This window comes from Paraliomyxa miuraensis (genome assembly GCF_026337845.1).
GTDB lineage: Bacteria > Myxococcota_A > Polyangia > Nannocystales > Nannocystaceae > Paraliomyxa > Paraliomyxa miuraensis.
The window spans coordinates 1-57,671 of the sequence record NZ_JAOVZF010000152.1 but is presented as its reverse complement, the minus strand read 5'-3'; the positions used below and the strand labels follow the sequence as shown (position 1 = coordinate 57,671).

The window sequence follows — 57,671 nt, the reverse complement described above, 5'->3', positions numbered from 1 at the left end:
TCCGGGCGCCACAAGTCGCGCCTGGACAAGCACATCAAGACGGTGATCAACCCCTACACGCAGTCGGCGGAGCGCTACCACGCGATGGAGCAGCTGCTCGCCGACGGCTCCGAGGAGGCGCTCATCGGCCTGTTTCGGCGCTTCACCGTCGTCTCCACCAAGAGCATCGAGGACGAGGAGGAAAAGGGCTGGGCCTACCGCCAGCTCTCCGGCCTCGGCGCCAAGGTGCTGCCCGCCGCCAAGGCGTTCTGCCTCGAGCACGACAACGTGGCCTGGGCCCTGCGCATCATCGAGGACGTGGCCGACGAGGTGCAGGAGTGGGAGATCCTCGACGCCCTGCTCGAGCGCCACCCCCCGGGCTACGAGCGCGACCCCAAGAAGAAGCTGCAGATCCTCACCCACCTCGCCGACATCGACGACCCCAAGGTCGCCGAGTACCTCGCGGGCTATCTCGGCGACTCCGACGAGGGCGTGCGCTACTTCGCGGTCGAGCAGCTCCTCGACATCGCCGACGAGGACCAGAGCAAGCAGGCGCTCGTCGACCGCCTGTGCCACCCCGACGAGGACTCGCTGCGGCTGCGCACCAAGGTCCTCGACGGCCTCGCCGAGCTGCACTGGGACGTGACCACCGACGCCGACCGCATTCGACCGCGGCTCGGCAACGAGCACGCACTACGCGACGGCAAGGTCGTCAAGCGCTGAAGCCACTGCCATGCCCAAGCGCACCGACATCAAGCGAATCCTCGTGCTGGGCTCGGGGCCCATCGTGATCGGCCAGGCCTGCGAGTTCGACTACTCGGGCACCCAGGCCACCAAGGCCCTCCAGCAGGAGGGCTACGAGGTCGTGCTGGTCAACAGCAACCCCGCGACCATCATGACCGACCCCGAGCTGGCGCACCGCACGTACATCGCGCCGCTCCGACCGCTCTACCTCGACCGCATCATCGCGCGCGAGAAGCCCGATGCGATCCTGCCCACGGTGGGCGGCCAGACCGCGCTCAACCTCGCGATCGCGGCGGCCCGCGAGGGCATCCTCGACAAGCACGGGGTCGAGATCATCGGCGCGCCCATCGACGTGATCGAGCGCGCCGAGGATCGCGAGCAGTTCAAGGCCGCGATGCTCGAGATCGGCCTGTCGGTGCCCAAGTCGGCCTACTGCCGCTCGCTGGCCGAGGCCCGGGCGGCGCTCGAGGACATCGGCTTCCCCGTGATCATCCGCCCGAGCTTCACGATGGGCGGCAGCGGAGCGGCGATCGCCTACAACCGCGCGGAATTCGACGCGCACATCGCCCTGGCCATGGACGAGGCCCTCGACGGCGAGGTGCTGCTCGAGCAGTCGGTGCTCGGCTGGAAGGAGTACGAGCTCGAGGTGATGCGGGACGGCAAGGACAACTTCGTCGTCATCTGCTCGATCGAGAACCTCGACCCCATGGGGGTGCACACCGGCGACAGCATCACCATCGCGCCCGCGCAGACGCTGACCGACAAGGAATACCAGCGCATGCGCGACCACGCGAAGATGGTCGTGTCCAAGATCGGGGTGACCACCGGCGGCTGCAACATCCAGTTCGCGGTGAACCCCGCGACCGGCGAGGAGATCGTGATCGAGATGAACCCGCGGGTCTCTCGCTCCTCGGCGCTGGCCTCCAAGGCCACGGGATTCCCCATCGCCAAGCTCGCGGCCAAGCTCGCGGTGGGCTACACGCTCGACGAGCTGCTGAACGACATCACCAAGGTCACCCCCGCGTCGTTCGAGCCCAGCATCGACTACGTGGTGACCAAGATCCCGCGCTTCGCGTTCGAGAAGTTCCGTGGGGCCGACGACACGCTCACCATCCAGATGAAGTCGGTGGGCGAGGCGATGGCGATCGGCCGCACGTTCCGCGAGTCGCTGGGCAAGGCGATCCGCAGCCTCGAGCAGGACACCTACGGGTTCGACTGGGAGCCGGACGAGGACGCCGGCGAGCAGGTCGAGCGGCTCCTTGGGCGTCCCCATCCCCGGCGCCTGTGGTACATCGGCGCCGCCCTGCGCCGGGGCATGAGCGTGGAGCAGATCCACGAGCGCACCAAGATCGACCCCTGGTTCCTCACCCAGATGAGGCTCATGGTCGAGTGCGAGCAGCGGATGGCCGAGGGCGCCAAGGGCACGCTGCCGGACACCAAGGCGCTGCGCTGGGCCAAGCGCAGCGGCATGTCCGACGCCCGCATCGCGCAGCTCCGCGGGGTGAGCGAGGAGGCGGTGCGCTCGCGTCGGCTCCAGGCGGGGGTGCGAGCGGTCTACAAGCGCATCGACACCTGTGCGGCCGAGTTCCCGGCCCACACGCCCTACCTCTACTCCACCTACGAGGACGAGGACGAGGCCGAGGTCTCCTCGCGCAAGAAGATCGTGATCCTGGGCGGCGGCCCCAATCGCATCGGTCAAGGCATCGAGTTCGACTACTGCTGCTGCCACGCCGCGTTCGCGCTGCGCGAGGCCGGCTACGAGACGATCATGGTCAACTGCAATCCCGAGACGGTCTCGACGGATTACGACACCAGCGATCGCCTCTACTTCGAGCCGCTCACCCGCGAGCACGTGCTCGACATCCTCGACTCCGAGTCCGAGTCGGGCACCGTGGTCGGCGTGCTCGTGCAATTCGGCGGCCAGACCCCGCTGCGGCTCGCCCAGGACATCGAGGCGGCGGGCTATCGCCTCCTGGGCACGCCGGCCGAGTCGATCGACCTGGCCGAGGATCGCGAGCGCTTCGGCAAGCTCCTGGCCCGGCTGCGGCTCCACTGCCCGCGCTGGGGGGTGGGGCGCTCGTCGGAGGAGGCGTTCTCGATCGCCCGCAACATCGGCTACCCGGTGCTGGTGCGGCCGAGCTACGTGCTGGGCGGGCGCGCCATGGAGATCGTGCACAACGACGCACAGCTCGATCGCTACATGCGGCAGGCGGTGCGGGCCTCGCCCGATCACCCGGTGCTCGTCGACGAGTTCCTGCCCAATGCCATCGAGCTCGACGTCGACGCGGTGGCCGACGGCAACGAGTGCGTGATCGCGGGGATCATGGAGCACATCGAGGAGGCCGGCGTGCACTCGGGTGACAGCTCGTGCTCGCTGCCGCCGGTCAACGTGCCGGCCCGCATGCTCGAGCAGATCCGCGAGACGACCCGGGCGCTGGCCCGCGAGCTGGGCGTGGTGGGGCTGATGAACGTGCAGTATGCCCTGCGCGGCAACCGGCTGTACGTGCTCGAGGTCAACCCTCGCGGCTCGCGAACGGTGCCGTTCGTGGCCAAGGCCACCGGGGTCCCGTACGCCAAGATCGCCGCGTGGGTGGGCGCCGGCCAGACCCTCGCCGAGCTGAACGTGCGCGAGCAGGTGCCCGAGCACGTATCGGTGAAGATCCCGGTGTTCCCGTTCCGCAAGTTCCCCGGCGTCGACACGATCCTGGGCCCCGAGATGCGCAGCACCGGCGAGGTGATGGGCATGGGGCACGACTTCGGGGTCGCGTTCTGGCGCGCCATGATGGCCGAGGGCAGCGGGCTCCCGCTGCACGGCACCGCGTGCTTCAGCGTGGGCGACGACGACAAGGACGCGGTGATCCCCGCCGCCCGGATCCTGCACGAGCGGGGCTTCCGCCTGCTGGCCACGCGCGGCACCGCGGCCGCATTCCGGGCCGCGGGCCTGCCGTGCGACGTGGTCAACAAGGTCGCCGAGGGCCGCCCGCACACCGTCGACGCCATGCTCAACGGGGAGATCAACCTCCTGGTCACCACCATGGGCACCGCGCCCGCCGAGGAGAGCTTCAGCATGCGCCGCACCGCCCTGGTCGCGCGCGTACCCTACTTCACCACCACGTCGGGGGCCCTGGCGGCCGCCCACGCCATCGCCGCGGCGCACGAGGGCTCGCCCCAGGCCAAGACCCTGTCCTTGCAGGAGTACCACCAGGCGCCGGCGTTCGACCCCGACAGTGCCCCCACCGACCGGGTGGGGTATCGTTAGCGTTCCGATGGCCGAAGAGAGCTACCCCATGACCCCAGCGGGGCGCGAGAAGCTGCGCTTGCGCCTCAAGCAGCTCAAGGACGTCGAGCGCCACGAGAACGTGCGGGACATCGAGGCCGCGCTGGAGCACGGCGATCTGCGCGAGAACGCCGAGTACCACGCCGCCAAGGAGCGCCAGGGGCAGATCGACGCGGAGATCCGCCTGGTCGAGCACACCCTGGGCCGGGCCCAGGTCATCGACCCCGCCGACATCGACAGCGAGACCATCGGCTTCGGGGCCACGGTCACCCTGCTCGACATGGAGACCGACAAGGAGCAGGTCTACGCGCTGGTGGGCGAGCACGAGACCGACGTCGACCGCGGTCGCATCTCGATCAAGACCCCGGTCGCCCGGGCGCTGCTCGGCAAGCGCGAGGGCGACGAGGTGACCATCAACCTGCCCAAGGGCGTGCGCGAGTACGAGGTGGTCTCGGTCGCCTACCAGGCACTCGACTGATGGCACGCCCCGCTCCCGACTCGTCGCACATGCCCTGGGGCGTGCTGCTCGCCCTCGCCGTGGGCCTTGCCCTCGGCGTGCACGCTTGCCGCGCTGGCGAGTCCGAGCGCTGCATCTGCCCCGAGGACTGCAAGGAAGGCCTGGTGTGCGTGGCATCGGGGCGGGTGCTGCAGGCCGGCGAGTGCACGCCGGCCGTGGGCGAGGATGCCAACCCCGGGGTGTGCGTGCCCGAGGAGGAGGCCGGCGACGGCGACGGCGGCGACGGGTATCCCGAGGTGTTCATGGATCTGGGATCGAAGCGGGACTTCGATCCAGCGCCGCCGCCGACTCCGGAGACGGAGTCGGGCACGACGGATGCGACCGGCGGCGGCACGACGGATGCGACCGGCGGCGGCACGACGGATGCGACCGGCGGCACGACCGACGCGACCAGCGGCACGACCGACGCGACCAGCACCAGCGACGGCGGGAGCGGAACCGGTACCAGCAGCTCGACCAGCGGGACCTAGTGCTTCCCAGGACGATGACCGCGGAGATCAACCGGCTCCTCGAGCAAGACACCATCCTCGAGACCGTGGTGCTCACCGAGAGCACGAGTGTGACCGAGGCAGCGGTTCGACCACGCCGAGCGTGGTGAACTCCCGCGCTATCCGTGCTCCTCGACCTGTTCGCAGCGCTGCAGCGCCGGGACACGAGGATCATGCTCGTGCTGACCGACCTCCCCACGCTGTTCCCCAGCTGGTCGAGGCTCGCATCTACGCCGAGCGCATGTTTCGGGTGAACTTCCTCGACCGGCTCGACGACGAGGCCAGCGAAGAGTGATTCGCCGTCAGGCCAGTCCGCGCCGAACCCCGGGCTGAGCGCATGCGCTCCGGTGCAAGCGCCGCCCGCTCCTCCCCTGTAAGCCCCCACCCGCCCTGCCGTTGCCTCCCCGCTCGCCACCCTCCCGCGCTGGCGCTAGCCTGCCCACCACCATGCGTCCTTGGCTCGTCTTCGCGTCCTCCCTGCTGCTCGTGCTCTCGCCAGCCTGCCAGCGCCTGCCGTCCGACGACGACACCAGCAGCGGGAACGATGGGCCCAGCAACGACGACACCACCGGCTTTGCCACCCTGCTCCCCGGTGACGGCGAGTCGGGCATGGCCGACGAGGACACGGGGATCATGGGAGCCTGCGATCCGGTCGAGCAGATTGGCTGCCCCGCCGGCGAGAAGTGCACCGCCATCGTCTCCGGCGGCCTGGTGACCTACGCGTGCGCGCCCGATTCCGGAGGCCTCGATCCCCAGGCCCCCTGCACCGCCTCGCCCAGCGACGGCGTCGATGGCTGCCCCGCGGGCATGGCGTGCCTGGAGGACGAGGGAGGCTCGGGCCTGTGCGTGGGGCTGTGCGAGGCCGATGCCGATTGCGAGCAGGGTCAGTGCAGCCCCGCGCGCGAGACCGACATCCCCTACTGCGCCAACGACTGCTCCCCGTTCGAATCCCCCTGCCCGTCGCCGCTGGCGTGTCGCCGCAACGGCGATCGGTTCTCGTGCCTGTTCCTCGGCAACGGCGACACCGGCGGCGCCGGCTCGCCCTGCGCGGTCACGGACGATGCGGGCTGTGCCCCGGGGCTGGTGTGCCTGCCCGGCGCGCTCGTCCCCGAGTGCACCAACGACAACTGCTGCGCCCCCGTGTGCGACCTGGCCGAGGCCGATCCCTGCCCGACCCCCTCGAGCTGCTCGCCGATCCTGGAAGGCCCGGCGCCGGGCTTCGAGGACATCGGGGCGTGCTTCGTGCCCGCCTGAGGCTCACGCCTCGCGCTGCCCCCAGGGCTCGTTGGCGCGCGCGAGCGCGACCATGCGATCGGCGATGTACTCCACGCCGTCCTGCGCACCGGGGAGGGATCGAACGTGCCGCTGACGAGCCTTGCGGTGACCCATCACCGCTCCGCCCACCATCGTCGCGAGCACGAACGCCGGGATCAGCCCCTCGACCGCAAACAAGACCTCGGTGGCCATCACGCCGGCGATGAACATCAGCGAGAGCCACATGGAGAGCGCCATCCAGAGCACGGTGCGTCGCCGCAGCGAACGGCCGAGCTTGCGCCACACGAGGATCTCGGTGCCACCCGAGGAGGTGTCGATGTGCACCTCGAGGTCGCGGGTCGACCAGGCCGCGCTCGTGCCCAGCTGCTCGAGCGCGCCCCGACGACGCTCGATCCGCGCGAGCTCCCGGGTCAGGATCTTCACGGTGGATCCATCGAGCGTGCCCGGCAGCCGCCGCCGCGTGCTCACCGAGGTCACCACGCCCTGCTCCTCGTCGGGCGGCACGGCCAGGCCGGCCGACGAGACGATGGCCACATGGGTCGATCCGGCCACGGCCGGAAGACGAGCCGCGGCCGGCGACCCGAACCGAGGCGCCAGCGCGGCCACCCCCGTGCCCCGTGACGGCGACTCCTCGAGCCACATCCCGGTGCTCCCGAGCCCACCTCGCCCGGCGAGCTCATCGACCACCGCGCGGGTGGGCAGCACGTCGAGGGTCGCCCCTTCGTCGCCTTCGAGCCGCGCCTCCGTCACCGTCAGCAACGCATCCATCGACTCGAACCGCTGCGCCGGATCCACCGCCAGCGCGCGCGCGAGCAGCCGCTCGAGCCACGCCGGCACCGGATAGCGCGGGGTGGTGGGTCGCAAGCGTCCCCGCACGATCGAGAGCGCCAGCGTCTGGGGGTCGTCCCCCGTGAACGGCCGCACTCCGTAGACCGCGTGATAGAGCGCCACGGCGAACGAGAACTGATCGCTGCGCGCGTCGGCCGGCTCGCCGAGGTACTGCTCGGGCGCCATGTAGGCCGGAGTTCCCAGCACCCGCCCCGCACCGGTGAGCACCGTGGCCAGCGGATCGACGCCGGCCGGGATCGAGGGGGTCCCCGCTCGGGTGTCGGGCGGCCGCGCGAGCCCGAAGTCGAGCACGCGAGGCCGCCCATCGTCGCCCACGAGCACGTTGTCGGGCTTGAAGTCGCGATGCACCAACCCCACCGCGTGCGCCGCAAACAGCCCGCGACCCGCGGCCACGAACACCCGCAGCACCTCCCGCAGGGTTCGCGGGGCCTCGAGCCAGCGCCGCAGATCGAGCCCCGGCACGTACTCCATCGCGATGAACCGCTGGCCCTCGTAGGTCCCCACGTCGAACACCGCGATCACATTGGGATGCGACAGCCGAGCCAGCGCCCTGGCCTCGGACGTCAGCGCATCCCCGGTCCCCCGCGACAGCTCGGGCCGCAGCAGCTTGATCGCCACCTCGCGCCCCAGCTCCACGTCCCGCGCCGCATAGACGATGCCCATCCCGCCGTGTCCGATGCAGCGGGTCAGCTCGAAGCGACCGACCCGAGGGGGAGGGGTCGCATCCCCGAACAACCCGGCCCGTACCGCCCCACGCAGCCGCGAGAGCTCGAGTGGAGCGAGCGATGGCCTGCGAACGGCATCGGGCGCCCTCGTCGAGCCCGTGCGGCGCGGGGCCACCATCGGCGGCTCGACGAGAGCATCGTCCGTCGAGGGCGTCGAGGGCGTCGAGGGCGTCGAGGGCGTCGAGGGCGACGCGTCGACGGGCGGAGGACTGGGCACGAGGGCGGGCTGCGCGGGCATGGTCGAGGTCCGATGTACCCCGAGCCCCCGCGAGGGATTGCGCGGATCTACGATCCCGACGATTTTGGCGATTCCTGGTCGAGCTGCCGCCGGATCCCGCGCGCCCAGGTATCGAGGCGGGTCTCGGTGGGCTCGGCTCCGGTGACTCCGGCCATCAGATCCGACAGCTCCGCGGCCAACAGCTGCTTGGCTCGCCGAAGCCGGGTCTTGGCCGTTCCCACCGGCACGCCCAGCATCTGACCGATCTCGACCGCGGTCATGTCCTCCCAATAGAACAGCTCGAGCACGGTCTGGTGATCGAGCGGGATCCGACGCAGGGCGCTGAGCATGAGCTGCTGCTGCTGATCGTCGGCCACGAGCTGGCTGGGCGAGCCGCCGAGCTCGGCCGCCGACACGTGCGCCAGGTCGAGGGCCGCCGGCTCGCGATAGCGGGTGCGCAGGTGCTTGCCCAGCACGTTGCGTGCGACCCCGAACAGGAACGCGCGAAAGCTGCCCTCGCCGCGAAACTGCTCCCGCGCCTCCACGCAGCCCAGGAACGTGCGCTGGATCAGATCCTCGTGATCGCGATCGACCTTGTTGTGGAAGAACCGCACCACGGCCTCGAAGTGGCGCGACAGCAGCTCCTCGCCTGCCGCTTGCTCGCCGCGGCCCCAGGCCTGCAGCAGCTCGCCGTCGGACCGAGCGTCCACCGACGCGAGGGTAGCAGCCGCGAACCCGGCTCAGGGCACCGGCAGATCCACCGCCACGCAGCCCGAGCGCTCCACCGTCCCCGGGTTCGCCCTGGAGGGGGCCGCCTCGAGGCGAGCCCCCTCGTCGGAGGCCAGACTCGACGCGTCGGTCGAGTCCAGCCACCCCTCGCGAGCCCGCAGGGCATCGGGAACCACGACTCCGGTCGCGTCGATCCGCGCGACCGTCAGCAGCGCCAGCGCATCACCACACACGAACGGAGCCAGAGCATGAGCCGGACCCACCCACGTATAGTCGCTCTCCACCGACTCGCCCGCGTCCTCCCACAGGCTCGTGAACAGCAGCCGCTCGCCGTCCACGAACCCGAGCCACACGTCGGAAGGCATCTCGCTCTCGTACGAAGGCACCACGGCCAAGATCAGGGGACCCGCCGAGGTCAGCACCCCGTCGTAGACGCAGGTGGTCGACCGACACGGCTCGGGCATCGCGCCCCGAGCCGGTGATGCTCCAGACGGCGCCAGGCTCGACAGCACCAGCCCGTCACCATCGTCGGCCAGCTCCCAGGCGCACGCCTGGCCCTCGAAGCGAGCCCACACGCCCTGGTCCGAGCCCGGCTGGCAGGCCACGCCTCCGCGCTCCGGATCGGGCGCCACGGCCCGCGGGGCCGGGGTTCCTTCCTCCGAAGTGGTACTGGGAGGCGAGCACGCCAGCACCATCCCAGCGAGGGACCCGCCGAGCGCCGACCGTGCGGGGCCACGCATCAGCTGCCGGAGCGTGCGGCTCGGATGTCGATGGTCCGGCCCTGGCCCGTGGTGGCCTCGGACGGACCGAAGGCCTCGGTGTTCCACAGCGTGTCACCGTTGCCGTCGACGCCTCGCACCGCACCGTTGCTGCCCACGCGCACGATCGGCTGCTGGCCTGCCTCGCATGCCGCCAGCTCGGCCGTGGGAATCGGCCCGAACGGCAGCTCGCGATCCTCGGGATCCCCTTCGATCGAGTAGACCACCGAGAGCTGCTTGGCCGCGTCGAGCTCCTGGTCGAAGCCGTCGACGGTGCAATCCACCTTGTTGGGATTGTCCAGATCGCACAGCCGGTCGAGCCAGCCCTCGCCACCGTCCTCGCTGCTGCCGAACACCGGCGCCCCCTCGACACCCAGCTGCTGGTAGTCGGGGTTGGCGTTGTAGAAGTCGATGAGACACTCGAGGTAGAGCAGCGTGACGTGGATCTTCGACGTGCCGACATAGGGGTTGTCGGACTGCGAGGTGCCGCGCTGCAGCTTGATCCACACCACCCCGTGGTCGAGCTCCTCGGCGGGGGGACCCGGGCATCCGGCCAGCAAACCGGCCATGAGGATCGAGAAGGCGGCGATCGGACGGCAAAGCGTTGCGCGCATCGTCCCCGCAGTATCCCCGAGCGCCGCGACCCGGTAAAGGCGCCGCGCTTGGCAACCCCGCGCTCCTCGAGGCCCCGCGCAGACCACCGCGATCGCCGCTGCACATGGCTCGGCAGCCGCGTTCACCGTGGCCTCCCGATCTCGGATTCCGTCGATAACAGCGTTTAGATGGCTTGTGATGCGGATCACTGCTGCTCGACCGGCCCACCGGGACTCTCGGTCCGCCCCGTCGAGCTCGTGGCCTTGGCGTTCCGTGCGCCCCGGTCCCGCCCGTGTGGGCTCCCCCCCACGATCACCGAGCGCTTGCCATGTTCGATCGTCCCCAGGCCGCCGCTTCCTCCTCCGTCGACGATGGGCCCAGCCGTGTGCACATCGGCGGACCACCACTTCGAGCGGGGCTCGAGCGCGCCTTGGCCGGTGCGGTCGCCTGGCGCGAGCGAGCCCGTGCGTCCAAGACGACGGACGCCTGGCTCCTGCACGTGCCCGACGTGGGACCCACCTGCGAGGTCCTGCTCGCCGATCGCTTGTTCCATGATCTGCGTCCGGCGGAGCGCGACGGCCTGCTCGCGTTCGTCCGCGGGTCCCAGGCCGACAGTGGCGCGTGGCTCGACGCCCATGGCGAGCCCGACCTGTCGCTGACCACCCTGGGATGGTGGGTGCTGCGCGACGCCGGTGATGACCCGCGCTCCGAGCCGATGCTCCGCGCTCAGCGGGTGGTGCACCAGCTCGGTGGAGCACAGCGGGCCAACTTCTCCGTGCGGCTGTGGCTGGCCATGGGCGGTCAGATTCCGTGGACCTGGCTGCCCGCGATCCCGAGCGAGCTGTTCCTGCTCCCGCCGCACGTGCTGCTGTCGCCCTCGCGGTTCTCGCCCTGGGCGCGGGGCATGCTCACCCCCTACTTCGTCATTGCCCGCGCACCGGCCCGGCTGCAGCTGCCCGATGCCACCGCGCTGCTGCTGCCGCACAACGACGGCCAGCCCATGGCACCACGCCTCACGCGTCCCGGGCTCGCCGGCGATCTGCTGCAGGCGTTCGACCGCACGGTCAAGCTCGCCCGCAAGCTCCCGCGCGGGCCGCTGCCCCGGCTCGCCACCCGGCGCGCGCTCGCCTTCATCGACGAGCATCAGCAGGGCCACGGCGGCTGGTTCTCGGTGCGCCCCACCCTGCTGAGCCTGGTGGCCCTGCGCGTGATGGGGGCGACGTCCTCGGATGCCCGCCTGCGCCGCGGGCTCGATCACCTCCGACGCGGTCGCGGCCGCGCCCGCATCCCCCAGGGCCGGGGCGCTGGCGAGGTGGCGCTGGCCCAAGGGATCGCCGGTCCCTCGCTCGACGTGCACGGGCGACTGTTGGCCTGCGGCCCCACCGAGCCCGAGCTCGCGTGGCTCTTGCGGCAAGAGCTGACCCTTCGCGGACCGTGGCAGGCCCGCGCCGACGCGGCCACCGGAGGGTTCCCCTTCGAGTCGGGCGCGACTCACCACCTCGACGTCGACGGCACGTGCACGGTGCTCCACACGCTGGCATCACTGCCCGAGGTCGCGGGCCCCACCCCCGGCTTCACCACCGCGATCTGGGCCACCTCCCGGCGAGCCCTCGACGTGCTCCTCGCGATGCAGGAGCCCGACGGCCGGTTCTCGCGGTTCGAGCGCGGCGAGTCCGACGTGCTGATGCAGCAGCTGCCGTGGACCGACGCGGATCTCCTGGCGCACGGCCGAACCGACGACGACGAGCACGTCCGCACCAGCGCGCGCGTGCTGGCCACCCTGAGCGCCGCGGGCTTTCGCATCGACGACGATCGCATGGCCCGAGGTCTGCGCTGGCTCGAGCACACGCTCGGTCCGCGCATGCACGAGCACGTGACCACCGGGCGCCTGTCCACCGTGGCTGCGCTCGCCGAGGCCCTGGGGCCCCTCACTCCCACGAGCCACCCGCTGCGCCGCGAGCTCGAGCAGCGGCTGCGCGTGCGTCAGCACGAGGACGGCGGCTTCGGGCCGATCGTCGACACCGCGCACGCCCTGCAAGCGATGCTGGCGCTGGGGCTGCACGACGTGCAGACCCAGCGCGCTGCCGCCTGGCTGGCCACCCGTGCCATGCGTGACCGCGACGGCGAGCTCGCGTCGTGGTCGCAGCCGGTCGACCGGGGCCTGGGCCTGTCGCCCGCCGGCTTCGATCCCAGCGCCGGCCCCCGCGAGACCGCCATCGCCTTGCAGGCCTACCTCGCGACCAAGCCCTAGGGAGCAATCGCCATGTCCACCACCGATCCCATCGTTACCACCGAGCCCGCGGCCCGAGGGGCCGTCACCGAGGCGCCGCTTCGCCACGCGCGCTACGACGTCGTGATCGTGGGGGCCGGCCTGGCCGGCTGTGCCACCGCCCGCGCCCTGGCGCTGGCCGATCGCTTCGCGCGTCGGCGCGTGCTCGTGGTCGACCGCTACCGCGACGTGCACCCGCGCTTCTCGGGCGAGCTCATCCACCCCCGCGGAGCACAGATCCTCGACGACCTCGGCTTGTTCTCGGCCCTGCACGGGGTCGGCGGAATCGAGGTCGGAGGCTTCGCCGTGTTCGAGCACGCCGACGCACCGTTCGTGGACCTCAGCTACGCCGACGTCCCACGCGAGCGGCCGCGCGGCCTGTCGATCCACCACAAGGAGCTCGTGCGCACGCTTCGTCGCGAGCTGCGAGCCACCCCCCGCGGCAGCGCCGAGGGAATCGAGCTGCTCGAGGGCTGGGCGGTGGCCGACCTGCTCCGCCACGGCGATCGGATCCGGGGCGTGGTGCTCGAAGGCAAGGGGGGCCAGCGCGCGTCGGTCCACGCCGATCTGGTGATCGCCGCCGATGGCAAGGGCAGCACCGTCCGCAAGCTCGCCGGGATCTCCGACGAGGGCCGCGAGACCATCGGCTTCACCGCGGGCGTGGAGCTTCGGGGCGCCAGCCTCCCGCGGCCAGGCTACGCCCACGTGTTCCTGGGCGCCTGGGGCCCCGTGCTCGCCTACCCGATCCTGCGACAGGCCGACGGCACCATCCGCACGCGCGTGACCTTCGATCTTCCGCGCGAGCTGCCGGTCAAGGGCCCCGCCCTCAAGCAGCACCTCTTGCGCTCGTACGTCCCGTTCGTTCCCGCCCCGCTCTCGGCCGAGATCGCCGCCGCCGTCATGGCCCATCGAGGCCCACTGGAGATGGCTCCCACCGTCAACCTGCCCGCCCCGTCGGCGGCCATGCCCGGGCTGGTGCTGGTGGGTGACGCAGCCGGCTGCTCGCATCCCATCACCGCCAGCGGCATGACCATGGGCCTGCGCGACGCGGAGACGCTGGGACTACAGGCCAAGCGCCGCGCCGACGCGCCCGATGGCGAGCCATGGCTCGATGCCGAGTCGCTTCGTCGCTACCGAGCCGAGCACGATCGCTACGTCCCCACCCGCCAGGCGCTGGCCGACGCGATCTACGAGGCGTTTCGCGGCGGCGAGGACGGATCGCGAGCGATCCGCCGGGCGCTGTTCGACTACTGGGGCAGCGGGGGTACGGCTCGCCGGCGCTCGATGGCGCTCCTGTCGTGCTCGGAAAGGCGACCCCACGTGTTCCTCACCGAGTACATCAAGACGGCACGGCACGCGCTCGAGACCAGCTTGGTCCCCCAGCACGCGTCGATGTATCCCGTCGGAGATCGCGTCCGCCGGGCGCGAGGAGCGGCCAAGCTCGCCCGCAACAAGCTCGGGTTGGTGGCCGCCGTGATGTGGGCCCAGGTACGGCCCGCCTGGCTCACCCGCATCGAGAGCCGCTAGGCGCCGTGCGCAGGCCCCCCGGCCCGCAGGGCGCCGACGAGGCAGGGGGTCTGCGTATGGCCCGGTTCGACGTCGTTTGACACCCCAGGGAGCGCGGCCTACGCTACCGCGACGCATGAGCGCACGGATCCTGGTGGTCGACGATGATCCGTGGATTCTACGGATGGTCACCGCCTCCCTGAGGAAGCGGCAGTTCGTCGTCGATACCGCACGTGAGGGCCGACAGGCGCTCGACCGGGTCAAGGCGCACGCGCCCGACGTGATCGTCTCCGACCTGATGATGCCGGTGATGGACGGGTGGAGCTTCGTCCAGCAGCTGCGCCAGGACCCGCGACTGGCCAGCATCCCGGTCATCTTCCTCACCGCGCTCGGCAAGGACCAAGCCAAGCTGCGCTCGATGGGCCTGACCGAGCAGGACTACCTGGCCAAGCCGTTCCGCTTCGAGGACCTCGAGAAGCGGGTCGATGCCGCCCTGGCCGGCCGCGCCGGAGCCGTGCCTTCCCGCCACGCGCCGCCGCCGAGCCATCCCCAGGGCCCCGCCGACTACCCGGGCGTTCACTCGCCCCCGGGCTATCCCCCCGCCCCCACGCACAACTATCCACCTCCGGGGCCCACCCACAACTCCGGCGTCCACCAGCTCCCGGGCTATCCACCTCCGGGGCCCACCCACAACTCCGGCGTCCACTCGATGCCGGTGCCGCCCTACGGCTACCCCGGTCAGTACCCGCCGCAGTACGGCTACCCCAACCCATACCCACCGCCTCCGCAATACGGCTACCCCGGCCAGTACCCGCCGCCACCGCCCGGGGCGTACCCCAACCCCCCCGTGCCCCCCGGCCAGGCGCCACCGCCGGGCGCAGCCCCACCTCCCGCCGCTGGCCAGCCGCGGCCTTCGTCCTCCGACGCGGAGGCACGCGCCCGCCGAGCCACGGCGCTCAGCGGCAAGCTCGAGCAGCTCGGACTCTCGAGCCTGCTGGTGATGATGGAGATGGAGCGCAAGGAAGGGGTGCTCAGCCTGCTCGAGGCCAAGGGCGACTCCGCGGGCAAGATCCAGCTGCGCCGTGGCCAAGTGGTCGCAGCCGAGCTCGACGACGAGCCCGACCTCGGCGGACGCGAGTGCGTGTATCGCATGCTCGCGTGGACGGCCGGCACGTTCAGCTTCAGCGCGACCACGGTGGACGTCGAGGACACCGTGCAGTCCTCCACCACGCACCTGCTCATGGAGGGTGCGCGCCTCATCGACGAGGCGAGCCGCGACGAAGAAGGCCTGTGAAGCGGGAGTTTCGGCGCCCTCGCGAGGACGAGCAGCCCACCGGGGGCCACCTCGACGAGCTGCTCGCCGATCCCCCGGAGCTGCCGACGGTGGGGCCGCTGACCGGCTATCGCGACGGCAGCCGGGCCCGTCGCAGGGTCTACGGCGGCCTCGTGGTGGGCCTCGTCGTCGCCGGGCTCGCAGGGCGCTGGTACATCCAGCACCTCGAGGAGCAACGCCACGTCGTGATTCCGGAGTACGTGCTCGCCGAGGGCAGCGAGGGCGAGGCCCGCCCCGACGTGCTGGTGTGGGAGAGCGGCATGGCGCACCTGGGCCTGTCGCGTCAGGAGCCGGGCATCAAGGCCATCGTGCTCCCCGACCGCGTGCTCACCCTGGCCGAGAGCTGTGACCACGCGCAGATCAAGGTCGACGTGCAAGACGGCAAGACCGTGCGCCTCAAGGTCGTGCACGGCGAGATCAAGCAAACGCCTCGCAAGCCCCAGCCCGGCTAGCCGAATTTGGTTCAGGGGCCCACGCCTGGGGGCAGCGGCAGGATCGCCGCCAGGTCCTCGGGCCACGGAGCGAAGAAGCTCATGCACTGGCCGTCGCGAGGGTGCGGCAGCTCGAGGCGCGCCGCGTGCAGGGCGTGCCTCCACAGCCCCAGCGTCTCTCCGAGCTCGGACAGCGGCCGCCCGTGCTCCACCACGTCGAGGAACCACGACTCCTCGATCCCGTAGAGCTTGTCGCCCACGATGCCGTGCCCGAGCTCGGCCAGGTGCACGCGGATCTGGTGCTGGCGCCCGGTTCGAGGGCGCGCGCGCACCAACGTGATGGGCCCGTCCCTAAAGTCGCCGTGGGCCAGCGCCTCCACCTCGGTGCTGGCCGGCAGCCCCCCTTGCAGCGGCGATCGAGGGCCCATCTTCACGCGGATCTCCGAGCCCTGCGCGGGGCCGAGCGGGATCTCCACCGTGCACGACCCCTCGAGCCGGCCGTGCACCAGCGCCAGGTATTCCTTGTGCACCTCCCGGTGCTGGAAGCTGCGCTTGAGCACCGAGCCGCTGCCGCCGCGCCTCCCGAAGACCATCACCCCCGAGGTCTCGCGATCGAGCCGGTGGGCCATCTCCCAGCCGTGTCCCACCCCCAGACGCGTACGCATGACCGCCGTCAGCGTGTGCCGGTGATAGCGAGCGCTCGGGTGCACGGGCAACCCCGCGGGCTTGTCGATCACCAGCAAGTCGGGATCCTGGTGCCGGACCGCGTAGTCGAGCACCACCTCGGGCTCCGGCGGGGCCGGCCGCATCACGGTGACCACCTGTCCCGCCCGCACGCGATGGGCCGGTCGCACGATGGGCCCCCGTCCGTCGCGAACCTGCCCCCGCTCGATGATGGCCCGGATGCGGGTCCGCGACAGCCGGGTGATGCGGGCGTGGATGAAGCGATCGACGCGGTAGCCATCGTGGCCCGCCCCCACCACCAACGGGATGGCGATCCACTCGCCGTCGTGCGCATCCGCGCCTTCATCGCGATCGGCGCTCGGCACCGAGTGAGGTATAGTACTTTTCGCCATGACGACCGAGACCAAGAAGGCCTCCGAGGCAACCCCCGCGGACGAGGAGCAGAGCGCCCTCCCCACCATCCTGGCCGGGGCCGGGATCCTGGCGGTGGCTGCGCTGCTCATCTTCTGGCCATCGGGCGACGATGCCAAGGGCAAGGGATCCGAGAAGGCGACCGCCGGCAACCAGGCCGGCGCGGCCGATGGCAAGGGTGCCGGCGCAGGAGGCCGAGCGGCCGGGGTGGGCGCCCGCTCCGTCGACGCCGCCACCAGCCTCCCCTCCACCCGGCGCAACAGCGCCATCAAGCTCCCGGCCGGCGGCAACGGCATCGCCGAGATGCCCGAGCCCCAGCCCCAGGATCCGCCGCCCACCGCCACCAAGGACGAGAAGATCGCGTTCTACGAGAAGCGGCTCGAGCAGGCGCAGCGCGTGCTCGAAGCGCGCCAGAAGTTCGTCGATCGCCTGCCGCAGGTGCAGGCCCGCGTCGAAGCCTCCGACAAGCCCGAAGAGGGCATGAAGGCGTTCGAGAAGCGCAAGAAGATCGTCGAGGACAACCTCGCCAAGGCCAAGCAGGACCTCGAGGAGATCGAGGGCAAGCTGGCCCAGCTGCGCGGAAACTGACCCTCGCATTCGTCGAGGGGTGGACCGGTGGCATCCACCACCAATGCGTCTACCATCGCGTCATGTACAGACTGCGTTGGTCGTTGGCGAGCCTATGCGTGTTGGTCGCATGCGGTGACGACATACCCGATGCGAGCTCGAGCGCCTCGACCAGCGGCACGAGCACGAGCGAGGCCACGACGCTGCCGGGCACGTCCACGATGCTCGACACCACCGCGGTGCCCGACACCACCATGACGGTGGAGACCACCGTCGACCCCGAGACCACCGCGGGCCTCGACGCCACCGCCGAGGGCACGACCTCCACCGGCCCGGGCTCCACCACCACGCTCGACGACGGCACGACCACCACCGACGGTGCCACCGAGTCCACCGGCCCCGCGGTGGAGCCCATCGCCCTCCCCGACGGCGCCTGCATGCTGCGTCAGCAGCCCAGCCTGCTCATCACCGGTGCACTCGACAACGACTCCGATCCCCAGGACTCGGCGGTCGTGCTCGTCGGCGTGGATCCGATGAGCATGGAAGGCGGGACCATCGTGGCCATGGGCAACGACTTCGTCTACACGCCGCCCGCCAGCGGCTTTTGGGGCGAAGACGTGTTCAGCTACACGATCGAGGATCCCGAGGGCAACCAGGGGATCGGACAGGTACACGTGATGGTGTGGCCCGGCCCCATCGATGCCACCGAGCTCGTGGCCGATGCCCATGGTCTGGCGATCTCGCCGGACGTCTCGTTCGGGCGTCTGGGCTGGTCGGTCGCCGGCAACGGCGATCTCGACGGCGATGGCTACGACGACGTGGTCGTGTCCGCTCCGTTCTCGTGGAACGGCCAGGGCCGCATCTACGTGGTGTTCGGCCGCCCCGATCCCACCTCGATCCCGCTCACCGACGTGGCCGGCGGCATCGGTGGCTACGTGGTCTACGGCGACGACGTGGCCGCCTACACGGGCTGGTCGGTCGCCGTGCTCCCCGACCTCGATGGCGACGGCAACGACGACCTGGCCATCGGCGCGGGCTGGTCCAGCGCCAACGGCAACCGCTCGGGTCGCGTGGCCGTGATCTTCAGCCAGGACTTCGGCGCCACCATGTCGCTCTCGAGCCTGCTGCTGGCCGACGGCTTTGCCATCGATGGAGCCGAGGCCGAGGAGTGGGCCGGTTGGTCGGTGGATGCCCTCGACGACCTCGATGGCGACGGCATCGCCGAGATCCTCGTGGGCGCTCCGCAGGCCACCGACGTGCTGCCGGGCGCGGGCGGACGCGCCTACGTGGTGTTCGGCAAGACCGATGCCACCCCCGTGTCGCTGGCCTCGGTGCTCGCGGGTACGGGCGGTGGCCTGGCCCTGCTCGGTCAGCCCGCCGATCACGTGGGCTGGGCCGTGAAGGGTCTGCACGATCTGAGCGGCGACGGTCTGCCCGAGATCCTCGCGGGGTCCTACAGCGCTTCGGGTAGTGCGGGTCGTGCATATGTCACCCACGGCCCGGTGCTCCCCGCCACCATCGATCTCGCCATGGTCGCCGCCGGGGTCGGAGGATGGGACATCCAGGGCGCTTCGGGAGGGCTCGCGCTCGGCCGAGCCCTCGGCGAGCTGGGCGATCTCGACGGCGACGGCCGATCCGAGCTGGTCGTGGCCGCCCCCGGCCCGGCGTTCTCCGGCGACTCGGCCGTGCACGTCCTCTATGGCTCGGGCACCACCGGCCTCGTGCTCGGCGCGATGCCTCCCGACCGCGGCGTCACGCTCCCCGGCCTCGTGCCGGGCGACGACCTCGGGTGGTCGGTGGCTAGCCTCGACGACTTCAACGGCGACGGCTGGCCCGACCTCGCGCTGGGTGCCCCTTCGGCCATCGGCGGCCAGTTCGGCAATGGCGCGGTGTACGTGGTGTTCGGCCGCGAGGATCTCTCCACCATCGACCTCGCCGAGGTCGCGCAGGGCCGCGGCGGCTTCGTGGTCACGGGCGAGGACTGGGACGACGAAGCCGGCTGGTCGGTGGCCTCGGCGGGCGACTTCGATGGCGACGGCTCGACCGATCTGCTCCTCGGCGCCCCCCTTGCCGAGCCCATGGGCGGCAACTCGGGCCGCGCCTACCTGGTGCTGGGCGTGACGCCCAGCTGGCCCGAGCTGGGCGCCTGCGTGCCCGAGTGATACTGCCGTCACCTCGAGCGGTCGCGTGCCGCGATGCCCGATCGGTGGCGATCGCCCTCGACGAGGCGCAGCTGCTGAGCGTCAGCGACGACACCACACCCGACGTGCCCCATGTCGACATCACGCAGCGCTGGGTCTAGCGTTCTGCGTTCTGGGTCGACGCGTCGCCCCGTGCGCAGCCCACGTCGGCGACGAGTTTCGGTAGACTCGCATCGACCATGCGCAGGGTGCTGACTGCCATTCTCTCCGCGACCGCATCGATTGCCGCGGTGCTCGCGAGTCCGAACCTCGCGCTCGCCGCCGAGCCCAGGGTCGGCCTGCTTCCGCTCGAGCTCGACGGCAAGCTCCCTCCCAACGGAGACACGCAGCTCGCACAGAAGATCGAGAGCAGCGTGGCCGCGACCGGGGCCGCCGTGGTGCCCGCGGCCACGCTCGGCAAGGCCGCCTGCCCCGACGAGGGCTGCATGAGCGAGCTGGCCGCCAAGGCCGGAGTCACCCACCTGGTGCGCCCCTCGGTCCGGCTGCAGGAGAGCGACTACGTGATCACGCTCGCCGTGGTCGACGGCATCACCGGGCAGGTGATCCACGAGGCGCAGCAGGTGTGCGAGCTGTGCGGGCTCACCGAGGCCATCGAGGTCGCCGGCTCGCTCGCGGGCTCGCTGAAGGAGCACCTGGTCGCCCCCGACGCGCAGACGGGTACGCTCTCGATCTCGTCCTCGCCGACCGGGGCCGAGGTCCTCGTCGATGGCCAGCCGGTCGGCGTCACTCCGCTGCAGATGGCGCTTCCGATCGGATCCCACCAGCTCACGCTGCGACGTGGAGGCTTCGAGAGCATCGACAGCGACGTCTCGATCGAGGCCGGACTCACCGCCACGATCGAGCTCGCGCTGACGCCGGTGTCCGCCGAGCGCAAGCCCCTGCCCCCCATCGTCCGCCCGCTGAGCTGGGCCGCGATCGGGGTGGGCACGGCCGCGCTCGGCTCGGGCATCGCGTTGTTCGTGCTCGACGAGCGCCCGGTGACCTTCACCCGCTGCTCCGGCGACGACGTGGACGCCGAGGGCAACTGCCGCTTTCGCCACAAGACGCTCGCAGGCGGCGTGATCATGACGGTGACCGGTGTGGTGGCGATCACGGCGGGGGCGCTGTTGTTGGTGCGCAGCAACAAGGACCGGGCGCGGGACGACGATCGACGCGTTCGCCTTCGGCCCGGCGCACGGGGGATCGCGCTGCACTTCTAGTGCGGCGCCGCTTCGATGCGCCTTCGAGACCGCTCTTGCTGGATGGGATGAGGGATTGACATGAGGAACCCGCGATCGAACGACCTTCGCCGCCCCGGCTCGAGCGCCATGGTGGCGCTGTTGCTGCCCCTGGCGACGAGCGGCTGCTGGGAGCCCAATCCCCTGTTCCAGGACAACCCGTTCACCACGACCGCGACGACCGAGGGCACCACGAGCTCCACCATGGACTCGAGCACCACCGTGACGTCGACGACCATGGTGGATCCGAGCACGACCACCGGCGACACCACCGACACCTCGCCGCCGCTCACGACCACGAGCACCATGAGCACCGACTCGACCGGCACGCCGCCGTGTGGTGACGATGGCGATTGCAGCGATCCCACCCCGTTGTGCGGCCCCGACGGAGCCTGTCAGAGCGGGATGGCCGGCGATCCCTGCGATGACGAGTCCGACTGTGCGGACGCTCCCCTGTGCGGCCCGGCCGGCTGTCAGGTGGGTGTGGCCGGTGATCCGTGCGACGACGCGTCCGACTGCGACGCCGGAGCACCGATCTGTACTTCGGGCAGCACCTGCGAGGTGGGTGACGAGGGCAGCCCGTGCTCGGCCGAGGGCGACTGCAACATGGACGCGCCGATCTGTTCCTCGGGCGGCCAGTGCCAGGACGGCGGACTGGGCGATGCCTGCGGCGCGGCGAACGACTGCGGTGCCGCAGCACCGATCTGTGGCCCGGGGGACGCATGCCAGGTGGGCGAAGAGGGCGATCCATGCGGCTCCAGCTCGGACTGCGATCCCGCGATCGCGCCGTTTTGTGCGCCCGGCGGACAGTGTACCGACGGCAGCGAAGGCGACCCGTGCGCGGGCGATGCCACGTGCAGCGCGGCTGCGCCCTACTGTGCACCCGATGGCCTGTGTCACGACGGCGACGAGGGCGATCCGTGCAACAACGACGCCGACTGTGACGACGTGCTCGCGCCGTACTGCGTCCCCAGCGACGACATGTGCCACGACGGATCGCCTGGCGACCCCTGCCAGAACAACGGCGACTGCATGGCCAACTGCCAGATGGGCATCTGCCAGTGACGACCCCGGCGCGCTTCAGCGTGGGGCCTGGCTCGCCGGAGCCCGAGCGGCCGCCCCGATGCGCTCGCTGTCGAGCAGCTCGACCCGCGTCGACTCGTCGCCCCCGGAGCTGCGCTGATGGAGCAGCACCGCGAGCCGGTCGCCCCGTGGCGACGGCACGAGCGCGTCGAAGTGGGCCACCGCCGCGCACTGCTGATCGGTCCCGCAGCCCTCGCACGGATCGACGTGGAGCAGCCACGCCGGGGGCCCGCCCGCTCGACGGCGTGCGCCGAGCTTGAGCATCGCGCGCGGCTCCCCGGCGTTGGTCGCTTCGAGCTGCCGCGTCTCGACCACCAGCACCACCTCGGACCCCTGCGACCAGCGCGTGGGCGTGGCCAGCGGCTCGAGCGCGCCGAGGCGCGACTCCAGGGCCGCGGTCGACGGCGCCGCGTCCGTGCACCCCGTCCCCGCCTCGAGCGCTTCGCTGGTGCCGTCGAGGTGGAACAGGCGGCACGCGGTGCAATCGGAGCCCGCGGGGCGACAGTGGACGAAGGTTCGGCCGTCGGCCGACCACGCGGCGCGATCGGCATGGGACGACGCGAGCTCGCGGCCGGGAGCCTCGCGCAGGGCCTCGATGGACGCTCGTGGACTCGCGCCATCGACCGCGAGCTCGAGCGGCCCCGTCCGATCCTCGGCCACGTCCCTGCCCTCGTCCATCGCGGTCGGCTCGGGCTCGCGCGTCGTCGTGCGGGGCTCCGCGCGGTCGGGGCCGACGCACGCGCTCGACAGCAGCAGACCCAGGCCCACGATCACCCGACGCATCGGGGATCGGACGATCCGAGGCGACGCCCGCATTCCCGATAGCGTAGCAGGGTCGCGAACGACCAAGCCCGCGGATCCACGTCCAAGAGTGAGCCCGAGCGCGACCCGACCACGCTGGCCTCCTGGGCCGAGCCAGCGCAGGACTGGGGCCAGCGGGGGCATCGAGCCGCGTCGAGGCTCGGTGCTCACGGGCACACGACGGGGCTCACCGACACGTTGCTCACGCGGAAGCTGTCCGCATTGGCCGTCACGCGGAAGCGCGTGATCCTCACGCCCGCGCCAAACATGGTGTTGAGGTTGAACACGCCGGTGCCGTTGACCGGCATGTTCCCCAGTGGTGCTCCGGCCTCGCCGAACGCCTGTATCGTGGCCTCACCCACGAACCCATCGCCATCGCCGTTGCCGGCGGATGACACGAAGTAGGTCGTCGACGTGGACGGGTGGTCGAACGTGAATTCGATGAACTCGTTGCCGTCCACGCTGTTGCTGCTGCTCCCGCCCACGATCCCCAGCCCGTTGAGGTTCAGCACGTTGATCGTGTTGCTGCCGGTCACCATGATCCCCGGCGGATCGTCGTAGAGCATGCCCGCGGTGAACGTGCCCTGGTTGGTGTAGTCGACCTGCGCGGGCCCCTGCAGCGCACACTCGCACAGGTCGCCCTCGAACATCGGCCCGCACTGGCACTCGAACGACTCGACGCCATCGATGCACATGCCATTGACGCAGGGCATCGGGGCGCAGTCGTCGGTGTTCACCTCGCACGCATCGCCTTCGAAGCCGCTGGGGCACTCGCAGCCGAACCCATCGATCTGGTCGGTGCAGGTCCCGCCGTTCTGACAGGGGGCATCGGCACACTCGTCGATGTCGATCTCGCACAGCTCACCCTCGAACCCAGCGGCACACTCACACCCAAAGCCCTCCCCGTCCGCGACGCACTCGCCCCCGTTCTCACACGGGTTGGACTCGCAGGCGTCGGCTGGCGGGATCTCGCAGGCGTCGCCCGAGAAGCCCTCGGGGCACACGCAGAGCGGCCCCTCACCCTCCGGGATGCACTCCCCGCCGTTCTCACACGGGTTGGGGTCGCAGGGGCTGCCGGGCCCCGTGCTGTCGTCCGCCGTGCTGGTCGAGTCTCCTGGACCCGTGCTGGTCGTACCGCCATCGCTCGCGTCGCTCGCATCCGTGTCGATCGGCGCATCCGGGGGATTGAAGCAAGCACCCAGGACGATCATGGGCGCCACCCAAAGACCAAGTCGGATCTTCATTCGGGGATACTACGGGGCTTCGGCCGAAGCGACCACCGTCCACGCACGCAGCACCGCGTCGGGATCGAGTGCGATGCCGTCGATCCCTCGCCGACCAAGAACGCCGCGAACTCCGCGTCATCGCATGCGCGTGACCGCACGGCCCAACGGTCGCCCGTGCTCGTGCGCACCGCCCATCGCAATCCGGCGTTCTCGTGCTCGACATTCCCGACCCGGCCCGCCATCCTGCCAGCATGACGCGCCCGCTCGGCCTCGTCCTCGGCCTCGCCCTGCTCACCTGCGGCTGCTCCGAGCCCGATTCCGAGCCCAGCGCCGAGGACTGGAAGCCCGTGGAAGGGCTGCCCGAAGCGTACGCCTACGGAGCCGTGTGGAGCTCTGGTCCGGAGGACGCGTGGGTCACCGCGGATGGAGGCCGCGTGTTTCACTTCGACGGAAGCACCTGGACCGAGTTCGCGCTCGAGACCACCGACATGATGCAGGGGATCTGGGCCTTCGGTCCCGATGACATGTGGATGGTCGGCGGCCAGAGCTTGGCCCGCTACGACGGCACGAGCTGGACCGTCACCGATCTCCGCCAAGAGGCGCCGGGCATCGAAGGCCTCACATCGATCTGGGGCAGCAGCCCCAGCGACGTATGGGTGGTGGGCTCGCAGAGCACGGCCGCGCACTGGGATGGAACCACCTGGGTGCGGCAGCTCGCCGCCGGCCCCGACAACACCGCGGTGTGGGGCTCGGGTCCCAACGACGTCTATACCGTGAGCGTGTTCGACGTCGCCCACTGGGACGGCAGCACCTGGACCACGCTCGAGGACGATCTGCTGTGGGGCGCGGATGGGGTGTTCGGCTTCGGCCCCGACGACGTGTGGCTGGCGACGGGTGACGAGCAGCTCGTCCACTGGGATGGCCTCGAGTGGAGCGAGATCGAGATCGACGTATTCGGCGGGCCCAGCACGCTGTGGGGGACCGCCCCCGACGATCTATGGGGCGTGGGCAGCTTTGGCTCGATCGTCCACCATGACGGTCGAGAGTGGCACGCGGTGGCCGAGCAAGCGCTCGGCAGTCCCTACCTGCGCACCTTCCATCGCGTGCACGGCAGCTCGGCCACCGACGTCTGGGCGGTGGGCTCGCAGGCGGGCGAAGACGGGGTGGTGCCGCTGCTCTGGCGGTACCTCCCCGACTGACGCGCGCATCGCTCCGAGCGCGACCGGATCGCACGAGGTGCGGCTCAGGCCTGCAGCGCCGACACCGGGGTGCTGGAGTGCCCTGCGCCGCCGCCGATCCCGGTGATCTCCGGGCACACGGCCTTGGCGCAGGTCAGCAGGATGTCGGAGGTGTTGGCGCCATCGCTGCGGTGGTGGATGCCGGGATGGGTCAGCGAACCTCCGCCACGTCCCGCCACGATGATCGGCATGTCGGTGACCGCGTGGGTGAGCCCCGACGAAGCATCGGAGCCCGCGAAGATCACGCTGTTGTCGAGCAGGTTGCCGGCCCCCTCCGGGGTCTGCATCAGCCGCTCGCACAGGTAGGCCAGCATCTGCATGGTGTAGATCGTCGAGGCATCCACCGCCTCGTTCTGGCCCGCATCGTGGGTCAGATCGTGGTGCCCCATGTTCTGCCCCAGCATGTGGAACACCGTGTAGCCCACGGAGCCGCTGAACTGGATGCTGGCCACCCGCGTGATGTCGCAGGCGAATGCGAGCGCGAGGACCTCGGCCATGGCGCGGTTGACCGGCTCGAGCTGCTCGTTGCCGTCGATGTCGTCGTTGCTCTGCGCGGTCTGGGGAGGAATCTCGCAGCTCGGGGCCAGCGCATCGATCTGGCTGCGAAGCTGCTCCACCGCCGCGAGGTGGGCATCCAGCCGCAGGCGATCGGCAGTGCCCACCCGGGCCTTGAGCTGCGCCGTGTCCTCGAGCACCGCGTCGAGGGCCGCCATGCGGTGGGGCTTTTCGGGGTCGTCGGGCACGGTGAACGAGGCGAACAGCCGCTCCCAGGCCTCGCGTGGGTCCTGGATCGCGGGAAGCGGCTGCTCGGGGCCCTTGTGCGACAGGAACTCGAGGCTGGGCCCCTCGCTGGTGACGACCCGCTTGGACACGCGTAGCTGCACCGACGGCAGGAACGTCTGCCCGCCGAGCCGATCGGCGACGACCTGATCGAACGACGGGCCACCGAACTTGCTGGCGTAGTTGGCCGAGCCGGGCGGCAGCTCGATGAACGGGTGGCCCGAGAACATCGCGGTGCCGTCGTGATGACCACGACGCAGCGGGAACGAGGCCGAGACCCGGTAGCCCGTGAGCACCGAGACGTAGTCACGCACGGCTGCGAACGGCTCGAGCTGAGGGGTCAGCGAGTAGCCGGGACCGGTCTGCGCGGGAGCAAAGCGCAGCGGTCCCCCTGGGTTGCCCACGTCGGCCAGCGCCACCCCGTTGCCCCAAAACCACGAGACGAGGCGCCGCGGCAGCTCCGAGCCGTCGGCCCAGGCCTCACCGTGTGCATCGAGCATGGCCTCGAGCGGCGGCAGAGCCAGCGCGACCATGGTGCCGCCCACCATGCCCCGAAGCATCGTTCGTCGACTCAGTCGGAATCGCTTGCTGACCATGATGCTCACTCCGGCTCGGCGACCACGCGGAAGGCGGGGCTCGCCACGATCTCGACCATGAGGTCCTGCATGCGGTAGCCGCTCTCGGCGAAGGCATCCTCGATGACGAGCAAGGCGTCCTCTTCGCCCGGCCCCTCGATGTGCCCGGTGGCGTGCCTATAGAGGTTGCGCACCAGACAGTGGGCCGAGTCGGGGCTGCTGGCCACGATCGTGCCCAGGCTCGCCGCACCGTCGAAGGCCTCGCCATCGAGCACGGCGCTCGAGTCGATGGGCTGCCCGTTGTCCTCGGTGCGAAAGCGTCCAATCCCGTCGTAGTTCTCCAGCCCGAAGCCGATGGGATCCATCATCTCGTGGCAGCCCCGGCAGCTTGGATCGGACATGTGCGCCTCCAGGCGCTCGCGCATGGTGACGCTGCCGTCGTTGGTGGGCAGATCGGTCACCACGCCTGGTGGTGGGGGCGGCACCGTGCGGCACAGGATGTTCTCGAGCACGAACTTGCCACGCAGGGTGGGCGAGGTGCTCGACACGTGGCCCAGCAGGCTCAAGAAGCCGCCGTGGCCAAACAGGCCGCCGCGCTTGTCGTGCCCGGCCAGGCTCACCTTGGTGTGCGTGTCGGACAGCTCGGCCGCTCCGGGAAGGCCATAGTGGAAGCCGAGGCGGGCGTTGACGAAGGTGTAGTCGGCCATGAAGACCTCGCGGAAGTCGGCCTCCTGCTCCCACGCGAGGTCCTCGATCAGCGCCAGCGTCTCGCCCCGCATGGCCTCGGCCAGCTCGGGGGTCCACTGCGGGAAGGTCGCCAGGTCCTTGGGCAGGCCCACGAGGTTGCGCAGCCGCCAGGCCTCGCCGAAGAACTCGCCCAGGCTCTCCCGCGCACGCGGACGCTCGAGCAGGCGCCACGCCGCCTCGCGAATGCCGTCGGAGTCGTACAGCAAGCCGGCCTCGGCGTCGTCGAGCAGCTCGGCGTCGGGCACGGTGTCGAGCAGGAAGAACGAGATGCGGCTGGCCAGCTCGTACTGGGTGAGCCGGCGTCGCGAGGGATCATCGGGGTCGGGCTCGCCCACCTCGACCTGATAGAGGAAGTACGGCGACTGCAAGAGCGCTGCGATTGCCGCTCGCAGCCCGGCTTCGAAGCCGCCGAGGTCTGCCGCCGCCGCGGTGCCCACCGCGGTGTAGCGCTCGATCTCCTCGTCGGTCAGCGGCCGTCGCCACGCTCGACGCCCGAAGCTGCCCACGACCTGGCGAATGCATGCTTCGTTGCCCGCACCGACGGGATCGCACGCGAGCCAGGTGTCGAGCGTGCCCGCGGCAGCGGCCGCCTCGGCCACCGCGCGGGCCGACCGCTCGTAGGCGTCGATTTCTGCGTCGCCGAGCGCGAGCTGGGCTGCACCCACGGCATCGAACCCATTGATGGCGTGGTTCTCGGGTGGATCGGCCGCAGCGGCCGCCTCGGGGCCCAAGAGTTCCTCCACGGCCCCAACGTACTGTCGCTGCAGCAACAGCCGCAGCGTGGCCGGAGCCGGATCGAGATCGGCCGGGATCTCGTCCCCGTCATCGCCGGCCGTCTCGGACTCGCCGCCATCGAGGCCCACGCTCAGGCCCATCCCGTCGTCGGAGCCCCGCTTGCAGCCCGGCAGCAACGCCGCCGTGCAGAGCCCGATCGCCAGCACCAGCCGTCGCCGACGCGCGTCCTCGCCGCGCCGTCCTTCGAGCATGTGCACGTCCACCCCCCTCATCCTGGCAAGTAGTGTCTCATATTCGCGGATGGTTCATGGATGGTTCACGGGTCGCTTGCAGGTAATTCATGCACGATCGAGCACATCGTGTTCTGCGATCGAGCTGCGGGCGCAACCGAGCCGGCGAGCGATTGGCAGGTTTCTTGCCCCCAAGGCCCCGCATCTGCCCAATGGCTGCATGAACCCCGCGCGTCCCCTGGTGCTCACCCGGATCCCGCCGGCCCTGCCGGAGCGCTTCAACTGGCTCGAGTCCATGCTGTTCGCGCCACGCCCCACCGAAGCGCGTCGAGCCGCCGAGCGCTACGTGGGCTTGCTGCTGTCGCGTCCGGCCCCGCCGCCGCGCCTGGCTCCCACGCTGCCCGAGCTGGTCTGGTCGACCGCCGCCGACTCGTAGCGGCCCCGGGCGCGGCTACCCGCCCATGCGGGCACGGAACCGCTCGAGGCTCTCGATCCGAAGGGTCGGATTGGTCTGGCGCACGTGCGCCATGGTGGCCCGCTCGCCGCCATAGGCATGGCCGGGTAGCAGCATGGTGTCGCCGGGCAACGACGACAGCCGCTGGGTCAGCGTCGCATACATCTCGTCGACGTTGCCGCCGGGGAGATCCACGCGGCCACATCCCTGCAGGAACAAGGTGTCGCCGGCCACGAGCGCGCCGCCGGACTCGCGCTCGGTCGCCTTGACCCGAAAGCACTGCGAGCCTGGCGTGTGTCCTGGCGTGTGCAGCAGCTCGATCGACAGGCCGCCCACCTCGACCCGATCGCCCGAGTCGTGCTCGACCAGGTCGGACTTCGACAGGCCGGTCACCACGCGTACGCCCTCGGCCTCGGCCCGGTGCACGTGCACCGGACACGGGCACCGAGCCATCAGGGTCGGCAAGCCCTCGACCTCGAGTCCGAAGATCGATCCGCCCACGTGATCGGGGTGATAGTGGGTGACCAGCGCCCCCACCACGCGCAAGCCCTCGGCGGCGGCGACGTCGAGGATGCCTTGCACGTCCCACGCGGGATCGACCACCAGACACTCGCCCGCCTCGCGATCGCCGAGCAGGTACACGAAGTTCTGCATGCTCGCCGCCGCGCCATCACGCTGGGCGAAGTCACGACCGGCAAGGAGCTGACGCACGAGGAGCTCGGCCATCACGGGAGGATACCTCGACCGTGGCGGCATCGACCCCTCGTCGACGCCGGCGGCGGCGCCAGCCCAGCAACCCCAGCACCATCAGCCCCGAGGGCGCGTACCCGGGCGAGGACCCGTCGCTGCGGCAGGCACATCCGGCCGGGCTCTCGTCCTCCCCGAACCCGGGTGGCAGCGCGCGCGTGTCGGTCTCGTCGAACCCGGTGCCGTCGCCTGGCCCATCCCCACCCCCGGGACCCACGCTGGTGGCCCCACCACCATTGCTCGTGCCCCCCGGACCATCGTCACCCGTGCCCCCCGGACCACCGGTGCCGTCGGGATCGGGGTCGCCCGAGTCTCCCGCCGAGGTCTCGCCGCCGGTGTCCCCGGCCGCCGGCTCGTAGGTGAAGCGCACCGCATCGTAGGCCACGTGGCGATCGAGGCCCACCGCCTCCCCGGTGTCGTCACCCAGCTCGATGCCCTCGCCCGCGTTCCCGACGAACTCGAACACCCCGAGCTCTTGCCAGCCCTTTTGCGTGCTCTGGTCCACCACCACCGGAGTCGTGCCCGCCGCGTGATGCACCAGGTAGGTGGCGTTGGTGGTGTCGGCATCGGCATCGGGGACGAACACCTCCACCCGGTAGTCGCCCGGCACCGACACCCCGAACCGCCACCGCGCGCTCGTCTCGGGAGCTGCGGCGTCGATGGCCCGGGTCCACAAGTGGTGATCGTCGTGCCCCTGGTAGCTGCTCCACCACGCGGTGGTCTGGCGCACCAGGCAGCCCGCATCCTCGTCGTCGATGGTGGTCGTACCGCCGTCGAGCAGAAGCGGGCACTCGGGACAGTTGTTGCTCTCGTACTGGGTGCTGGCGGAGGGATCGCCGTAGCCGGCGAAATTCCCGAGCACCGACTGGCAGTAGTAGCTCCCGCAGGTGTCCTGGACCTGCATGTGAAGGTGCGCCCCGCAGGCGTAGCCGGTCGCGCCGACCCTCGCCACGAGGTCGCCCACCTCGACCGCCTCACCCACCGCCAGCGGCGACGAGTTGGCCTGCATGTGCAGATACACGACCGAGGTGCCGTCGCCGTGATCGACGGTGATGTAGTTGGCGCCGCCCGAGTAGTCGGTGCTGCAGCCGCCCGTGGTCATGTTCATGCGCAGGTGCGTGACCACACCGGCCGAGACCGCCCAGATCTCCTCGCCCTCCTGGTGGGCGAAGTCCCACGCCCACGCCGAGGTTCCCGTGTGACTGCCTCCATTGTGCCCCTGGGTGCAGTACTCGACGCCACCGCAGCGCCAGGGGAGCTGCAGATCCGGGCCGGCCTTCACCGGCTCGTCCGGCGAGCGCAGGGGAAGCGCGTGACCGTGACCGTGCTGCGCTTCGACGACGGGTGCCCCATCGAACGTGGGTGCATACTCGGCGGGCGGACGCTCGACCCCTCCTCCGAAGGCGAGCAGGACCAAGGCAGGCACCATGGGATCAAGGTATCATGGCGACGGAGGCGGAGGCTGTTCGGCACGCCCCGGGCCGCCGCGCAGCTCGTCGAGCGCGTCGACCATCCGCCGCCGAACGTCGTCACGCAGCGACTCGATGGCCGCGGTGTGCTCGTCCGACCCCTTGGGGGCCGACGGGCGGGGCACCTCGACCCGATCGAGCACGCGCACGCGCACCCGTCGGTTGGCACCTCGCGGAAAATTCAACGAGCCCTTGACCAGCAGCTCGTAGGTCCCATCGAGCACGATCGGCAGCACGGGGGCCCCAGCCTCCACGGCACACGCAAACGCCCCGCTGCGGAACGCCTTGAGCGCGCCATCGGGCGAGCGCGTGCCCTCGGGAAAGAACACCACCGAGCCTCCCGCGGCCAGCACGGCCTCGACCATCTCCTGCATGCGCTCGAGGTTGCCGGCCCGCCTGCGATCCACGGGGATGTGCCCGCACGCCCACAGGTGCCAGCCCACCAGCGGCACGCGGAACAGCTGCTTCTTGGCCACCCAGCGGTAGTCGATGTCGAGCATCGAGCCCAGCGCCGGGATGTCGAGCAAGCTGGCGTGGTTGGCCACGATGATCGACGGCTTGCCGGCGACCTTCTCGACGCCCTCCGCCGCGATCCGCATCCCCACGTCGCGCACGATGCCCTCGCACCAGCGACGCATGATGATCTGCGGGAGCTTGGGGCCGGTGAGCGCGCGGGCGACCACCGAGGACGGGCAGTACCACAGGCACAGCCCGATGAACCGGCGCCAGCTGAACACCGCGCGCGTGCCATCGACCACTCTGACGAGTGCGTTCGTGCTCATGCCTCGCTCATGCCCCCCTCATGCCCGGATTGGCGCGTCAGCGCTTCATCGGAGGGAGGGTGTCGGTGACGGTGGCTCGGTTGTCACGGGTGGACCGGCGCTGATCGTGATCGTTGCACACCAGCGCCACCACCACGGTGATGTTGTCGTCGCCGCCGCGCTTGTTGGCCAGATCGGTGCACAGCTGCGGCAGATCGGCGTACCAGTGGTCGCGCGCCAGCTCGGCGATCTCGTCGGCCTCGATGTAGTTGGCCATGCCGTCCGAGCACAGCAGGAAGGCATCGCCCGGGTGCACGTTGAACGGGATCACGTCGGCCTCGACGTGGCGCTCGAAGCCCACCGAGCGGGTGATGATGTGCTTGAGATCGCTGGCGGCCGCTTCTTCCTCGGTGATGAGGCCGGCCTGGAGCTGCTCGTTGAGCCAGCTGTGATCGTTGGTGAGCTGACGGCAGGTCCCGCCGCGCAGCAGGAACGCCCGGCTGTCGCCCACGTGGACCACGTAGCCGCGACGACCATAGAGCAGCATCCCGGTGAGCGTGGTGCCCATGCCCTGGAGCCGATGGTCGGCCGCCGCCTGATCGAAGATGCGCGCGCTCGCCTCGCTGGCCGCGGCGCACAGCAGCTCGGAGATCGCGGTCCCACGATGCTGCTGGGGCACCGACCGCAGCGCCTCCACCCCGCGACGCACCACCTTGTCGACCACGTCCACGCACAGCTGGGAGGCGTGGGCGCCTCCGGCGTGGCCTCCCATGCCGTCGGCGACGAGATAGAGGCCGATCTCGCCGTCCACCAAGTGGCTGTCCTCGTTGTGGCTGCGCACCCGACCGACGTCGGTGGCGGGCCAGGCGATGATCCGCACGGGCGAGACGATATCACGAGGAACGGCCCGTTCCGGAACGAACGGCATGGACGGGGGTGCCCATGCCTGGCCCGCGCGAGATCACTGACGATTTGCGCAGGTCGGGGGTGCCCCCGACCGCGTGATCCCCGGCCGATTCCGGCCAGCGCCAACCACTTAGAGCTGGGTGATGTTGAGGATCCAGTCGCCAGTCGCCCCGCTGAAGCCGCTCACCGCGATGAGGACCTCCTGGCCAGCGACGAGGTTGGTCTGGAGTTCCGACTGCAGGCTTCCGCCGGCCTCATCGTCGTTGCACGCGAAGTCGGCCAGGCCACAGCCATCGTGCAGCGACAGCGCGGTGTCGTAGGTCGAGCCGAACGTGTCGAACACGTAGGACGTGGTGACCGGCGCGACGAAGCGAACCACGTGATCCACCGAGCCACCGCCGGCGCAGCTCTGGGTCAGGTCCTCGTCCTCGCCCACCGTGGTGCCCATGGCCACGGCCGCGCCCACCGACGACCCGATGTCCGTCTCGATGCAGGCCAGACCGATGTTGAGCACCCAGTCACCGGTGGCGCCGTTGAAGCCGCCCACCGCCATCAGGACCGACTCGCCGGCGGCCAGGGTCAGGACCATCTCGGACTGGAGGCCACCGCCGGCCGCGTCGTCGTTGCAGGCCAGCTCCGGCCCGCCACAGTCACCGAACGCGGCGAGGGCCGTGTCGTAGCCCGAGCCGAACGTGTCGAACACGAAGTCGCCGGCGAACGGCGCGGTGAACAGCACCACGTGATCGACGACCCCTGCTCCTGCGCCGCAGCTCTGGCCGAGGGTGTCGTCCTCGCCCACCGTGCTGCCCGACGTCACCGGGGTTCCCAGGGCCCCGCCCACGTCCTCCTCGGCACAGCTCAGGTCTCCCGGGGGCGTGATGTTGAGCACCCAGTCGCCGATGTCACCCGAGAAGCCGTCGACCACCACGAACACGGTCTGCCCCGCAGCGAGGTTGACCGTGAGCTCCGACTGGAGGCCGCCCCCGAGGGCGTCGTCGTTGCAGGCGAGCTCGGCTCCGGCCGCACACAACGTGAAGATCGCCAGCGCGGTGTCGTAGCCGGAACCGAAGGTGTCGAACGTATGGTCACCGGCGACGGCGGCGGTGAAGCTGATCACGTGATCCGCTCCGCCCCCCGCGGCACAGCTGATGGGCAGGGTGTCGTCCTCGGCCACCGTGCTGCCCGAGGTCACCGCCGGGCCAGTGCTGGACCCGATGTCCTCCTCGGCCAGGCACGTGCACCCAGTGGTGTCGTAGGCCGCACACGCCACGTCGCAGCCCAGCATCCCGCCGCCGAAGCCCTGGGTCACGCAGGTCTCGCCCCCCAGGTTCGCGCCGTCACAGACCTCGGCGCCCTCGATGACCCCGTTGCCGCACATGAAGGCGATGCAGCCGCTGGTGTCGAAGGCCATGCAGCCCGGGTCGCAGCCCAGCGTGCCCGCATCGAAGCCCTGGCCGATGCAGTCCTGACCGCCGAGATCGGTGCCGTCGCAGGTCTCCATGCCCTCGATGACGTCGTTGCCACACATGAAGGAGACGCAGCCGGTGATGTCGAAGGCCATGCAGCCCGGGTCACAGCCCAGCGCGCCCGCGTCGAAGCCCTGGCTGATGCAGTCCTCGCCGCCGAGGTCGCTGCCATCACAGGTCTCCATGCCCTCGATGACGTCGTTGCCGCACATGAAGGAGACGCAGCCGCTCGCATCGAAGTCGGAGCAGTCGGCCGCGCACGCCAGCATCCCGGCGTCGAAGCCCTGGCTGATGCAATCCTCGCCGGCGAGATCGCTGCCGTCGCAGACCTCGTCGCCCTCGGCCACGTCGTCGCCGCAGCTCGGCCCGCCGCTGCTCGAGTCGCTGCCGCTCGACCCGCTGCCGCTGGAGGAGTCGAGGCTCCCCATGGTGGTGTCCACCATCGTATCGGTCGCGGTGTCGGTGTCGGCCATCGTATCGGTCGCGGTGACCGTGGTCGTGGTCGGGTCGACGGTGGGACTGGTGGTGGTGGTGGTGGTGTCGTCGTCGCCGGTGCTCGAGTCGGGGGTGGCCGGGATGTCGTCGCTGCACGCGACGGTCAACATTCCGAGGGCGGTGAGGTAGGCCAGCTTGCTCCGCATGTCCGAGCGACTATCGACGGACACGAGGGCACGGACAAGCCTGGACGCCAGTGAGCGTTCCCCGTGCGTGGCCCATCGATCGTGCCCCGGGCCGTGGGTCGACTCCCCTCGATTCGCGGCCGCACCGGCGTCCCACGACCGTTCTCGGCCCGACGCGCGGGCTGCGTGTATCCTGCGCGCCGCCCATGAGCCCCGCGCTGCTGATGCTGCTGCTGTACGTCGCGCTTCAGCTCGGTGTTGGGGTGATCGTCTCCCGGCGGATCCGCAACGAGAACGACTACCTCGTGGCGGGTCGAAGCCTGGGGCCGCTGCTCGCCACCGCCTCGGTGTTCGCCACCTGGTTCGGGGCCGAGACCTGCGTGGGCGCGGCGGGCCAGGTCTACGCCGAGGGGCCGAGCGCGGTGTCGGCCGATCCCTTCGGCTATGGCCTGTGCCTGCTGCTGATGGGCGCCCTGCTGGCGGGGCCGCTGTGGCGTCGCGGCACGGTGACCCTGGCCGACCTCTTCCGCGACCGCTACTCGCCCGCGGTGGAGCGCACCGTGGCCCTCCTCATCATCCCCGGCTCGCTGCTGTGGGCCGCGGCCCAGATCCGTGCGTTCGGCACGGTGGTCGGGCTGGCGGCAGACCTGTCACCCGAGGCGGGCATGGGGATCGCGATCGTGATCGTCCTGGCCTACACGGCCACCGGGGGCATGCTCGCCGACGCCTACACCGACGTGCTGCAAGGCGTGGTGCTCATCGGAGGTCTCGTGGTCCTGCTGGTGGTCGCGCTGCCGGATCTGGGTGCCGTGCTCGAGCCCGCCAACACGGCCGCGACCCCGACGAGCCCCGAGCCCGGCGCGGGCTTCCTCACCACCCTCAACGACTGGGCGATCCCCGTGCTGGGCTCGCTGTTCGCCCAGGAGCTCGTGATGCGGATGTCCTCGGCCCGCAGCGCCACCCTGGCCCGTCGGGCCACGATGGGTGCCGGCGCCATCTACCTGGTGGTGGGCGTGATCCCGGTGATGCTCGGCCTGCTCGGTCGCACGGTGGTTCCGGGCCTCGACCAGGCCGACGCGGTGCTCCCGGCCGTCACGCGACACTACCTCGGCGAGCTCGGGTTCCTGGTGCTGAGCGGCGCGCTGGTGTCGGCCATCCTCTCCACGGTCGACAGCGCCCTGCTCGCCTGCGGCTCGCTGGTGGCCCACAACCTGCTGCCCGCCTCCGTGCGCCAACGAGACGATCGGACCGCGCTGCGGGTGGCCCGGGTCAGCGTGGTGGGGCTGGGCCTGCTGGCCTATGGGCTCGCGCACGGCAGCGAGAGCGTGCATGGCCTGGTCCAGGAGGCCTCGGCGTTCGGCAGCGCGGGGGTGTTCGTGATCGGCACGCTGGCCCTGACCGGTCGGGTGGGAGGTCCTGCCGCCGCCCTCACGGCCCTGGGCCTCGGCGCGGGCTCGTGGCTGCTGTTCGCCCACGGACTGGGGAGCCCGGTCGCCTATCTATGGTCGCTGCTGTGCGCCGCCGCGGGCTACGCGATGGTGGCCCTGATCGAGCACCGCCGCGTCGCGAGCCAGGCGTGAGCGTCGGACGACGTCACACCCGAAACGCCGCCGGCTCGTCGGAGATCGTCACCTCCGAGCCATCGAACCGGATCCGCTTGGGCTTGTCGTCGATCATGGTGAGGATCGACACCGGTCGTCGCCAGATCCGCTCGAGGTTGCGCAGGGTGTCTCGCGCATAGTCGACCTTGAGGTCCTGCCCCTCGTGGCGGTGCCCGAGCAGCAGCTCGCCGCGATTGAGGTGGTTGGCGTCCACCACGTAGATGAACGGCTGGCCGAAGTTGGTGAGCATCGCCAGCAGCTTGTTCTTGATCTTGGCGAACTCGCGGCTCTCGATCTCCAGCCGGCCCGAGCGACGGTTCTCCTGGAACGTGAAGAACTTCTGCTCGCGCGCGAAGTCGAGGGTGAAGAACTCGTCGATGAAGGTGACGTCGTTGTAGAGCCGCCGCACCTCGAAGATCTTGTCGCGCCCCTTGCCCAGCTGCTGGTCCCACTCGGCCTTGGCCCGCAGATCGTCGCAGTCCTCCCACGCCGCGCCGAAGCGCCCCATGTCCCAGCGGCGCTCGATGTCGCGAAACAGCTCGATGCCGATCTTGTAGGGATTGAGCTGTCCGGGCGCCATCGACATCACCCCCGCGCAGGCGTCGGCGTAGTCGATGACCTCGGAGTCCCGCAGCGCCCGCTCGGTCATGAGCCGGCTGTGCCAGTAGCTGGCCCAGCCCTCGTTCATGATCTTGGTCTGCATCTGGGGCAGGAAGTAGTAGGCCTCCTCGCGAATGATGCCGAGCACGTCGGCCTCCCACGCGTCGAGCGGAGCGTGCTGCATCAGGAAGCCCAGCACGTCGCGCTCGGGTCGGGCCGGCAGCTTGCGCTTGCTGGCCTCCTTCTCGGCCTTGGCCTTCTCGCGCTGCTTGGCGATGAAGTCGGGTGGATTGATGTAGTCCTCGAGGTAGCCCCGCACGTTGCGGAGCCGGTGCACGTCCTCTTCCTCGTCGACGGCGGCCGCCGCCTTGCCCTTCTTGGGCGGCTCGCGAAACGGAGCCCAGGGATCGATGAGATTGTCGATCGACAGGCACACGTCGATGAACGACTCGACCGTGACCACCCCGTGCCGATCCATGTAGCGGCGCACGCGCGAGGCATTGTTGGCCATCACGTCGATCATGCGCCGGTCGGTGGGGGCGAAGAACCGGTTGTTCTTGAAGAAGTCGTTGTGCCCGTAGACGTGGCACATCACCAGCTTCTGGTCGGCGAAGCTGTTGCCCTCGAGCAGGTACGCGTAGCAGGGGTCGGTGTTGATGACCAGCTCGTAGATCTTGGAGAGCCCGTAGGTGTGGCTCTTGATCATGTGGTCGTACTCCATCCCGAAGCGCCAGTGGGGGTAGCGCACGGGGAAGCCGCCGTAGGCCGCGATCTCGCACATCTGCTCGTAGTCGACGATCTCGAACACCTGGGTGAAGTACTGCAGCGAGTACTCGTCGGCGTAGCCCTGGATCTCGGCTTGGAGGTCGCGCAGCGACCCGCTGATCGGCGCCATGGACTATCGCCCCCTCTTCAGGAACTCGCGAATGGAGTCCATGATGTCGTCCTTGCTGGTGATCTCGGAGGTGACCAGCTTGGGGTGGTCGCCGAACGAGCCCTTGATGTCCTTGATGAACTGCCCCGAGCCATAGGGGCTCTCGACCTGGCCGTAGCCGAACTGGTTGCACGCGGGCAGCAGCACGTTGCGCAGCAGGCCAATGCAGGTCGAGGTGTCGTCGACCGACCAGTTGTCGCCGTCGCTGAAGTGGAACGCGTAGATGTTCCAGTTCTCCGGCGAGAACTCCTTCTCGATCAGCTCGGCGCACACCTTGTAGGCCGAGCTGATCATGGTGCCGCCCGACTCGCGGGTGCGAAAGAACACCTCGCGGTCGACCAGCCGTGCGCTGGCGTCGTGGATGATGTAGCGGCTCTCGAGCCCCTGGTACTGGCTGCGCAGCCAGGTGTCGATCCAGAACGACTCGATGCGCACGATCTCCTTCTGCTCGTCGCCCATCGAGCCCGACACGTCCATCATGTAGATGATGACCGCGTTGGATTGCGGGCGTGGCTCGGTGCGCCACGAGCGATAGCGCCGATCCTCGCGCACGGGCACGATGATGGGGCGCCCCGGCTGGTAGGTCCCGCTGGCCACCTGTCGACGCAGCGCGCGCTTGAACGTGGCCTTGAACGAGCGCAGCGACTCGGGACCGGTGGAGCGCAGGCTGATGTAGCGGTCCTTCTTGGTGTCGAGCGCCTCGCTGCCCTTGGGCTCGATGCGCGGCAGGCCCAGCTCCTCGCCGAGGATCGCGGCCAGCTCGTCGAGCGTGACCTCGACCTCGAGCGCCTTTTGCCCCTCGCCCTGCCCGGCCTCGCCCTTGCCGGGCTGCCCGCCGTCCTGCGGATCGCCCCCGATGGGATCGCCGGGCTCGCCGTCGCCCTGACCCACGCCGGACTTTTGGTTGCCGCCGAGGGTGAAGCGCGGGATGTCGATCTGCGGCATGGGAATGGACACCGTGTCCTTGCCCTTGCGACTCATCAGGTCGCCGCGCGAGATGTACTTGCGAAGGTTCTGCCGGATCTTGCCGCGCACGATCTCGCGGAAGCGGCTGTGGTCTTTGTCGATGCGAGAGATCATCGGCGGAGCCTGCGGGACGGAGCGAAACCGAGAAGTGCGAGAGCGCGGGGCTCGGGTACGGCCTCCCCGAGATGATTGGCCCGAGACGATTGGCCGAGACGTTTGGCGGGACGGGCGCTGCGCTGGCTCGTACGGGGTTACGGGGTACGGAAGGGCGCGTCCCCCTGGGGCGCCAGGCTAGTGTATCATCGCAGCCTCGAAAACCATGCCCACGCTCGTCGATCGCATCTCCGCCCTGCAGGACTTCAAGCGCTACGAGGACCTCCACTGGTCGGGGACCTTCGAGGAATACCTCGAGCTGGTGCGCACCAACCCCCGCATCGCCCGCACCGCCCACGAGCGCGTCTACGATCTCATCATGTCCCACGGGACGCAGGAGTACGTCGACAACAAGAAGAAGATCGTCCACTACCGCTTCTTCGACGACGAGGCCCACGGCGGCCGCGACGCGATCTTCGGGCTCGACATCCCCCTGATGCGGCTGGTCAACGTGCTCAAGGCCGCGGCCATGCGCTACGGCACCGAGAAGCGCATCCTGCTCCTGCACGGCCCGGTGGGCTCGGCCAAGAGCACCATCGCGCGGCTGCTCAAGAAGGGCCTCGAGGAGTACAGCCGCACCCCCGAGGGAGCGCTGTTCACCTATGAGTGGGTGCTGCCGCCCGACCTGCGCCACCTCACCGCCGGCCAGGAGGTGTTCCCCTCGGCCATGCACGAGGAGCCGCTCAAGCTGATCCCGGCCGACTGGCGCGAGCAGGCGATCACCGACCTCGGGCTCGAGCAGGACGGATTCCGCCCGTGGGTGCGCGGCGATCTCAACCCCGCCTGCCGCTACATCTACGGCGCGCTGCTCGAGCACCACAAGGGCGACTGGGCCAAGGTCATGACCCACGTGCGAGTGCGACGCCTGCTCATCAGCGAGCAGGACCGCGTGGGCATCGGCACCTTCCAGCCCAAGGACGAGAAGAACCAGGACAGCACCGAGCTCACCGGCGAGATCAACTACCGCCGCATCGCCGAGTACGGCAGCGATTCCGATCCGCGGGCGTTCAACTTCGACGGCGAGTTCAACGTCGCCAACCGCGGCATCATCGAGTTCGTCGAGATCCTCAAGCTCGACGTGGCGTTCCTCTACGACCTGCTCGGTGCCACGCAGGAGCAGAAGATCAAGCCCAAGAAGTTCGCCCAGACCGACATCGACGAGGTCATCATCGGCCACACCAACGAGGCCGAGTACCAGCGCCTGCTCGAGAACCGCTTCATGGAGGCGCTTCGCGACCGCACGGTGAAGATCGACATCCCCTACATCACCAAGCTCAGCGAGGAGATCAAGATCTACGCCAAGGACTACAACCCCAAGCGCGTGCGCGGCCGCTTCATCGCCCCCCACACGCTCGAGATGGCCGCGATGTGGGCCGTGCTCACGCGGCTCGAGGATCCCAAGAAGCACCAGCTCTCGCCGCTGCAGAAGCTCAAGCTCTACGACGGCAAGACGCTGCCCGGGCACACCCAGGACACGGTCAAGGAGCTGCGCAAGGAGGCCAACCGCGAGGGCATGGACGGCATCAGCGCCCGCTTCGTGCAGGACAAGCTGGCCAACTGCCTGGTCAGCGATCGCGGCCAGATGAGCATCAACCCGTTCATGGTGATGAACGAGCTCGAGTCGGGGCTGCGCAACCACAGCCTCATCACCAACGAGGAGGACCGCAAGCGCTACGCGGACCTGCTCGCGGTGGTCAAGCAGGAGTACGAGGACATCGTCAAGAACGAGGTCCAGCGCGCGATCTCGGCCGACGACGATGCGATCGCCCGCCTCTGCGGCAACTACATCGACAACGTCAAGGCCTACACCCAGCGTGAGAAGGTCAAGAACCCCTACACCGGCCAGGACGAGGAGCCCGACGAGCGACTGATGCGGTCGATCGAGAGCAAGATCGACGTGCCCGAGAGCCGCAAGGACGACTTCCGGCGCGAGATCATGAACTACATCGGCGCGCTGGCCATCGAGGGCAAGCAGTTCGACTTCCGCACCAACGAGCGCCTGTTCAAGGCCCTCGAGCTCAAGCTGTTCGAGGATCAGAAGGACAGCATCAAGCTCACCAGCCTGGTGTCCAACGTGGTCGACAAGGAAGCCCAGGCCAAGATCGAGGTGGTCAAGCAGCGCCTCATCCGCAACTACGGCTACGACGAGGTCTCGGCCACCGACGTGCTGACCTACGTGGCCTCCATCTTCGCCCGCGGCGAGATCAAGGGCGACTAGTCCCTCATCCCGGAGCTTCGCTCCGGGGGAGGGACTAGGCTCTACGCATGGTTGGAGGGGCTTCGCAGCGCTTCGCAGCCCCTCCCCCGGGCCGGCAAAGCCGTCCCGGGGCCCCCTCCCCGGCGGTCGGGCGTTGCCCTCCTGGTGGGGACCACGAACAGGAACTGGAGAATCGTGATGGTCTTTGATCCGAAGCAGGAGGTGGGACCGGGGTCTGCGGTGGGGCCGGTCGTGATCGAGATTCCCGGGCGTACGGCGATGCTCTTGGTCGAGCTGGCCAAGCAGCTCGAGGCCAAGACGCCGGGTGAGGTGGTCGGGCAGGCGCTGGGGCTGCTGCAGACGGTGCAGCAGGCCAAGGCCAAGGGGCAGCGGATCGTCCTGCGAGACCCCGCCACGGGGCGAGAGATCGACCTGGCGCTCTGAGTCGGTCGCAATCGGCTCGTACGGGCGGCGAACACGAACGCCACCCCACGCGTGCGGGTCGTGCGATGCTCCTGGGCGATGTCCGATGCCTCGCTGACCAACATCCGAATGGTCAAGCCCAAGGGCCCCAAGATCTTCTTCGGGTTGCTCGCCGTCGCAGCGCTCGGCGCTGGCGCCTGGTACTACACCCGCCCGCCCGGACCGGTGGGCGAGCGCGAGGATCCGAGCCGGCTGCTCGTGGTCGCCGCCGACGCCGTCGACGTGGCCGCGACCCTGGGAGAGCTCGGCTTCGATGTACGGCACGGCACGTTCGAGGCCCTCGCCGCCGCCGGGGCCAAGGATCCGGGCGGCGAGGGCAAGCAGGGCATCGAGGCCATCCTGCACCATGCCGACGTGCTCGGCATCGGCTACGTCGCGCTCGAAGACCCCTCGGCCCATGGCATCGATGGCATCACCGTCACCGGTGACTCGGCGACCGTGACCACCGAGCACCGCTTCGCCGTGTTCAGCGTGGGCGAGCTGGGCATGCCTCCCAAGGTCACCGTGGACGCCGCCACGAGCGCTCTGCCCCTGCCCCCCTACGTGCAGGTGCTGCGCGCCGCGTTCGGGCAGGACCGCCTCGCCGGCACCCTGTTCGCCGAGTCCCAGCTGCCCATCGACGCGGTGGAGCTCCACCGCAAGATCGAGCCGGCCGTCGCTCTCCACGGCGCCTATGGCCTGCTCGATGGCCGCGTGACCAAGGACGTGCGCGCAAGGGCAGAAGCGCTGGTCGACGCCGAGCAGGCCGCACCCAAGCCGGTCGTGCTCGCGGCTCCGCTCGAGACCACCGAGGTGCTGCCGCTGGGCGATGGGACCGTGCTGAGCCTGCGAAGCACGCGAACCCTCGAGGCTCCGCGCGAGCCCGAGGTCTCGCTGCAGCCCGGGACCGAGCTCGAGCTCTGGTACCACCCGCCCGGCAGCGCCGCGCTCGAGCAGCGACAGCGCTGCGGATCCCTGCGCGGGGGTCTTCTTCCGCTCGATGCCAACGAGATGATCACGTCCTCGCGAGGCGACGTGGTCATGCTGGCCTCGGGCAACGGACTCGAGCTCTGGACCCTCGACGTGGGCGCCGGGGCCTGCGCCTTCACGCGGCGGGGCGTCGTGCCGCAAGCCGACGTCTTCGAGCTGTCATGGGGCGAGCCCTACGTCTCGGGGCAGGTGCTTCGCGTCGCCCATCCCTCGGCGGAGCCCACGGTGCGGGTGTGGACGGCCGGGGTCGATCGTCCGCAGGTGCTGCCGCTGCCCGGCTGCACCCGCGTTGGAGATCCGGTGTGGCTCGATGGAGAGCACCTCGCGATCTCCTGCACCTACGAGCCGCCCCCCGAGCCCGAGCCCGACGATCCCTACGACCTCGCATTCGACGAAGAGGACGGCGAGCCCGCCGAGCCCGCCGAGCCAACGCCACCGCCGATCCCCGGGCAGACCTGGATCTACCTGGCGCGGATCGCCGACGCACACGCGGTGGCGATCCCCGGCTCGCTGCTCGGCGAGCACACCAACCCGTATCCGCTGCTCGCGGTCCCGGGCAACGGCGGGCTCGACCTGCTGACGGTGCATCCATGGGGCGGCAAGCTCTTGCGACTGCGCAGCACCACGAGCGTGGCCGACCTGTTCGATGGCGCCCAGGCGATGTTCACCGCGCTCGCGCAGGCCGATGCCAAGACCGAGGCAGCCGCAATGGCCCAGGCGCCGGCCGACGGAATCGAGCCCACCGCGATCCCCGAGCCCCCGACCGGCGATTCCGCGCTCCCGCGCCCGGCCTTCGTGCCGGCGGGCACCATGGTGGTCTCGCTGCCCACCGAGTCGTTCACGGTCACCGCGGTCGAGATCGGCGTGGAGTTCGAGGACCTCGCGCTCGCCCCCGACGGCACCATGATCGCCTACACCACCGACCGCGGACACGAGGTCCAGGTGATGCGGCTCGACGGCGCCAAGCCTGCGACCACGGTCGCCAAGAACCCCGAGACCATCCACCGACGCCCGCGCTTCACCGCCGACGGCAAGGCGGTGGTCTTCACCAGCGAGTTCGACGGCAATGATCGCTTCGAACGCGTGGGGCAGCACGCGGTGCTCGGCGGCTCATAGCTCGGCGCCACCACGACTGGACTCGACTGGGCTCGACTGGGCTCGACCGGTCCGATACGGTGGACGCGCATCCATGCCTCGCGCTCACCTGCTCGTCGTGCTCGCCCTCGCGGGCGCTCCCACCCTCGCCTCGGCCAACGGCAACGTCTCCCACCAGTGGGTGTCACGAGCCGCCATCGCGGGGACTCCGGTCGGAGGCTCGCTGCACGGGCTGGTGAGCGACCCGGCGCTGCTGCCCATGCTCGACACGGGCACCATGTACCCCGACTGGGGCTATACCCCCGGCGCCACCACCGAGGAGCGCGAGGCCGGCGAGGCCTCGCACTGGGAGCCCGTCCAGGACGCCTATCGCCAGTGGATCGTCGCCAACTACGCGCCACCGTGGTCGGAGGAGGCGCGCCAGCACCTGGCGTTCTACCTGGGGCTGAGCTCGCATGGGCTCGCCGACCAGAGCTACGACGCGATGTTCTTCGAGCGCTCGAGGTTCTACGAGCCCGGGGATCACAGCGAGTTCGACCAGGACACCGACGTGATGTGGGCCGCCACCACGGGACCGGGAGCGCCGCCGCAGGCCTGGGTGCCGGTGGGGCCGCTGCTCGAGCTGTTCGCGAGCATCGTGGGGGTCACCATCGAAGAGTCGAGCATGGAGCAGCAGCTCGGCTTCGTGGGCGTGGCGATCGCAGCCGTCAACGCGCTGGCCACCGACCCCGTGCAGGTGGCCGACGCGGAGGCCGACTTTCCGTGGGCCGCGGCGCATGACGACGATCCGGCGGCCCCCGGAAACCCGCCGCACGAGGCGGAGATCGTGCGAAGGTACTGGCGGAGCAACTGGGCGCTGGTGCACGGGGATCCGGTGCCGCGACCGGTGCTATGGACGCATCCGGCCGATGGCGGCGCGGGGCATCCGATCGAGGCGGCGTCGATCGAGTCGTGGGTGTCGATCGTGTTTGCCCGCGCGCTGGTGGGACCGGACCCGGATCCATCGTACTTCCACCTGGTGGACTCGGGCGGAGCCGAGGTGCCGCTGACCCTCGATCTGTTCTACGGCGATGGGTCGCACGTGGTGCATCTGCGGCCCGACGAGGATCTGCTGCCCGACGAGGTCTATGTGGTGACGGTGGATCCGGGGCTGCCCACCATCCACGGCGAGGCGCTCGAAGGATGGAGCTTCGCCTTCTCCACCGGCAACCAGGGCCCGCCGCCGGTCAACGACGATGCGTTCTGGGACGAGCCCGATCCGTACGGCGACGAGCCCACCGGGGGCAGCACCGGCGAGGGCGTGGACGAGAGCGGTGCTGAGCCCGAGGCGGGCTCCACCGCCGCGGTGGGCAGCAGCAGCGCCGGCTCGACGGGCGGCGACACCACGAGCCCGGGGGCGGAACCCGACGACTCCGAGCCCTCGGGCTGCGGGTGCTCACCGCCTCGCCGCGAGTTCTCGCCCGTCCTCCTGCTCGGGCTGCTGCTCGTGCCTCACCGTCGGCGACGACGGCGACGGTAGCCCACCAACAACCCCCCGAGCATCACCGCGCCGCCCGGGCCAGCCGCGCCTTCGCTCCGGCATCCGCAGCCCTTGCCGCCGCCCTCATCGCCGGCTCCGGCCGTATCGGTCGCCCCGCTCCCCGTCCCGCCGTGACACGAGGCCGAGGTCGGCGTCCGCGGTGGCCCGTGCTCGGTGTTCCACGCCTCGAGCAGCGCCGCGATCGCATCGCGATGGTCGACCTCGACCACCGGAGCCCCCGCCGCGGGCAGGTACTCGATGGTCTCCACCCACGGCATCTGCTCGGGCGCGATCTGGGGCCACCCAAAGACTCCAAGCGGCAGCGCGACCAGCCGACCATCGGGAAGCTCGAAGGTCTCTGCCCCGTCGCAGAACCGATATCCACTGCCCCGCCACGAGAGCGTGGTCTGCTCGGGCAGGTCGGGGGTGAGGTGAAACATGGGATCTTCGGTCATCTCGATCGGCGACAGCGTGGTGTAGAGCCGCGTGAGATACCCAAAGCTCTCGAGCAAGTCCTGGGCGTGCCGACTGGGAGCGATCACCCGCGCCTCGAGATCGGCCGCGAATGCGGGGCCATCCCACGCCAGGGGGTCGAACGCTGCGGCCGTGTCCCCATAGGACACCGGGCCCTCGCACATCGTGTCCGGAGATCGCGTGGGTCCGGCGGGCAAGTAGCGCTCCACCAAACCCTCGACCAGGGGGTGCTGAGCCCCACCGGCGTCCGCCAAATCGTAGAGGACCTGATCGCACAGCAGCTGTGCCGCCTCGGCCGGGGTGCTCGCCGTGGCGAACGGCGCCGAGTCCCACAGCGGACCCACCAAGTCCGCCCCCGACACCACGCTGCTGGGCCCCGCGTACTCGGTCACGAACGCGTGGCCGTTGGCCCCCGGCTCGTCCACCGCCATCGTCACCAGCTCGCGATAGTTCGTGCCGGAGAGCGGCCAGTCGAGCCGCAGCAGGTTGAGCGTCACGTGCCGCCAGTTCGACGACGACACCCGGCTGTCGGCGAGGAACAGGGCGCGGATCTCCATGTCCTCCTGCGCCGCAATGCGCGTGAGCCGGATGGGCACACACGGCTCGACGCCGGCATAGCGCAGCACGATCGGGTGGATCTCCGCCACGTCGGCCTCTTGCTGCAGGCGAAACGCCACGAACAGGTGCCCCTCCGCCAGGTACTCGGCCAGGATCGGCTCGGCCGCGGGATCCTGGGCGAAGCCGTTGTCGCCCAGCCACTGCATCACGCCTTGCACCGTACCCCCGTCGAGCACGAACACCTCGAACGCGCCCACCGTCGTCTTCAGCACCACCTCGGGATCATCGGGAAACGAGGCCGCGTCGAGGTGTGCGCCGTCGTCCCCGCCATCGCCGCCCGCTCCCGTGCCGTCACAACCATCCCAACCATCCTCCCCGCCGTTCCCGCTGTCCCCGAAGTTGCAGGGCTCCCTCCAGCTGTCGTAGTCGTACGTGGGCACCGTGGCCTCGAGCATGTCGAGGAACAGCTGCTGCGAGCCCACCGAGAATTCCGGCAGCGCCGTCACCGGCACCACCCAGGCGAACTGCTCCGCGTTGGTGTTCGGATCGTATTGGATCTGGATGTGCGCCTCGATGTAGCCCTCTTCGACCACGAACAGGATGGTCTCTCCGGTCTGGTCGACCGGCATGGACCCGGGGCCGGTATCGCAGAAGGTCCCACCGCACGCCTCGGCCGGCCGAGGCGCGCTCAGCATCGCCACGGCCAGCCCCACCGCCGCCGCCCCACTCAGTACCGCCGCTGGAATTCGCATCACCCCATGAGACCACATCAGGCGGCCCGACCGGCTCACCCTTGTTCGCGATGCCGCGAGCGGACCCGGGCGCCGAGCAGGAGCAGCCCCAGGCCCAGCCCACCCGCCCCACCCGGACCGTTCGGTCCACCCCGGCAGCCACAGCCCTTGCCGAGGTCGTCATTGGCCCCCGGCCCCGACGACTCCGTGTCGGTGCCCGTCGGGGGTCCGCCGACCGTTGCACCACCGTCACCCGGCCCGCCGGTGGTCTCGCCGTGACACGAGCCCAAGAACGGCGACTGCGGCGGGCCATACTGCATGTTCCACGCCTCGAGCAGGGCCGCGATCGCATCGCGGTTGTCCACCTCCACCACCGGCGCTCCGACGGCGGGCAGGTACTCGATGGTCTCCACCCACGGCATCTGGCCCGGCGCGATGTCGGGCCACGAGAGCGGCTCGAGCATGGCCACCAGGCGCCCGTCGGGCAGCTCGAAGCTCGCACTGCCATCGCAGAAGGTGTTGCGCTGCCCCTGCCAGGTCAGCGTCGCCTGCTCGGGCAGATCGGGCGTGGGATGGAACATGGGGTCCTCGGTCATCTCGATCGGCGACAGCGTGGTGTAGAGCCGCGTGAGATACCCAAAGCCATCGAGCAGCGCGTTGGCGTGCTGCCCGGGTACGATGATCCGCTCCTCGAGCGCCGCCTCGAACGCCGCAGGATCCCACGCCAGGGGATCGGCCGCGTTGCCGTAGGCGATGGGGTCGGTGCACCGCAACGCCAGATCGGTTCCCGGAGGCACGGGGAGGTAGGTCGCCACCAGCCCGTCGATGAGCGGGTGCTGGGCCACGCAGTCGCCCATCTCGTCGAAATCGTAGAACCCCTGGTCGAGCAGCAGCACCGCCGCTTCGACCGACGTCGGCGCCATGCCAAAGGCCGGCGAAGACCACAGCGGACCCAGCAGCCCCTCGCGCGAGACGATCTCGCTGCTCCCGGCGTACTCGGTCACGAACGCGTGCCCATTGGCCCCGGGCTCGTCCACCGCCAGCGTCACCAGGTCGCGATAATTCACCCCCAGCCCGAGCCAGTCGATCTTCAGCGGATTGAGGGTCACGTGGCGCCAGTTCGACGACGACACCCGGCTGTCGGCCAGGAACAGCGCGCGGATGTCCATGTCCTCCTGCGCCGCGATGCGAGTCAGCCGGATCGGCACGCACGGCTCGGTGCCCGCGTAGCGCAGCGCGATCGGGTGGATCTCCGCCACGTCGGCGTCCTGCTGCAGCCGAAACGCCACGAACAGGTGCCCCTCCGCCAGGTACTCGGCCAGGATCGGCTCGGCCGCGGGATCCTGGGCGAAGCCGTTGTCGCCCAGCCACTGCATCACGCCTTGCACCGTACCGCCGTCGAGCACGAACACCTCGAACGCGCCCACCGTGGTGGCGAGCACCACCTCGGGCTCGTCGGGGGGAGGAGGAGGGCCGCCCACGTCGAGCTTGATCCCGCCGTCGTCGCCCCCGCCGCCCGTACCGTCGCAGCCGTCCCAGCCGTCGTCGCCAAACGTGCCCCCGCACGGCTCGCTCCAGCCCGAGAAGCCATACGAGGGCACGGTGGTCGCGAGCAGGTTGGCGAACAGCTGCTGCGAGCCCACCGAGAACTCCGGCAGCGCCGTCACCGGCACCACCCAGGCGAACTTCTCCGCGTTGGTCTGCGGATCGTACTGGATCTGGATGTGCGCCTCGACGAAGCCCTCGTCGATCACGAACAGGATCGTCTCGCCCGTCTGCTCCACCGGCATCGACATGGGACCGGAGTCGCAGAACGTCCCGCCGCACGCCCGTGCCGGGCGCGGGGCCAACGGCGCCATCACGGCCAGCCCCGCCGCCATCGTCGCGATCACACCAGCGCGTCGTACCCAAGCCATCGTCATGTCCCCAGCAGACCACAATTTCGAGCCGAAGTGAGCTCGAGTCGGCACCTGCGCACTCGCGCGCCTCAGGTGACGAGCAGCAACCAGCCCACGCCCGCCAAAGTGGTGAGCAGGGTGAGCGGAACGCCGATCCGGAGGAACGAGAAGAAGCCGATCCCCCCGACCTCGCGCCCGGCCTCGGCCACGATCACGTTGGCCACCGAGCCCAGGAGCGTCAGGTTGCCCGCGAAGGTCGAGCTCATCGCCAGCAGCTCCCAGGCCAGGGTGGGATCGGCCAGCGCCTCCAGCGGCTGACGGACCACCAGGATGAAGGGCACGTTGGAGACGAGGTTGGAGCCCGCCACGAAGATCCCCGCGCTGGCGAGCAAGCCCGCGGGATCGCCTGCCTCCACCTGCAGCGGAACGCGGGCAAAGACCCACGCGGGCGCGCCGCTGTCGACCAGGGCCTGCACCACCACGAACAACCCCGCGAAGAACACCAGCAGCGACCAGTCGATCGTCGACCACAGCGCGCGCGTATCGGTGCGGTGGAGCACGGTGAGCAGCGCAAAGCCGGACACGGCGGTCCAGGCCAGCGGGGCTCCGACCACGTAGGCGATCGAGGTCGCTCCCAGCACCGCCACCGTGATCCACCAGCGACCATGCGAAGCCACGGGCTCGGAGTCGGCCGCCTCGAGGCCCCGCTCGGCGAGCACGCCGCGAAACAGCAGCCACAACAGCGCATGATCGATCGCCAGGCCGATCACCGCGACCGGCGCCATGTGCAGCAGGAAGATCCCGAACGGCAGCTCACCGAGCAGACCACACAGCATGTTCTGGGGGTTGCCCACCAAGGTGGCCACGCTGCCCGTGTTGGCCGCGGTGGACAGCGCCAGCAGGAACGGCAAGGCCGGCAGGCGATGGCGCTGGATCATCCGCACGAGCAAGGGAGCCACCAGCACGCACACCGCATCGTTGGTGATGAGCGCCGAGAGCCCACCGGCGCCCCACACCACCCAGCCCAGGAGGCGCGCCGGGGTCCGAGCACGCGCCACCAACCAGCGCTCGGCGTCCTCGAAGAACCCATCGCGGGCGAGGAACGCCCCCATGCCCATCACGCCGAACAGCAGCAGCAAGGTGGCGCCATCGATGGCCGCGAGCGCCTCGCTGGTTCCGACCGCCCCCGTGGCCACGCAGGCCACCGCACCCAGCAACGCGCCCGCCGGCCGATCGAGCGGCAGCCACCGCAGCCGTCGGGCCGAGATCACGGCATAGGTGATCGCGAACAACACCACGCCGAGCGATTGCATGGGCGTGCTGGTGGGTCTTCTTTCGTCGGGCCGAGAACCGCTTCAGCCGCAGGCGGGCTGGTAGCCACCGTCACATGCGCGCTGCTTGTACTCGCCGGCCTTCTTCTTGTCCCGCTTGCCGCCCACGCCCTTCTCCCAGGCCAGCGCCATGAAGTAGCAGCCGCTGGGATCGTTGGCCTCGCAGGCGGCATCGAACAGCTCGCGCGCCTTCTTGGGGTTCTTCTCGCCGCCCTCGCCCAGCATCGCCATGCGGCCCACCGAGACGCAGCCCGCCTGCGCACCACCATCACACAGCTTCTGATAGTAGCCACGTGCCTTGGCCGAGTCGGGCTCACCCGCCTTGCCGCTCTCGAGCAGCACCGCCGCGTTGAAGCAGGCCTCGGGGATCTCGCCCTCGCACACCTTCGAGTGCAGCGCGAGCGCCTCGACGGGATCGGGGTCGCCGCCTTCATCGGTCTCGAGCATCAGGGCGAGATTGAAGCAGCCGATTTCATGACCACCATCACAGCCCTTTTGGTAGTACTCGCGCGCCTTGGCCGGGTCCTGCGGGCCCTCTTGCCCCTTTTGCCACTTGACCGCCAGCGCGGTGCAGGCCTGGGCGTTGCCCTCCTCGTCGCAGGCGCGAGCCTGCAGCGTTCGCTGATCCTCGGGCTCCGGCTCCGGCTCGGGCTCCGGCTCCGGCTCGGTCGTCACCACCGGCTCGGGCGGCGGTGTGGGCGTGGACGTGTCCACCGATTGCTTGGTGCACGCGAGAACGAGCAGGGCACAGCACACCGCAAGGCCGGACTTGGTCATGGCGCGGCTTGATATCACGAACGAGGGCTCGATGTCCTGCGATCCATCCCCCACCTCGGGCCTTTCGGCCGCCCCGACACGGTCGCGACGCCGGTCCAGCGGGCTGGGCATGCTAGAGTCCCGCCATGCGCCTTGGCCCCCTCTTGCTCGTATTCGCAACCTCGCTCGCCACGGTGGGCTGCTTCGAAGTCCCCACCGACGTCGGCGACGACTCGACCTCCGGCACCACCGAGGGGACGACCGCGGGAACGGCCGCCGACGGCTCGACCGGCGAGGTCGACGTGTGTCCCGAGTACTGCGGCCTGATCCAAGACGTGTGCTCGGCCGAGCAGACACAGTACACGAGCGAGGCGGTCTGCCTGGCCGTGTGCGCCGACCTCCCTCCCGGCAGTCCCGAGGATCAGCTCGGCAACTCCGTGGGCTGCCGCCGCTTCCAGTCCGTGCAGGCGTCGGAGGCTCCCGACACGTTCTGCGGGGCCGGAGGGCCCACCGGCGACGGCGTGTGCGGAGCCGAGTGCGAGGTGTTCTGTGGCCTGGCCATGTCCGTCTGCGTCGGCGACGATGCGCAGTGGCCCGACGTCCCGTCGTGCCTGGCCGACTGCATGCAGTTCCCCGACGACGTCGAGTACAACGCCTCCGTGGTCAGCGGCGACAGCTTTGCTTGCCGCATGTATCACCTGACGGTCGCCTCGCTCGATCCCGGGGTCCACTGCCCGCACCTCCCCATCGACTCACCGGTGTGCGTCTGACGGCGCCTCGCTCCCGCGAGCGTCGATCCACCGACGGGCACGAGGCCGGCCTCGGTGAAGGCGGCTCGGGCGAGACTCAGGCCGGCTTCCAGCTCACGCGCGCGGTCCCCTGCCCCAGCACCAGCACTCGTCCCGCACGCAGCGGCGTCATGCGAATGGGGGTGGGCTCGTCGCTCGCGCGCGTGCCGTGGCGGCTCGCGGTGTCGATCGCGTAGAGCCCGTCGACGAGCCGGAGCACGAGCAGGTGCACCCGCGACACGCTGTCGTCGACGAGCAGCTCGGGACGGTTGCTCATGTCGCAGCGTGCATAGCGTCCCAGCATCACGCCGCGCGAGAGCGCCTGCCGACCCACCACCAGCACCTGCACTCCCTGCTGGGTGGTGACGAGCAGGGTCCCCATCGGGTCCTCGTCGGGCACGAGCATGCAGCGTCGCCCGAGCACGGGGCCTGGCAACCGGCGTACGATCGTGCTGTCGATGGTCAGCGACGTGCCCCTGGGGTGCACCGCGACCGTGACGTCGGGACCCAGCGGCAGCGGGCCCGACGAATTGCTCGGCTCGGCCTCCACGTAGACCCGATCGGGGAACCGACGCCACCCCTGCCGCGGATCGTCGGGCCATCGGCTCGCGGTCCCGGTGACCAGGAAGAACAGCACGTAGTTGGCGCAACGCACGAACAGCGAGCCGGTGCTGGTGAGCGACTCGTAGCGCTGCCCGTGCTCGTCTTCGAAGCCGGTGGACGTGCGCAGATCGATGAGGCGCAGGCACACCTCCTCGCCGCGACGAGCCGGGCCCACCACCACCGCGAGGTGACGCAGCGACAGCGCCGGATCGGCATCGAGGAAGAGATCGGCCTGGGAGTGGCGGCCCACGATCACCGAGCGCGATGCCGTGGGATCTGCAGCCACGCTCAGGCTGCCACGGAAGCCGCCGCCGTGGGCGTCGACGGCCACGATCACCACGCCAGGATGAGGGAAACACTCACACTCCCGGCGCAGCCGCTCGTAGCTGGCGATGAACGAGCGCTCGAAGGATACGGACGCATCCTCCCGACCGGGACGCATGATCACGGTGGCAGGGTTGTCGTACGCCCGGCTTCCCGACGATCCCGTAATGGCGTCGGCCATGACGTCACGATAACAGAAAGCCCTGCGCGGCTGCACGGCGATCGAACCTGGCCGGCGCGTCCGAGCCAGGCAAACCATCGCCGCCGAAACGCACGAATGGTTCACCTCTCGGGGATCATGCAAGCAGCATTACCTCGGCCGAGGCGACCAATCTCGCTCGGGCTCGAGCTCCGGGAGCGTCGGGCCAAGAACGACCGCCGCTGACCCCGGGCCCGTCGGCGAGCACCGTTGCCGCGGCGAGTCAGACCTTCTGGATCGAGCCCTCGTAGAAGCCGTCGAGCACCTCGGCGTACTCCTTCTCGACCACCTTGCGCTTGACCTTGAGGCTCGCGGTCAGCTCGCCCCCCTCGACCGTCAGGTCCTTGGGCAGCACCGCGAACTTCTTGATGGTCTCGTACGAGGCCAGCTCGGCGTTGAGGCGGTCGACGGCCTCCTGCAGCATCTGGTGCACCGCCGCCTGCTCGCCGAGCTTGGCGTAGGGCACGTCGCCCAGGCCCTGCTCGGCCTTCCAGGCCCCGATCGACTCCTCGTCGAGGGTGATGAGCGCGGTGCAGAAGTTGCGGTTGTTGCCGTGCACGATCACCTGGCTGATGTAGGGGCACTGCGCCTTGAGCCGCCCCTCCAGGTTCTGCGGCGCCACGTACTTGCCACCCGACGTCTTGATGAGGTCCTTGATGCGATCGGTGATCTTGAGGTTGCCGGCCGCGGTCATCTCCCCCACGTCGCCGGTGTGCAGCCAGCCCTCGCCGTCGAGGGCATCCGCGGTGGCCTCGGGCTTGTTGTGGTAGCCGCGCATGATCCCGCGGCCGCCCAGCAGGACCTCGCCGTTGTCGGGATCGATCTTCACCTTCACCCCCGACACGGGGCGTCCCACCGAGCCGAACTCGAACGAGTCGGGCCGGTTGACGAACGAGGCCGCGCTCGACTCGGTGAGCCCATAGCCCTCGTAGATGATGATCCCGGCCGCATGGAAGAACTCGGCCATCTCGCGCGACAGCGGGGCGCTGCCCGAGATGAAGAACCGGATCTTGCCGCCGAAGCGCGCCCGCAGCTTCGAGAACACCAGCTTGTCGGCGAGCCGCAGCTGCAGGGCCAGCAGCCCCGCGGGCTCCTGCCGCTTCTGCCGCAGCGCGGAGGCCCGGCGTCCCACCCCCAGGGCCCAGCGGAAGATCTTCCACTTCACGGGGCTCGCCTGCGCGCCCGTGACCACCTTGTTGTAGACCTTCTCGAAGATCCGCGGCGCCGCGGCCATGAACGTGGGCTGCACGACCGCGAGGTTCTCGACCAGCTTGGGGATCCGCCCGTCGATGGTGGTGCGAAAGCCGATCCGCAGCTGGGTCGACTCGAGCACCTTGCCGAACGAGTGGCTCAGCGGCAGCCACAGGTACTGGTGGTCGTCCTTGGTCAGCATGCCGATCTCGGCGACGCCGTCGCCGGTGAACACCCAGCATTCGTGCAGCAGCTCGACCCCCTTGGGCTGCCCGGTGGTGCCCGACGTGTAGATGAGCGTGGCCAGGTGCGTGGGCTCGATGGCCTCGATCGTCGCCTCGTACTGCTCGGGGTTGGCCTCGTCGTGGCCACGGCCGAGCGCCTCGAGGTCTTCGAGCGAGATCACCCAGTCCGCTGCGGCCCCCTTGGGCTTGGCGGCGGACTCGAACGCGATCACCTTCTCGAGCTTCGGCAGCCGATCGCGGATCTCCACGAGCTTGGCCACCTGCTCGGCATCCTCGGCGAACACGAACCGGGTCTGGCTGTCGTCGAGGATGAAGTGGCACTCGGCCGGCGTGTTCGACGGGTACACCGTGGTCGTGGCTCCGGCGGCGCAGAGGATCCCCAGATCGGCCAGGATCCACTCGATGCGCGTGGTGCTGAGGATCGCGCAGCGCTCCTCGGGTCGAAGGCCCAGCGCCTGCAGCCCCATCGAGATCCGACGCACTCGGTCCCCGGTCTGCTTCCAGGTGAGCGTGTCCCAGCCGCTCCCCTTGGGGAACTGGAACGCCACCTCGCTGGCGGACTCGCTCACGCGGTGCAGGAACACATCGGCGACGGTCTCGTGCTTGCTCATGGACCCGATCCCTAGCAGGAAAGCGGGCATCGGCGTACGGGTGGCGCAATCTCGGGCACAATGACGTTCACGGGCACTAGACAGGCGCTCAGGCACCACGGCGGTTTGAGCCCCCGCACGACCTGGCGTAGAGTCTTCGGCTCGACGGCCCCCCTCGGGAGTACGAAACGCGATGAACGACACCTCCAAGCTCGTCCTCGGCGCCTTGTCGGCCCTCTGCCTGCTGGTGGCTCCGGCGTGCGACGAAAAGGCCGGTGAAGAGAAGGCCGACGAGAAGAAGGCCGAGGTCAAGGCCGACGAGAAGAAGGCCGACGAGAAGAAGGCCGACGACGTCGCGGCGGACGCCAAGGCCGATGGTGGTGCAGCCGCCGATGGTGCAGCCGCCGATGGTGCGGCCGCCGACGGCGGTGCCGCGGTGGTCGAGTCGATCGGCGTGCCCGAGTGCGACGAGTACATCGCCAAGATGAGCAAGTGCATCGAGGGCATGGATGCGACGGCCGCGGCCGCGGCCAAGACCGGCTTCGAGACGGTGGCCAAGGGCTGGAAGGACTCCGTCGAGGCCAACCCCGACGGCAAGGCCGGCATCGCCACCAGCTGCAAGGCTGCGATGGACGGCGCCGCCATGACCCACCCCGATTGCTTCAAGGCGCAGTAGCGCCTCGGCCACGACCGGGATTCCTCGCTCCGCTCCGATGCGCGATCCCGGTGGCGGGTCGCCGACGCGCGTCGCGGCGACGGCACGACCGTTGCACTTGCATCGCGGGGACGGCCCGGGGCAGTCCCGGGCGCGATCGCTCGCATGGGTCGGAGGTCTCGGTCAGCAATGATGTTCCATGCTTTCGCGTTCGAATGGTCGGCCTCGCGCGGCCACGCTCGGCGTTCCCCTACGCAAGGGATTGCGGGCATGCGCAGCCGTTGCACGGTGAGCCCCGAGCCCCGGGCCCTCGAGCGCGGGTTCACGCTCATCGAGCTGATGGTGACGCTCTCGGTGCTGGTGCTGGTGGCAGTGGCCGCGTTCGCGGGCTTTCGTCGCAACGAGGAGGAGGGGCAGCGCAAACGCTTCGTGTCGGCGGTGCACGGTGCGATCACCCAGGCCCGCAACCATGCGATCGACGAGCAGACGCCGGTGCGGGTCGACGTGGATGCGACCTCGATGACGCTGACGGCATGGAACCCCGTGACCGAGACCTGGGAGCTGTTCGAGCGCGTGGCGATGACCGTCCAGCGCGATGCGCTGCTGCTCGACGATGCCAAGGTCTGCATCTTCGGGCTGGGCACGGGGGTGCAGACGCCCGCGCAGGCGCAGAACGTGCTGCCGCCCGACGACTGCCTGCCCGGGGTGCAGACGCTGCGGTTCGAGCCGGACGGGACCTTCAGCGACCCCAACAATGCCTTCAGCGTGGTGCCCAACGCCGGGGTGACGCTGTGGATCGGCGACCGCACGGTGGCGGGCGAGCTGTCGTATGCGCTGGTGCAGGTGTTCCCCGGGGGACTCATCCGAACGTTCGACGAGGTGGGATCATGAGCGGCATGGCACGACGAGCGATGCGAGCGCGCGGTCGGGCCGGTCGTGTTCGGGCCGATCGTGGTCAGGCCGGCTTCACCTTGATGGAGGTGCTGGTGGCACTGGCCGTGTTCGCGATCTCGGTGGTGGGGCTGGTGGCGCTGGAGTCCCGCAGCATCGAGTCGCAGCGGGCCTCGCGAGAGCTTCGCGAGGGCGAGCGGATCGCCCAGGAGACGATGGCGGACCTCTACGGGAAGGGCTTCTTGCAGCTGCTGTCGCAGGACTTCGCGGGCAACGCCAACCCATCGTTTCCCTACGACGACCAGCTGGTGGCGGCCAACGAGCGACAGCGCAGCATGAGCCGCCCGCCCGCCGACATTCCCGACGACGAGGCGGTGGTCGGCGAGGTGCGCGGGAGCTTCTTGGTGTTTCGCCGGGTGGACTGGGTCACCACGCCGGGCGCCGTGCCGGGCAACCCTCCCAGCGTCGATCCGCTCGATCCCGACAACGAGATCGGGCAGGTCAACGCGCTGGAGCTCGAGGTGGTGGTGCTGTGGATCGATCACACCAACCCCGGGTATCCGCCCCCCGAGGGCTTGCAGGTCACCGACCTGGTGCCGGCGATGACCGACCCGCAGGATCCGGAGTTTCGCCCCTACGTGGGCAACGTGCGGCTGCGAACGGTGCGGGTCAACGACGTGGTGCTGGTGGCGAGCGACGATGGAGGGACCGGGCCATGAGTCGTCGTCGAGCGCAGGCGGGGTTCACCCTCATCGAGCTGATGGTGGCGATGGTCGTGTCGGCCATCGTGGTGCTGGGGGTCTATGCGTTCTCGGCGATCCAGCAGTCGACGGCGGGGCTGCACGAGCGCAACGTTCGGGTGCAGCAGGCGCTCGAGGGCGCGATGTGGACGATGGCCCAGGACGTGCGCAGCGCGGGCCTGGGCCACGCGAGGATCTGCAGCGAGCTACGGGTGTGGGACTCGAGCGCCGGGCTGCTGATCAATCCCGGGGCGGTGGCGGACCCAACCCTGGCGGTCCGGGACGCGGTGACCGGCGAGGCCTACTGGGTCTTGCGCGACGGGCTGCAGGCGCACTGGAACAGCAGCATCGGCGGCGACCTACCGGGCGACGTGGCGAGCTCGGCATCGCCACAGAGCGTGGCCGACAGCTTCGACGTGATCCTCGGCGACGACACGTACACAGGGTCGTACGGCGTGTTCCAGCTCGCGGCGCCGATCGGAGCGGCGGACACGACGATGACGATCCGCAGCTCGGCGATGCTCAGCAACGCCGACGCCAATCATGTCGCGCAGGTGCAGCAGCTGCTCCC

The 57,671-nt window shown here is 70.0% G+C and carries 47 protein-coding genes (1 of these 47 running past the window's edge); 25 read left to right on the top strand and 22 right to left on the bottom strand.

Features of this window, described 5'->3' with window-relative positions; all coding sequences use genetic code 11:
* From OEB96_RS19580 to OEB96_RS19560, 5 genes are all read left to right on the top strand, one after another.
* Positions 1-702 carry the 3' portion of a HEAT repeat domain-containing protein gene (locus OEB96_RS19580; RefSeq protein WP_266217806.1) on the top strand. It extends 27 nt beyond the left edge of the window, so the window shows 702 of its 729 coding nt (coding positions 28-729); its start codon lies off the left edge, out of view; its stop codon occupies positions 700-702.
* Between the two features lie 10 nt (positions 703-712).
* The gene (carB, locus tag OEB96_RS19575; RefSeq protein ID WP_266217804.1) at positions 713-3,982 is read left to right on the top strand and encodes a carbamoyl-phosphate synthase large subunit; all 3,270 of its coding nucleotides are present in this window, start codon (positions 713-715) and stop codon (positions 3,980-3,982) included.
* Positions 3,983-3,989: 7 nt separating this feature from the next.
* The gene (greA, locus tag OEB96_RS19570) at positions 3,990-4,478 is read left to right on the top strand and encodes a transcription elongation factor GreA (protein ID WP_266217802.1); all 489 of its coding nucleotides are present in this window, start codon (positions 3,990-3,992) and stop codon (positions 4,476-4,478) included.
* Positions 4,478-4,987, top strand: a complete 510-nt coding sequence (locus tag OEB96_RS19565; RefSeq protein ID WP_266217801.1) for a hypothetical protein — start codon at positions 4,478-4,480, stop codon at positions 4,985-4,987. The genes greA and OEB96_RS19565 overlap by 1 nt, the downstream gene beginning before the upstream one ends.
* Positions 4,988-5,452: 465 nt before the next feature.
* Complete coding sequence (locus tag OEB96_RS19560; protein ID WP_266217799.1) at positions 5,453-6,259, top strand: hypothetical protein; 807 nt, start codon at positions 5,453-5,455, stop codon at positions 6,257-6,259.
* 3 nt (positions 6,260-6,262) lie between these two features.
* Here OEB96_RS19560 and OEB96_RS19555 read toward each other — a convergent pair whose 3' ends face one another.
* From OEB96_RS19555 to OEB96_RS19540, 4 genes are read right to left on the bottom strand one after another with little or no spacing between them, the layout of a single operon-like run.
* Positions 6,263-8,092 carry a serine/threonine-protein kinase gene (locus tag OEB96_RS19555; protein WP_266217797.1) on the bottom strand — a complete coding sequence of 610 codons (1,830 nt, stop codon included), beginning with the start codon at positions 8,090-8,092 and terminating at the stop codon, positions 6,263-6,265.
* Between the two features lie 47 nt (positions 8,093-8,139).
* Positions 8,140-8,781: an RNA polymerase sigma factor gene (locus OEB96_RS19550; RefSeq protein WP_266217795.1), complete on the bottom strand. Its 642-nt coding sequence runs from the start codon at positions 8,779-8,781 to the stop codon at positions 8,140-8,142.
* A gap of 30 nt (positions 8,782-8,811) precedes the next feature.
* A complete protein-coding gene (locus OEB96_RS19545) occupies positions 8,812-9,495 on the bottom strand; it encodes a hypothetical protein (RefSeq protein WP_266217793.1) in 684 nt (227 codons plus the stop codon).
* A gap of 44 nt (positions 9,496-9,539) precedes the next feature.
* Positions 9,540-10,172 carry a hypothetical protein gene (locus tag OEB96_RS19540; RefSeq protein ID WP_266217791.1) on the bottom strand — a complete coding sequence of 211 codons (633 nt, stop codon included), beginning with the start codon at positions 10,170-10,172 and terminating at the stop codon, positions 9,540-9,542.
* A gap of 308 nt (positions 10,173-10,480) precedes the next feature.
* Between OEB96_RS19540 and OEB96_RS19535 the strand changes: the two genes are divergently transcribed.
* From OEB96_RS19535 to OEB96_RS19520, 4 genes are all read left to right on the top strand, one after another.
* A complete protein-coding gene (locus OEB96_RS19535; RefSeq protein WP_266217789.1) occupies positions 10,481-12,403 on the top strand; it encodes a hypothetical protein in 1,923 nt (640 codons plus the stop codon).
* 12 nt (positions 12,404-12,415) lie between these two features.
* Positions 12,416-13,948, top strand: a complete 1,533-nt coding sequence (locus OEB96_RS19530; protein ID WP_266217787.1) for an FAD-dependent monooxygenase — start codon at positions 12,416-12,418, stop codon at positions 13,946-13,948.
* Between the two features lie 115 nt (positions 13,949-14,063).
* Positions 14,064-15,221 (top strand): response regulator, encoded by a 1,158-nt coding sequence (locus tag OEB96_RS19525; protein ID WP_266217786.1) that lies wholly within the window; start codon positions 14,064-14,066, stop codon positions 15,219-15,221.
* Positions 15,218-15,712 carry a hypothetical protein gene (locus OEB96_RS19520; protein WP_266217784.1) on the top strand — a complete coding sequence of 165 codons (495 nt, stop codon included), beginning with the start codon at positions 15,218-15,220 and terminating at the stop codon, positions 15,710-15,712. The genes OEB96_RS19525 and OEB96_RS19520 overlap by 4 nt, the downstream gene beginning before the upstream one ends.
* Positions 15,713-15,723: 11 nt before the next feature.
* Here OEB96_RS19520 and OEB96_RS19515 read toward each other — a convergent pair whose 3' ends face one another.
* Positions 15,724-16,740: an RluA family pseudouridine synthase gene (locus OEB96_RS19515; protein ID WP_266217782.1), complete on the bottom strand. Its 1,017-nt coding sequence runs from the start codon at positions 16,738-16,740 to the stop codon at positions 15,724-15,726.
* Between the two features lie 25 nt (positions 16,741-16,765).
* Between OEB96_RS19515 and OEB96_RS19510 the strand changes: the two genes are divergently transcribed.
* The 4 genes from OEB96_RS19510 (at position 16,766) to OEB96_RS19495 (ending at position 21,836) form a co-directional block, all read left to right on the top strand.
* The gene (locus OEB96_RS19510; protein WP_266217780.1) at positions 16,766-17,374 is read left to right on the top strand and encodes a hypothetical protein; all 609 of its coding nucleotides are present in this window, start codon (positions 16,766-16,768) and stop codon (positions 17,372-17,374) included.
* A gap of 62 nt (positions 17,375-17,436) precedes the next feature.
* Positions 17,437-19,515, top strand: a complete 2,079-nt coding sequence (locus OEB96_RS19505) for an Ig-like domain-containing protein (RefSeq protein WP_266217778.1) — start codon at positions 17,437-17,439, stop codon at positions 19,513-19,515.
* 227 nt (positions 19,516-19,742) lie between these two features.
* Positions 19,743-20,753 carry a PEGA domain-containing protein gene (locus tag OEB96_RS19500; protein WP_266217776.1) on the top strand — a complete coding sequence of 337 codons (1,011 nt, stop codon included), beginning with the start codon at positions 19,743-19,745 and terminating at the stop codon, positions 20,751-20,753.
* 60 nt (positions 20,754-20,813) lie between these two features.
* Positions 20,814-21,836, top strand: coding sequence for a hypothetical protein (locus tag OEB96_RS19495; RefSeq protein ID WP_266217775.1), 1,023 nt, complete (start codon positions 20,814-20,816; stop codon positions 21,834-21,836).
* A 15-nt stretch (positions 21,837-21,851) separates the two neighbouring features.
* Here the strand turns inward: OEB96_RS19495 and OEB96_RS19490 are convergent, their stop codons facing one another.
* The gene (locus OEB96_RS19490) at positions 21,852-22,637 is read right to left on the bottom strand and encodes a hypothetical protein (protein WP_266217773.1); all 786 of its coding nucleotides are present in this window, start codon (positions 22,635-22,637) and stop codon (positions 21,852-21,854) included.
* Positions 22,638-22,822: 185 nt separating this feature from the next.
* Entirely contained in the window at positions 22,823-23,899 is a 1,077-nt protein-coding gene (locus tag OEB96_RS19485) for a calcium-binding EGF-like domain-containing protein (RefSeq protein WP_266217772.1), read from the bottom strand.
* A 233-nt stretch (positions 23,900-24,132) separates the two neighbouring features.
* On the opposite strand from OEB96_RS19485, the gene OEB96_RS19480 reads away from it, so the two are divergent.
* Positions 24,133-25,080 (top strand): beta propeller repeat protein, encoded by a 948-nt coding sequence (locus OEB96_RS19480; protein WP_266217770.1) that lies wholly within the window; start codon positions 24,133-24,135, stop codon positions 25,078-25,080.
* 44 nt (positions 25,081-25,124) lie between these two features.
* On the opposite strand, the gene OEB96_RS19475 is transcribed toward OEB96_RS19480, so the two are convergent.
* Together OEB96_RS19475 and OEB96_RS19470 are read right to left on the bottom strand one after the other, a co-directional pair.
* Positions 25,125-26,447, bottom strand: coding sequence for a DUF1552 domain-containing protein (locus tag OEB96_RS19475; protein ID WP_266217769.1), 1,323 nt, complete (start codon positions 26,445-26,447; stop codon positions 25,125-25,127).
* A gap of 53 nt (positions 26,448-26,500) precedes the next feature.
* Positions 26,501-28,219: a DUF1592 domain-containing protein gene (locus OEB96_RS19470; RefSeq protein ID WP_266217768.1), complete on the bottom strand. Its 1,719-nt coding sequence runs from the start codon at positions 28,217-28,219 to the stop codon at positions 26,501-26,503.
* A 187-nt stretch (positions 28,220-28,406) separates the two neighbouring features.
* Between OEB96_RS19470 and OEB96_RS19465 the strand changes: the two genes are divergently transcribed.
* A complete protein-coding gene (locus tag OEB96_RS19465) occupies positions 28,407-28,622 on the top strand; it encodes a hypothetical protein (RefSeq protein ID WP_266217766.1) in 216 nt (71 codons plus the stop codon).
* A gap of 15 nt (positions 28,623-28,637) precedes the next feature.
* Here the strand turns inward: OEB96_RS19465 and OEB96_RS19460 are convergent, their stop codons facing one another.
* From OEB96_RS19460 to OEB96_RS19440, 5 genes are all read right to left on the bottom strand, one after another.
* Positions 28,638-29,366 (bottom strand): MBL fold metallo-hydrolase, encoded by a 729-nt coding sequence (locus OEB96_RS19460; protein WP_266217765.1) that lies wholly within the window; start codon positions 29,364-29,366, stop codon positions 28,638-28,640.
* The gene (locus tag OEB96_RS19455) at positions 29,326-30,816 is read right to left on the bottom strand and encodes a golvesin C-terminal-like domain-containing protein (protein ID WP_266217763.1); all 1,491 of its coding nucleotides are present in this window, start codon (positions 30,814-30,816) and stop codon (positions 29,326-29,328) included. Before OEB96_RS19455 ends, OEB96_RS19460 begins: the two co-directional genes overlap by 41 nt.
* A gap of 12 nt (positions 30,817-30,828) precedes the next feature.
* The gene (locus OEB96_RS19450; protein ID WP_266217761.1) at positions 30,829-31,638 is read right to left on the bottom strand and encodes a lysophospholipid acyltransferase family protein; all 810 of its coding nucleotides are present in this window, start codon (positions 31,636-31,638) and stop codon (positions 30,829-30,831) included.
* Between the two features lie 37 nt (positions 31,639-31,675).
* Positions 31,676-32,497 (bottom strand): PP2C family protein-serine/threonine phosphatase, encoded by an 822-nt coding sequence (locus OEB96_RS19445; protein ID WP_266217760.1) that lies wholly within the window; start codon positions 32,495-32,497, stop codon positions 31,676-31,678.
* A gap of 156 nt (positions 32,498-32,653) precedes the next feature.
* Positions 32,654-34,630, bottom strand: coding sequence for a hypothetical protein (locus tag OEB96_RS19440; RefSeq protein ID WP_266217758.1), 1,977 nt, complete (start codon positions 34,628-34,630; stop codon positions 32,654-32,656).
* Between the two features lie 185 nt (positions 34,631-34,815).
* Here OEB96_RS19440 and OEB96_RS19435 point away from each other — a divergent pair, with 185 nt between their 5' ends.
* On the top strand, positions 34,816-36,189 hold the full coding sequence (locus tag OEB96_RS19435) for a sodium:solute symporter family transporter (protein WP_266217756.1): 1,374 nt from the start codon (positions 34,816-34,818) through the stop codon (positions 36,187-36,189).
* A 13-nt stretch (positions 36,190-36,202) separates the two neighbouring features.
* Here the strand turns inward: OEB96_RS19435 and OEB96_RS19430 are convergent, their stop codons facing one another.
* Both OEB96_RS19430 and OEB96_RS19425 read right to left on the bottom strand, forming a co-directional pair.
* Positions 36,203-37,705, bottom strand: coding sequence for a SpoVR family protein (locus OEB96_RS19430; RefSeq protein WP_266217754.1), 1,503 nt, complete (start codon positions 37,703-37,705; stop codon positions 36,203-36,205).
* Positions 37,706-37,708: 3 nt separating this feature from the next.
* Positions 37,709-38,824: a DUF444 family protein gene (locus OEB96_RS19425; protein ID WP_266217752.1), complete on the bottom strand. Its 1,116-nt coding sequence runs from the start codon at positions 38,822-38,824 to the stop codon at positions 37,709-37,711.
* A gap of 205 nt (positions 38,825-39,029) precedes the next feature.
* Here OEB96_RS19425 and OEB96_RS19420 point away from each other — a divergent pair, with 205 nt between their 5' ends.
* The 4 genes from OEB96_RS19420 to OEB96_RS19405 all read left to right on the top strand — a co-directional run bounded on the left by OEB96_RS19420 (position 39,030) and on the right by OEB96_RS19405 (position 45,126).
* Positions 39,030-41,081 (top strand): PrkA family serine protein kinase, encoded by a 2,052-nt coding sequence (locus tag OEB96_RS19420; RefSeq protein ID WP_266217751.1) that lies wholly within the window; start codon positions 39,030-39,032, stop codon positions 41,079-41,081.
* 177 nt (positions 41,082-41,258) lie between these two features.
* Positions 41,259-41,504 carry a hypothetical protein gene (locus OEB96_RS19415; RefSeq protein WP_266217749.1) on the top strand — a complete coding sequence of 82 codons (246 nt, stop codon included), beginning with the start codon at positions 41,259-41,261 and terminating at the stop codon, positions 41,502-41,504.
* A gap of 78 nt (positions 41,505-41,582) precedes the next feature.
* Positions 41,583-43,628: a TolB family protein gene (locus OEB96_RS19410; protein ID WP_266217747.1), complete on the top strand. Its 2,046-nt coding sequence runs from the start codon at positions 41,583-41,585 to the stop codon at positions 43,626-43,628.
* 73 nt (positions 43,629-43,701) lie between these two features.
* A complete protein-coding gene (locus OEB96_RS19405) occupies positions 43,702-45,126 on the top strand; it encodes a hypothetical protein (RefSeq protein ID WP_266217745.1) in 1,425 nt (474 codons plus the stop codon).
* On the opposite strand, the gene OEB96_RS19400 is transcribed toward OEB96_RS19405, so the two are convergent.
* The 4 genes from OEB96_RS19400 to OEB96_RS19385 form a co-directional block, all read right to left on the bottom strand.
* The gene (locus OEB96_RS19400; protein WP_266217743.1) at positions 45,099-46,910 is read right to left on the bottom strand and encodes a DUF2330 domain-containing protein; all 1,812 of its coding nucleotides are present in this window, start codon (positions 46,908-46,910) and stop codon (positions 45,099-45,101) included. The two genes, OEB96_RS19405 and OEB96_RS19400, sit on opposite strands and share 28 nt — an antisense overlap.
* Positions 46,911-46,945: 35 nt before the next feature.
* The gene (locus OEB96_RS19395; protein ID WP_266217741.1) at positions 46,946-48,805 is read right to left on the bottom strand and encodes a DUF2330 domain-containing protein; all 1,860 of its coding nucleotides are present in this window, start codon (positions 48,803-48,805) and stop codon (positions 46,946-46,948) included.
* A 71-nt stretch (positions 48,806-48,876) separates the two neighbouring features.
* Positions 48,877-50,100: an ArsB/NhaD family transporter gene (locus tag OEB96_RS19390; RefSeq protein WP_266217739.1), complete on the bottom strand. Its 1,224-nt coding sequence runs from the start codon at positions 50,098-50,100 to the stop codon at positions 48,877-48,879.
* A gap of 42 nt (positions 50,101-50,142) precedes the next feature.
* Entirely contained in the window at positions 50,143-50,895 is a 753-nt protein-coding gene (locus OEB96_RS19385) for a tetratricopeptide repeat protein (RefSeq protein WP_266217737.1), read from the bottom strand.
* 125 nt (positions 50,896-51,020) lie between these two features.
* Here OEB96_RS19385 and OEB96_RS19380 point away from each other — a divergent pair, with 125 nt between their 5' ends.
* Positions 51,021-51,644 carry a hypothetical protein gene (locus tag OEB96_RS19380; RefSeq protein ID WP_266217736.1) on the top strand — a complete coding sequence of 208 codons (624 nt, stop codon included), beginning with the start codon at positions 51,021-51,023 and terminating at the stop codon, positions 51,642-51,644.
* Between the two features lie 76 nt (positions 51,645-51,720).
* On the opposite strand, the gene OEB96_RS19375 is transcribed toward OEB96_RS19380, so the two are convergent.
* Together OEB96_RS19375 and OEB96_RS19370 are read right to left on the bottom strand one after the other, a co-directional pair.
* The gene (locus tag OEB96_RS19375; protein ID WP_266217734.1) at positions 51,721-52,770 is read right to left on the bottom strand and encodes an FHA domain-containing protein; all 1,050 of its coding nucleotides are present in this window, start codon (positions 52,768-52,770) and stop codon (positions 51,721-51,723) included.
* Positions 52,771-53,011: 241 nt separating this feature from the next.
* Positions 53,012-54,835, bottom strand: coding sequence for an AMP-dependent synthetase/ligase (locus OEB96_RS19370; protein WP_266217732.1), 1,824 nt, complete (start codon positions 54,833-54,835; stop codon positions 53,012-53,014).
* Positions 54,836-55,007: 172 nt separating this feature from the next.
* Between OEB96_RS19370 and OEB96_RS19365 the strand changes: the two genes are divergently transcribed.
* The 4 genes from OEB96_RS19365 to OEB96_RS19350 form a co-directional block, all read left to right on the top strand.
* Entirely contained in the window at positions 55,008-55,490 is a 483-nt protein-coding gene (locus tag OEB96_RS19365) for a hypothetical protein (RefSeq protein WP_266217730.1), read from the top strand.
* A 249-nt stretch (positions 55,491-55,739) separates the two neighbouring features.
* Entirely contained in the window at positions 55,740-56,360 is a 621-nt protein-coding gene (locus OEB96_RS19360; protein WP_266217728.1) for a pilus assembly FimT family protein, read from the top strand.
* A 5-nt stretch (positions 56,361-56,365) separates the two neighbouring features.
* Complete coding sequence (locus OEB96_RS19355) at positions 56,366-57,079, top strand: prepilin-type N-terminal cleavage/methylation domain-containing protein (RefSeq protein WP_266217726.1); 714 nt, start codon at positions 56,366-56,368, stop codon at positions 57,077-57,079.
* Positions 57,076-57,671: PilW family protein (locus OEB96_RS19350; RefSeq protein WP_266217724.1), on the top strand; the 596-nt coding region annotated here is incomplete at its 3' end. The genes OEB96_RS19355 and OEB96_RS19350, both read left to right, overlap by 4 nt.

Coding starts and splice junctions, on each gene's coding strand:
- OEB96_RS19435 (WP_266217756.1), top strand. CDS start 34,816: ATGAGCCCCGCGCTGCTGATGCTGCTGCTGTACGTCGCGCTTCAGCTC.
- OEB96_RS19400 (WP_266217743.1), bottom strand. CDS start 46,910: ATGCGAATTCCAGCGGCGGTACTGAGTGGGGCGGCGGCGGTGGGGCTG.
- OEB96_RS19540 (WP_266217791.1), bottom strand. CDS start 10,172: ATGCGCGCAACGCTTTGCCGTCCGATCGCCGCCTTCTCGATCCTCATG.
- OEB96_RS19525 (WP_266217786.1), top strand. CDS start 14,064: ATGAGCGCACGGATCCTGGTGGTCGACGATGATCCGTGGATTCTACGG.
- OEB96_RS19560 (WP_266217799.1), top strand. CDS start 5,453: ATGCGTCCTTGGCTCGTCTTCGCGTCCTCCCTGCTGCTCGTGCTCTCG.
- OEB96_RS19535 (WP_266217789.1), top strand. CDS start 10,481: ATGTTCGATCGTCCCCAGGCCGCCGCTTCCTCCTCCGTCGACGATGGG.
- greA (WP_266217802.1), top strand. CDS start 3,990: ATGGCCGAAGAGAGCTACCCCATGACCCCAGCGGGGCGCGAGAAGCTG.
- OEB96_RS19410 (WP_266217747.1), top strand. CDS start 41,583: ATGTCCGATGCCTCGCTGACCAACATCCGAATGGTCAAGCCCAAGGGC.
- OEB96_RS19530 (WP_266217787.1), top strand. CDS start 12,416: ATGTCCACCACCGATCCCATCGTTACCACCGAGCCCGCGGCCCGAGGG.
- OEB96_RS19365 (WP_266217730.1), top strand. CDS start 55,008: ATGAACGACACCTCCAAGCTCGTCCTCGGCGCCTTGTCGGCCCTCTGC.
- OEB96_RS19545 (WP_266217793.1), bottom strand. CDS start 9,495: ATGGTGCTGGCGTGCTCGCCTCCCAGTACCACTTCGGAGGAAGGAACC.
- OEB96_RS19480 (WP_266217770.1), top strand. CDS start 24,133: ATGACGCGCCCGCTCGGCCTCGTCCTCGGCCTCGCCCTGCTCACCTGC.
- OEB96_RS19505 (WP_266217778.1), top strand. CDS start 17,437: ATGTACAGACTGCGTTGGTCGTTGGCGAGCCTATGCGTGTTGGTCGCA.
- OEB96_RS19455 (WP_266217763.1), bottom strand. CDS start 30,816: ATGGTGCCTGCCTTGGTCCTGCTCGCCTTCGGAGGAGGGGTCGAGCGT.
- carB (WP_266217804.1), top strand. CDS start 713: ATGCCCAAGCGCACCGACATCAAGCGAATCCTCGTGCTGGGCTCGGGG.
- OEB96_RS19405 (WP_266217745.1), top strand. CDS start 43,702: ATGCCTCGCGCTCACCTGCTCGTCGTGCTCGCCCTCGCGGGCGCTCCC.
- OEB96_RS19355 (WP_266217726.1), top strand. CDS start 56,366: ATGGCACGACGAGCGATGCGAGCGCGCGGTCGGGCCGGTCGTGTTCGG.
- OEB96_RS19415 (WP_266217749.1), top strand. CDS start 41,259: ATGGTCTTTGATCCGAAGCAGGAGGTGGGACCGGGGTCTGCGGTGGGG.
- OEB96_RS19375 (WP_266217734.1), bottom strand. CDS start 52,770: ATGGCCGACGCCATTACGGGATCGTCGGGAAGCCGGGCGTACGACAAC.
- OEB96_RS19490 (WP_266217773.1), bottom strand. CDS start 22,637: ATGCGTCGGGTGATCGTGGGCCTGGGTCTGCTGCTGTCGAGCGCGTGC.
- OEB96_RS19390 (WP_266217739.1), bottom strand. CDS start 50,100: ATGCAATCGCTCGGCGTGGTGTTGTTCGCGATCACCTATGCCGTGATC.
- OEB96_RS19370 (WP_266217732.1), bottom strand. CDS start 54,835: ATGAGCAAGCACGAGACCGTCGCCGATGTGTTCCTGCACCGCGTGAGC.
- OEB96_RS19395 (WP_266217741.1), bottom strand. CDS start 48,805: ATGGCTTGGGTACGACGCGCTGGTGTGATCGCGACGATGGCGGCGGGG.
- OEB96_RS19475 (WP_266217769.1), bottom strand. CDS start 26,447: ATGGTGGGCGGCACCATGGTCGCGCTGGCTCTGCCGCCGCTCGAGGCC.
- OEB96_RS19380 (WP_266217736.1), top strand. CDS start 51,021: ATGCGCCTTGGCCCCCTCTTGCTCGTATTCGCAACCTCGCTCGCCACG.
- OEB96_RS19565 (WP_266217801.1), top strand. CDS start 4,478: ATGGCACGCCCCGCTCCCGACTCGTCGCACATGCCCTGGGGCGTGCTG.
- OEB96_RS19385 (WP_266217737.1), bottom strand. CDS start 50,895: ATGACCAAGTCCGGCCTTGCGGTGTGCTGTGCCCTGCTCGTTCTCGCG.
- OEB96_RS19555 (WP_266217797.1), bottom strand. CDS start 8,092: ATGCCCGCGCAGCCCGCCCTCGTGCCCAGTCCTCCGCCCGTCGACGCG.
- OEB96_RS19460 (WP_266217765.1), bottom strand. CDS start 29,366: ATGGCCGAGCTCCTCGTGCGTCAGCTCCTTGCCGGTCGTGACTTCGCC.
- OEB96_RS19360 (WP_266217728.1), top strand. CDS start 55,740: ATGCGCAGCCGTTGCACGGTGAGCCCCGAGCCCCGGGCCCTCGAGCGC.
- OEB96_RS19430 (WP_266217754.1), bottom strand. CDS start 37,705: ATGGCGCCGATCAGCGGGTCGCTGCGCGACCTCCAAGCCGAGATCCAG.
- OEB96_RS19420 (WP_266217751.1), top strand. CDS start 39,030: ATGCCCACGCTCGTCGATCGCATCTCCGCCCTGCAGGACTTCAAGCGC.
- OEB96_RS19465 (WP_266217766.1), top strand. CDS start 28,407: ATGAACCCCGCGCGTCCCCTGGTGCTCACCCGGATCCCGCCGGCCCTG.
- OEB96_RS19440 (WP_266217758.1), bottom strand. CDS start 34,630: ATGCGGAGCAAGCTGGCCTACCTCACCGCCCTCGGAATGTTGACCGTC.
- OEB96_RS19485 (WP_266217772.1), bottom strand. CDS start 23,899: ATGAAGATCCGACTTGGTCTTTGGGTGGCGCCCATGATCGTCCTGGGT.
- OEB96_RS19425 (WP_266217752.1), bottom strand. CDS start 38,824: ATGATCTCTCGCATCGACAAAGACCACAGCCGCTTCCGCGAGATCGTG.
- OEB96_RS19450 (WP_266217761.1), bottom strand. CDS start 31,638: ATGAGCACGAACGCACTCGTCAGAGTGGTCGATGGCACGCGCGCGGTG.
- OEB96_RS19495 (WP_266217775.1), top strand. CDS start 20,814: ATGAGGAACCCGCGATCGAACGACCTTCGCCGCCCCGGCTCGAGCGCC.
- OEB96_RS19510 (WP_266217780.1), top strand. CDS start 16,766: ATGACGACCGAGACCAAGAAGGCCTCCGAGGCAACCCCCGCGGACGAG.